52 protein-coding genes, 1 tRNA gene and 3 pseudogenes (1 of these 56 running past the window's edge) are annotated in these 57,671 nt (G+C 41.4%); 35 read left to right on the top strand and 21 right to left on the bottom strand.

From position 1 onward, the window contains the following. The 7 genes from pstC to ACEO2X_RS01700 all read left to right on the top strand — a co-directional run. Window positions 1-289: the end of a phosphate ABC transporter permease subunit PstC gene (pstC, locus tag ACEO2X_RS01730; RefSeq protein WP_019837665.1), read on the top strand. Its footprint begins 1,091 nt before the window's first position; 289 of the gene's 1,380 nt are visible here — the last part of the coding sequence; its start codon lies off the left edge, out of view; the stop codon is at window positions 287-289. Beyond that, window positions 289-1,677, top strand: coding sequence for a phosphate ABC transporter permease PstA (gene pstA / locus ACEO2X_RS01725; RefSeq protein ID WP_168418179.1), 1,389 nt, complete (start codon window positions 289-291; stop codon window positions 1,675-1,677). The genes pstC and pstA overlap by 1 nt, the downstream gene beginning before the upstream one ends. Window positions 1,678-1,690: 13 nt before the next feature. Then, the gene (gene pstB / locus ACEO2X_RS01720) at window positions 1,691-2,617 is read left to right on the top strand and encodes a phosphate ABC transporter ATP-binding protein PstB (protein WP_096901086.1); all 927 of its coding nucleotides are present in this window, start codon (window positions 1,691-1,693) and stop codon (window positions 2,615-2,617) included. A 344-nt stretch (window positions 2,618-2,961) separates the two neighbouring features. Then, entirely contained in the window at window positions 2,962-3,357 is a 396-nt protein-coding gene (locus ACEO2X_RS01715) for a hypothetical protein (RefSeq protein ID WP_371970978.1), read from the top strand. A 73-nt stretch (window positions 3,358-3,430) separates the two neighbouring features. Next, window positions 3,431-4,393, top strand: coding sequence for a protease SohB (gene sohB, locus ACEO2X_RS01710; RefSeq protein WP_154320874.1), 963 nt, complete (start codon window positions 3,431-3,433; stop codon window positions 4,391-4,393). 109 nt (window positions 4,394-4,502) lie between these two features. Then, window positions 4,503-4,964, top strand: a complete 462-nt coding sequence (locus ACEO2X_RS01705) for a hypothetical protein (RefSeq protein WP_154320873.1) — start codon at window positions 4,503-4,505, stop codon at window positions 4,962-4,964. 27 nt (window positions 4,965-4,991) lie between these two features. Then, complete coding sequence (locus ACEO2X_RS01700) at window positions 4,992-5,231, top strand: hypothetical protein (RefSeq protein WP_154320872.1); 240 nt, start codon at window positions 4,992-4,994, stop codon at window positions 5,229-5,231. A gap of 40 nt (window positions 5,232-5,271) precedes the next feature. Here the strand turns inward: ACEO2X_RS01700 and ACEO2X_RS01695 are convergent, their stop codons facing one another. The 5 genes from ACEO2X_RS01695 to ACEO2X_RS01675 form a co-directional block, all read right to left on the bottom strand. Then, window positions 5,272-5,931, bottom strand: coding sequence for a DUF2238 domain-containing protein (locus ACEO2X_RS01695; RefSeq protein ID WP_371970977.1), 660 nt, complete (start codon window positions 5,929-5,931; stop codon window positions 5,272-5,274). 91 nt (window positions 5,932-6,022) lie between these two features. Further along, window positions 6,023-7,411 (bottom strand): adenylosuccinate lyase, encoded by a 1,389-nt coding sequence (gene purB / locus ACEO2X_RS01690; protein ID WP_019837658.1) that lies wholly within the window; start codon window positions 7,409-7,411, stop codon window positions 6,023-6,025. Between the two features lie 55 nt (window positions 7,412-7,466). Continuing rightward, window positions 7,467-8,198, bottom strand: coding sequence for a high frequency lysogenization protein HflD (hflD, locus tag ACEO2X_RS01685; protein WP_004971659.1), 732 nt, complete (start codon window positions 8,196-8,198; stop codon window positions 7,467-7,469). A gap of 12 nt (window positions 8,199-8,210) precedes the next feature. Continuing rightward, window positions 8,211-9,344 (bottom strand): tRNA 2-thiouridine(34) synthase MnmA, encoded by a 1,134-nt coding sequence (mnmA, locus tag ACEO2X_RS01680; protein WP_104851771.1) that lies wholly within the window; start codon window positions 9,342-9,344, stop codon window positions 8,211-8,213. Between the two features lie 4 nt (window positions 9,345-9,348). Then, window positions 9,349-9,834 carry an NUDIX hydrolase gene (locus ACEO2X_RS01675; protein ID WP_096901080.1) on the bottom strand — a complete coding sequence of 162 codons (486 nt, stop codon included), beginning with the start codon at window positions 9,832-9,834 and terminating at the stop codon, window positions 9,349-9,351. Between the two features lie 133 nt (window positions 9,835-9,967). Between ACEO2X_RS01675 and ACEO2X_RS01670 the strand changes: the two genes are divergently transcribed. Then, window positions 9,968-10,174 carry a DNA-binding protein gene (locus ACEO2X_RS01670; RefSeq protein WP_104851773.1) on the top strand — a complete coding sequence of 69 codons (207 nt, stop codon included), beginning with the start codon at window positions 9,968-9,970 and terminating at the stop codon, window positions 10,172-10,174. A gap of 42 nt (window positions 10,175-10,216) precedes the next feature. Here ACEO2X_RS01670 and ACEO2X_RS01665 read toward each other — a convergent pair whose 3' ends face one another. The 4 genes from ACEO2X_RS01665 to ACEO2X_RS01650 all read right to left on the bottom strand — a co-directional run bounded on the left by ACEO2X_RS01665 (window position 10,217) and on the right by ACEO2X_RS01650 (window position 13,201). Then, the gene (locus ACEO2X_RS01665; protein WP_004971648.1) at window positions 10,217-10,747 is read right to left on the bottom strand and encodes a gamma carbonic anhydrase family protein; all 531 of its coding nucleotides are present in this window, start codon (window positions 10,745-10,747) and stop codon (window positions 10,217-10,219) included. Between the two features lie 106 nt (window positions 10,748-10,853). Continuing rightward, on the bottom strand, window positions 10,854-12,002 hold the full coding sequence (gene dacC, locus ACEO2X_RS01660; protein ID WP_004971646.1) for a D-alanyl-D-alanine carboxypeptidase PBP5/6: 1,149 nt from the start codon (window positions 12,000-12,002) through the stop codon (window positions 10,854-10,856). A gap of 117 nt (window positions 12,003-12,119) precedes the next feature. Beyond that, window positions 12,120-12,512 carry an MCR_0457 family protein gene (locus tag ACEO2X_RS01655; protein WP_004971644.1) on the bottom strand — a complete coding sequence of 131 codons (393 nt, stop codon included), beginning with the start codon at window positions 12,510-12,512 and terminating at the stop codon, window positions 12,120-12,122. 317 nt (window positions 12,513-12,829) lie between these two features. Continuing rightward, a complete protein-coding gene (locus ACEO2X_RS01650) occupies window positions 12,830-13,201 on the bottom strand; it encodes an MCR_0457 family protein (protein ID WP_371970976.1) in 372 nt (123 codons plus the stop codon). Window positions 13,202-13,412: 211 nt separating this feature from the next. Here ACEO2X_RS01650 and surE point away from each other — a divergent pair, with 211 nt between their 5' ends. The 3 genes from surE to ACEO2X_RS01635 all read left to right on the top strand — a co-directional run bounded on the left by surE (window position 13,413) and on the right by ACEO2X_RS01635 (window position 16,138). Next, complete coding sequence (gene surE / locus ACEO2X_RS01645) at window positions 13,413-14,189, top strand: 5'/3'-nucleotidase SurE (protein WP_096901077.1); 777 nt, start codon at window positions 13,413-13,415, stop codon at window positions 14,187-14,189. Window positions 14,190-14,295: 106 nt separating this feature from the next. Beyond that, the gene (locus ACEO2X_RS01640; RefSeq protein ID WP_104851774.1) at window positions 14,296-15,114 is read left to right on the top strand and encodes a peptidoglycan DD-metalloendopeptidase family protein; all 819 of its coding nucleotides are present in this window, start codon (window positions 14,296-14,298) and stop codon (window positions 15,112-15,114) included. 94 nt (window positions 15,115-15,208) lie between these two features. Then, window positions 15,209-16,138 carry a LysR family transcriptional regulator gene (locus tag ACEO2X_RS01635; RefSeq protein WP_104851775.1) on the top strand — a complete coding sequence of 310 codons (930 nt, stop codon included), beginning with the start codon at window positions 15,209-15,211 and terminating at the stop codon, window positions 16,136-16,138. 82 nt (window positions 16,139-16,220) lie between these two features. Here the strand turns inward: ACEO2X_RS01635 and ACEO2X_RS01630 are convergent, their stop codons facing one another. Beyond that, window positions 16,221-17,432, bottom strand: a complete 1,212-nt coding sequence (locus ACEO2X_RS01630; RefSeq protein WP_131261143.1) for an aspartate aminotransferase family protein — start codon at window positions 17,430-17,432, stop codon at window positions 16,221-16,223. 161 nt (window positions 17,433-17,593) lie between these two features. Here ACEO2X_RS01630 and grxD point away from each other — a divergent pair, with 161 nt between their 5' ends. Then, window positions 17,594-17,935 (top strand): Grx4 family monothiol glutaredoxin, encoded by a 342-nt coding sequence (gene grxD, locus ACEO2X_RS01625; protein ID WP_019837647.1) that lies wholly within the window; start codon window positions 17,594-17,596, stop codon window positions 17,933-17,935. 123 nt (window positions 17,936-18,058) lie between these two features. Here the strand turns inward: grxD and ACEO2X_RS01620 are convergent, their stop codons facing one another. Next, the gene (locus tag ACEO2X_RS01620; RefSeq protein WP_131261142.1) at window positions 18,059-20,752 is read right to left on the bottom strand and encodes a Lon protease family protein; all 2,694 of its coding nucleotides are present in this window, start codon (window positions 20,750-20,752) and stop codon (window positions 18,059-18,061) included. A gap of 194 nt (window positions 20,753-20,946) precedes the next feature. Between ACEO2X_RS01620 and ACEO2X_RS01615 the strand changes: the two genes are divergently transcribed. The 4 genes from ACEO2X_RS01615 to rpmE all read left to right on the top strand — a co-directional run bounded on the left by ACEO2X_RS01615 (window position 20,947) and on the right by rpmE (window position 25,165). Then, window positions 20,947-23,145 (top strand): MFS transporter, encoded by a 2,199-nt coding sequence (locus ACEO2X_RS01615; protein WP_096901072.1) that lies wholly within the window; start codon window positions 20,947-20,949, stop codon window positions 23,143-23,145. A gap of 1 nt (window position 23,146) precedes the next feature. Continuing rightward, the gene (gene gloA, locus ACEO2X_RS01610) at window positions 23,147-23,548 is read left to right on the top strand and encodes a lactoylglutathione lyase (RefSeq protein WP_004971627.1); all 402 of its coding nucleotides are present in this window, start codon (window positions 23,147-23,149) and stop codon (window positions 23,546-23,548) included. A gap of 190 nt (window positions 23,549-23,738) precedes the next feature. Further along, on the top strand, window positions 23,739-24,737 hold the full coding sequence (locus ACEO2X_RS01605) for a bile acid:sodium symporter family protein (protein WP_171062555.1): 999 nt from the start codon (window positions 23,739-23,741) through the stop codon (window positions 24,735-24,737). A 203-nt stretch (window positions 24,738-24,940) separates the two neighbouring features. Next, window positions 24,941-25,165, top strand: coding sequence for a 50S ribosomal protein L31 (gene rpmE, locus ACEO2X_RS01600; RefSeq protein ID WP_004971624.1), 225 nt, complete (start codon window positions 24,941-24,943; stop codon window positions 25,163-25,165). An 86-nt stretch (window positions 25,166-25,251) separates the two neighbouring features. Here the strand turns inward: rpmE and ACEO2X_RS01595 are convergent, their stop codons facing one another. The 3 genes from ACEO2X_RS01595 to epmB are packed head-to-tail and all read right to left on the bottom strand — an operon-like array spanning window position 25,252 to window position 30,133. Next, window positions 25,252-27,375, bottom strand: a complete 2,124-nt coding sequence (locus ACEO2X_RS01595) for an EAL domain-containing protein (protein WP_004971622.1) — start codon at window positions 27,373-27,375, stop codon at window positions 25,252-25,254. Then, on the bottom strand, window positions 27,357-29,102 hold the full coding sequence (locus ACEO2X_RS01590; RefSeq protein ID WP_242770316.1) for a GTPase: 1,746 nt from the start codon (window positions 29,100-29,102) through the stop codon (window positions 27,357-27,359). Before ACEO2X_RS01590 ends, ACEO2X_RS01595 begins: the two co-directional genes overlap by 19 nt. 14 nt (window positions 29,103-29,116) lie before the next feature. After that, complete coding sequence (epmB, locus tag ACEO2X_RS01585; RefSeq protein WP_096901068.1) at window positions 29,117-30,133, bottom strand: EF-P beta-lysylation protein EpmB; 1,017 nt, start codon at window positions 30,131-30,133, stop codon at window positions 29,117-29,119. A 312-nt stretch (window positions 30,134-30,445) separates the two neighbouring features. Here epmB and efp point away from each other — a divergent pair, with 312 nt between their 5' ends. From efp to ACEO2X_RS01530, 11 genes and pseudogenes are all read left to right on the top strand, one after another. Further along, the gene (gene efp / locus ACEO2X_RS01580) at window positions 30,446-31,015 is read left to right on the top strand and encodes an elongation factor P (protein WP_004971615.1); all 570 of its coding nucleotides are present in this window, start codon (window positions 30,446-30,448) and stop codon (window positions 31,013-31,015) included. Between the two features lie 577 nt (window positions 31,016-31,592). Beyond that, complete coding sequence (locus ACEO2X_RS01575) at window positions 31,593-33,692, top strand: carbon starvation CstA family protein (protein WP_131261139.1); 2,100 nt, start codon at window positions 31,593-31,595, stop codon at window positions 33,690-33,692. 10 nt (window positions 33,693-33,702) lie between these two features. Continuing rightward, window positions 33,703-34,008, top strand: a complete 306-nt coding sequence (locus ACEO2X_RS01570) for a YbdD/YjiX family protein (RefSeq protein ID WP_171324790.1) — start codon at window positions 33,703-33,705, stop codon at window positions 34,006-34,008. Between the two features lie 157 nt (window positions 34,009-34,165). Then, complete coding sequence (locus ACEO2X_RS01565) at window positions 34,166-35,125, top strand: MoxR family ATPase (protein WP_104853219.1); 960 nt, start codon at window positions 34,166-34,168, stop codon at window positions 35,123-35,125. A gap of 7 nt (window positions 35,126-35,132) precedes the next feature. Beyond that, entirely contained in the window at window positions 35,133-36,041 is a 909-nt protein-coding gene (locus ACEO2X_RS01560; protein WP_371970975.1) for a DUF58 domain-containing protein, read from the top strand. Between the two features lie 5 nt (window positions 36,042-36,046). Further along, window positions 36,047-38,074 (top strand): DUF3488 and transglutaminase-like domain-containing protein, encoded by a 2,028-nt coding sequence (locus ACEO2X_RS01555; RefSeq protein ID WP_179989321.1) that lies wholly within the window; start codon window positions 36,047-36,049, stop codon window positions 38,072-38,074. A gap of 32 nt (window positions 38,075-38,106) precedes the next feature. After that, window positions 38,107-38,183 (top strand) — tRNA-Val (locus ACEO2X_RS01550). Window positions 38,184-38,408: 225 nt separating this feature from the next. Beyond that, a pseudogene (locus ACEO2X_RS01545) lies at window positions 38,409-38,945 on the top strand (ABC transporter permease); the annotation flags it as partial. A gap of 116 nt (window positions 38,946-39,061) precedes the next feature. Then, window positions 39,062-39,241 (top strand): hypothetical protein, encoded by a 180-nt coding sequence (locus ACEO2X_RS01540; protein ID WP_371970974.1) that lies wholly within the window; start codon window positions 39,062-39,064, stop codon window positions 39,239-39,241. Between the two features lie 418 nt (window positions 39,242-39,659). Then, window positions 39,660-40,982, top strand: a complete 1,323-nt coding sequence (locus ACEO2X_RS01535; RefSeq protein WP_286416763.1) for an NCS2 family permease — start codon at window positions 39,660-39,662, stop codon at window positions 40,980-40,982. Between the two features lie 97 nt (window positions 40,983-41,079). Then, a complete protein-coding gene (locus ACEO2X_RS01530; protein ID WP_371970973.1) occupies window positions 41,080-42,081 on the top strand; it encodes an adenosine deaminase in 1,002 nt (333 codons plus the stop codon). Between the two features lie 96 nt (window positions 42,082-42,177). Here the strand turns inward: ACEO2X_RS01530 and ACEO2X_RS01525 are convergent, their stop codons facing one another. After that, complete coding sequence (locus ACEO2X_RS01525) at window positions 42,178-42,741, bottom strand: cytochrome b (protein WP_194558813.1); 564 nt, start codon at window positions 42,739-42,741, stop codon at window positions 42,178-42,180. 225 nt (window positions 42,742-42,966) lie between these two features. On the opposite strand from ACEO2X_RS01525, the gene ACEO2X_RS01520 reads away from it, so the two are divergent. Together ACEO2X_RS01520 and rnhB are read left to right on the top strand one after the other, a co-directional pair. After that, entirely contained in the window at window positions 42,967-43,344 is a 378-nt protein-coding gene (locus ACEO2X_RS01520; RefSeq protein WP_371970972.1) for a hypothetical protein, read from the top strand. 83 nt (window positions 43,345-43,427) lie between these two features. Beyond that, a complete protein-coding gene (gene rnhB / locus ACEO2X_RS01515) occupies window positions 43,428-44,009 on the top strand; it encodes a ribonuclease HII (protein WP_371970971.1) in 582 nt (193 codons plus the stop codon). Between the two features lie 114 nt (window positions 44,010-44,123). On the opposite strand, the gene csrA is transcribed toward rnhB, so the two are convergent. From csrA to alaS, 3 genes are all read right to left on the bottom strand, one after another. Further along, the gene (csrA, locus tag ACEO2X_RS01510) at window positions 44,124-44,378 is read right to left on the bottom strand and encodes a carbon storage regulator CsrA (RefSeq protein ID WP_004971589.1); all 255 of its coding nucleotides are present in this window, start codon (window positions 44,376-44,378) and stop codon (window positions 44,124-44,126) included. A 252-nt stretch (window positions 44,379-44,630) separates the two neighbouring features. Further along, on the bottom strand, window positions 44,631-45,911 hold the full coding sequence (locus ACEO2X_RS01505; protein WP_168418994.1) for an aspartate kinase: 1,281 nt from the start codon (window positions 45,909-45,911) through the stop codon (window positions 44,631-44,633). A gap of 65 nt (window positions 45,912-45,976) precedes the next feature. Further along, window positions 45,977-48,670, bottom strand: a complete 2,694-nt coding sequence (alaS, locus tag ACEO2X_RS01500) for an alanine--tRNA ligase (protein WP_371970970.1) — start codon at window positions 48,668-48,670, stop codon at window positions 45,977-45,979. A gap of 463 nt (window positions 48,671-49,133) precedes the next feature. On the opposite strand from alaS, the gene ACEO2X_RS01495 reads away from it, so the two are divergent. From ACEO2X_RS01495 to ACEO2X_RS01470, 6 genes are all read left to right on the top strand, one after another. After that, the gene (locus tag ACEO2X_RS01495; RefSeq protein ID WP_004971581.1) at window positions 49,134-50,168 is read left to right on the top strand and encodes a type I glyceraldehyde-3-phosphate dehydrogenase; all 1,035 of its coding nucleotides are present in this window, start codon (window positions 49,134-49,136) and stop codon (window positions 50,166-50,168) included. 135 nt (window positions 50,169-50,303) lie between these two features. Next, window positions 50,304-50,618, top strand: a complete 315-nt coding sequence (locus ACEO2X_RS01490) for a hypothetical protein (protein WP_004971580.1) — start codon at window positions 50,304-50,306, stop codon at window positions 50,616-50,618. 165 nt (window positions 50,619-50,783) lie between these two features. Next, window positions 50,784-51,950 carry an ATP phosphoribosyltransferase regulatory subunit gene (locus ACEO2X_RS01485; RefSeq protein WP_096901061.1) on the top strand — a complete coding sequence of 389 codons (1,167 nt, stop codon included), beginning with the start codon at window positions 50,784-50,786 and terminating at the stop codon, window positions 51,948-51,950. A gap of 69 nt (window positions 51,951-52,019) precedes the next feature. After that, window positions 52,020-53,339 (top strand): adenylosuccinate synthase, encoded by a 1,320-nt coding sequence (locus tag ACEO2X_RS01480; protein WP_004971574.1) that lies wholly within the window; start codon window positions 52,020-52,022, stop codon window positions 53,337-53,339. Between the two features lie 237 nt (window positions 53,340-53,576). After that, window positions 53,577-53,885 carry a hypothetical protein gene (locus tag ACEO2X_RS01475; protein ID WP_004971573.1) on the top strand — a complete coding sequence of 103 codons (309 nt, stop codon included), beginning with the start codon at window positions 53,577-53,579 and terminating at the stop codon, window positions 53,883-53,885. 156 nt (window positions 53,886-54,041) lie between these two features. Continuing rightward, window positions 54,042-54,824, top strand: a complete 783-nt coding sequence (locus tag ACEO2X_RS01470; protein ID WP_004971571.1) for a M48 family metallopeptidase — start codon at window positions 54,042-54,044, stop codon at window positions 54,822-54,824. A 151-nt stretch (window positions 54,825-54,975) separates the two neighbouring features. On the opposite strand, the pseudogene ACEO2X_RS01465 reads toward ACEO2X_RS01470, so the two are convergent. The 3 genes and pseudogenes from ACEO2X_RS01465 to ACEO2X_RS01455 form a co-directional block, all read right to left on the bottom strand. Then, a pseudogene (locus tag ACEO2X_RS01465) lies at window positions 54,976-55,203 on the bottom strand (transposase domain-containing protein); the annotation flags it as partial. Window positions 55,204-55,307: 104 nt separating this feature from the next. Further along, the gene (ltrA, locus tag ACEO2X_RS01460; protein WP_371970969.1) at window positions 55,308-56,969 is read right to left on the bottom strand and encodes a group II intron reverse transcriptase/maturase; all 1,662 of its coding nucleotides are present in this window, start codon (window positions 56,967-56,969) and stop codon (window positions 55,308-55,310) included. 575 nt (window positions 56,970-57,544) lie between these two features. After that, window positions 57,545-57,671, bottom strand: a pseudogene (locus ACEO2X_RS01455) (transposase); the annotation flags it as partial.

The raw sequence follows: 57,671 nt of genomic DNA, 5'->3' as shown, positions 1-57,671 counted from the left end.
ATTACCAGGGGTGATTGGTGCGTTCTTACTTGCTGCGTCACGTGCGATTGGTGAAACCATGATTGTGGTGTTAGCTGCAGGTAATAGTCCTTTACTACACGCAAACCCATTAGAGGCGGTATCTACGGTTACGATTACGATTGTCAACCAATTAACAGGTGATACAGATTTCGCAAGTCCGCAAGCATTGGTTGCTTTCGCACTTGGCTTGACCCTGTTCGTGATTACCTTAGGTTTGAACATTGTTGCACTATACATCGTGCGTAAATATCGTGAGCAATACGACTAATGAGTACTTCAAATACATCGTCTTTGGATCAGTTAGATCCACAAGCTGCTGCCGAATTACGTGAACAACGTAAAAAGACTATCGCCAGTTCATTGGGTAAGCGCCATCGTAAGGAAAAAACTTTCCGTATTATGGGGCTGTCGGCAGTTATCGCAGGTTTATTCTTTGTCGTGTTGCTTTTTGGCAGTATTTTGGCCAAAGGCTTGCCAGCATTTTGGCAAAGCAGCATGAGCCTTCCAATTTATTTCGATCCAGCAGTTGTGAATGTAGGTCCAAAACCGAAAGCAATTGCAGGTGAGTCACCAGCCCAATACGAAGAACGTATGATTGCGTGGCAAACTGAAATGGGCATGGTCGATTGGGATGCCCTCATTGTGAACGGCATTATTGCTAAAGATAAAGCGCTAGAAGCACAGCGTGATGATCTTGGCTATTTATATACCAGTTCTGAAGCGTACCGTGTACGTGACATGGTGTTGGCTGATCCATCACTGATTGGTCAAACCAAAGATGTTAAAGTACTTGCAGATGCTAACGTAGATGTATGGTTAGAAGGTAATATTGACCGTAGCCTGCCAGATGAGCAGCAACAGTTAAGCCCTGAAGTACGTCAATTGGCAGACAAGTTAGAGTCACAAGGCATTATTGAAAGTACATTCAATACCAACATTTTTGTTAGCCCAGACTCACGTAGTTCTCCTGCAACATCTGGTTTGGCGGGTGCATTCATGGGTTCTTTATTCATGATGCTAATTGTGATCTTTATTTCGATTCCAATTGGTGTGGCATCGGCAATTTACTTAGAAGAATTTGCGCCAAAAAATGCCATTACTGATATTATTGAAGTGAACATTAACAACTTGGCTGCTGTACCTTCTATTGTGTTCGGTTTGTTAGGTGCTGCCATCTTTATTGGTTGGATGCACTTACCATTGTCTGCACCGTTGGTGGGTGGTTTAGTGTTAAGTTTAATGACTTTACCAACCGTAATTATTACCACACGTGCATCGTTAAAAGCAGTGCCACCGTCTATTCGTCAGGCAGCTTTAGGTTTGGGCGCATCGCGTTTACAAACTGTGTTCCACCATGTACTCCCACTTGCATTGCCGGGTATTTTAACGGGTGCAATTATTGGTGTCGCACAAGCTTTAGGTGAAACTGCACCATTGTTATTAATTGGTATGAGTGCCTTTGTTGCCAGTGTACCAGCAACTCCATTTGATCAATCTACTGCGTTACCTGTGCAAATTTTCTTATGGCAGGGTAATGAATTGCGTAACTTCTTTGAAGGACGTACCGCTGCAGCCATTATCGTATTGCTTGCGCTAATGATTGGCTTGAACAGCCTTGCAATCTGGTTACGTAAGAAGTTTGAAGTACGCTGGTAATTGAGGGCAGAATATGAATACTGTAGCAAGCACAGAAAAACCAAATTCCTTAGAACAGGATAAACAAGTGAATCCACAGCAAAGCCAATTTACATCTCCAGATGTAGAACAGAAGCAATCATCAACTTCGTTTGTTTCACAGTTTGATACACAAGCGTCTAGCAAAAAAGAAGCGAAGTCTTCAAATGTGAAATTAAGTACCAATGATGTGCATGTGTACTATGGTGAATCTGAAGCAATCAAAGGTATTGATTTAAATATCTATGAAAATGAAGTGATTGCATTTATTGGTCCATCTGGTTGCGGTAAATCTACTTTCTTGCGTACTTTAAACCGTATGAACGACACCATTGATAGCTGTCGTGTAACGGGTAAAGTGATGTTGGATAACCAAGACATTTATGATCCTAACCTTGACGTCGTATTATTACGTGCGCAAGTTGGTATGGTGTTCCAAAAGCCAAACCCATTTCCAAAATCAATTTTTGAAAACGTAGCCTATGGCCCTAAACTGCATGGTTTAGCGCGCGATAAATACGATTTGGAAGAAATTGTAGAAAACAGTTTGCGTAAAGCTGGTTTGTGGGATGAAGTGAAAGACCGTTTGAATCAACCAGGTACTGGTTTGTCGGGTGGTCAGCAACAACGTCTTTGTATCGCACGTACCATTGCGGTAAGTCCAGAAGTAATTTTAATGGATGAACCATGTTCGGCACTTGACCCAATTGCAACGGCAAAAGTAGAAGAATTAATTTCTGAACTTTCTACTCAATATACAATTGCAATTGTAACGCACTCTATGCAACAGGCAGCACGTGTATCTGACCGTACTGCATACTTCCATTTGGGTGATTTGATTGAAGTGAATGCAACTGAAAAAGTGTTTACTCAGCCAGACCATCAATTAACAGAAGCGTATATTACAGGTCGTTTTGGTTAATTTGCTTAAGTCCTGAAAGCTATTAAAACAGAATCTTAGGATTCTGTTTTTTTGTTATAGTATTGATTGTTTTGTACGCGCAGCGAAAATAAAAAATGCAGTTTCCTTCACAAGAAGAACGACAACAGGCAAAACCAGCACGCCAAGCCACGAAAAAAATAATCGATGCCTTGTTTGGATTTCAACATAGTGCAGAGACGATAGCAGCACTTTTGGTTTTGCTGAGTATTTGATTGGCAACGTTTTTTAACCATGATGGGTGGTTTCCAACTTCTCAAAGCCCCAATATGAGCAATTATCATCGTTGGTTGTATGATCAATTTGTGATAGTTTCAGGTGTGATAGTGCTTGTTGTTTATTTTAGGGTACAGCAGCAAGCAAGTGATCCCCATTTTCGGCAGTCTTGGCGAGACTATATTGATGCCAATGCTAAATTTAAGTTTTATCGCTATGTAAAAGCACATCAAAAAAATAAGTTACCGTTCTTGCACAGTGCAGTAGGTGAATTTCTTTGCGTAATGTGTTTCTGCGTAGGTTTAGTGTGTTTCTATTCAATGCTTGCACCTTCAGATCATGAGCGTAGAGGTAGTTTTCTACTGTTTGGTTGGTGGCCGATCAACGCACTTATTATTGGGATTTGCTATCAGGGGCAAATTTGGTTTGCTGTACGTTTAATGGCTGTTCGGCAGATTTCTAAACGATATTTACGATTGATTCAAAAAGAAGCTGCTTTAAGATAGAAAAAGTATTGAAAAAGTCGAAATTGACCTAATGTAGTCCTAATAAACCGAATTAAATTGAGAACTCATTTTTATGTTATTTCATTTACCTAAACTACCTGCCGAAATTCGGATTAGTCATTTGAATGCGCGAATTAATGAACAACGAAAAAAAATTGCGCAAACCACGGCATCTAAACTCGAGCTATTACAACTTTCACAACAAATGGCACGTGAAGCGCGCGCCCGTAAAAAGAACAATCAAAAAATTTATGTGTTGGATTTTAAAGGTGATACTGCTGCGTCTGCTGTAGAGCAATTGCGTGAAGAAATCACCCTAATTTTGGCAACGGCCAAAGCTGGACGTGACCGTGTTGTGGTACGTTTGGAAAGTCCAGGCGGTATGGTGCATGGTTATGGGCTTGCAGCTGCACAATTGGTACGTTTGCGTGATGCAGGTTTCCATCTCACGATTTGCGTCGATAAAGTCGCAGCAAGTGGTGGCTATATGATGGCATGTATAGGTTCAGAAATTGTGTCAGCGCCATTTGCCATTTTGGGTTCTATTGGAGTAGTGGCACAAGTACCGAACTTTAATCGCTTGCTCAAAGAAAAAAATATAGATTTTGAGATGTACACAGCAGGTCAATACAAGCGCACTGTGACCATGTTTGGTGAAAATACCGAAGAAGGCAAGGCTAAGTTTGAAGAGGAATTGCAACAAACTCACGTACTATTTAAGCACTTTGTCGAAAAATACCGTCCACAACTGAATGTTGAAAAAGTGGCGACAGGTGAGCATTGGTATGGTCAGGATGCACTGGATTTAAACTTGGTAGACAAGCTACAAACCTCAGATGAATACTTACTGAGCTTATTGCCACAGCATGATATTTATGTGATTCAAACTCGTAAAAAGCCAACTTTGGGTGAAAAGCTGGGTTTACAAGCTGCACAAATGGCAGATAGTCTGATTCCAACTGTAATGAATAAAGTCATAGAAAGTTTAAGTAAAGCAAATTCAAGCTTAGTCCAAATGCGTGATCCGAAACTTTAATTTATTCCTCTACAAATGATAGGGAAAGCTCACTTCTGTGGGCTTTTTTATTTTTTCAAATCAAATCATTATGATATAAGGTTAGTAGTTTGATTTAGCCTGGACGCATATGCTTACGTTTATTTTGTTACTGGGATTCTTAAGCATCGTGTTTATTCCGATGTTCGCAATGCTCTATGCTGAAAACAAACTCATTAACCATGATTCAAAGAAAGTTTTATTTTGGCTGAGCTTTCTACCCAGTGTCTGCATTTTTCTATTGTATGGTGTTTTAAAGCCAAATGATCCACCTGTGATTGCATCTCAGCAATGTGGCGTAGTGCAGTTTTATCAGTTACATAAGGTTCGTCGTCGTGAAGCATTTGAGCGTGTCAGTATTCGATTTGAGGGTGATAAATACAATCGGCATTTGTTGTTTGGCCAGCACTTAGAGAAAGTGCCGAAAGGACACAAGGTCTGCTTTGAATACTTGGACAGGTTTAAATACCCACATTTGTCAGAATCTAAGCTGCTGAAATGGATTGAACCCACCGAAATACAGACCAGTATTGAAGCGAATCAGATAAAATAAAGTATATTTTATGATTAGAGCAGAAATATGGCTGTCGCTGAAGCATATCTTGCAACGCAAAATTGTTATTTTAATTATGAATTTGAAGAGCTGAATATAGCGGATAACTTCCCAGAAGAGTTGTCTGTTTCTCTACGTGGAATCATGTACAGACATGAGATTCAATATCCTGATGCCACCTATTTTATTTATTATAGTGAGATATTGACTGGTAATGAATTGCAAAAAATGAAAGATGATTGGCAGCGATATTGTCCACTTCCATAATTGAAAAATATGAAGATAATTAAATGCATGATTCAAACTTTTATTCAGGACGATCTAAGAAGCTCACTTTAATGAGCTTTTTTTTTTGAGAAATCCACATTAGTACACCCGTAAACATTGCCCCTATCGTTGCTAAAAGCATATCCATGTGTGCATCCCAAATATCACCTTGCTGACCATTATAATTTTCAGCATCTTCAGGCGATAAGCCAAGCGCAATGAGCCATTCCACCCATTCATAAATCAAACTGCTTGCCATGACAAATTGAATGACTAAAAAATATAAAACGATCGGTTTGTTTTTTGGAAACCAGACTTCAAACAAGCGCAATAAAACAGGGTAGAGCAAAATACCATAAGCCAAATGCACAAAACGGTCATACATATTGCGTGACCAACCCATGCTCTGATCTAAATTGAAGCCAAAGCTGTGCAAAATCCAATCATTATAGGGCACATAAGAATACAGATAATGTGCTCCGACAATATGAATCAGTAAAAATATTAAATACAGCACAAAGCTAGAAAAACTCAGTCCTACTTTTTTAAACGCAATCAATAAAGCCGCGAGCATAAAAACTGTGCCTGCCTGATGCAGTAGACACGATTCAAATTCCAGTGGTTGAATACTGGCAGCAAGCATGGCGAGTATAACCAAGCCTAAAGCACAGTAATGTTGAATGCGGAATTGATTTTGCATGTGATGTTTAAGTTGGAAGATTTGTTTTATTCTAATAAAAATGCGAAGCCGAAGCTTCGCATTTTTGTATTGTGATGAATGCTTTTACAAATTAGATTTTAGCAATTAAATCTTGAATTTGTTTTGCTTGTTCAGCTGCATTACCTGTGTAAGTTGCAGGCGTCATTGTCGCTAAACGTGCGCGATCTGCTGCAGGAACGCCTTCCAACTCATTACCATTCACGAAATCTACCATCATGTCACGTGTCATAGCTTGACCACGTGTAAGAGCTTTTAATTTTTCGTATGGTTTTTCGATGTTATAACGACGCATCACAGTTTGAATTGGCTCAGCCAATACTTCTTGAGCATTGTCTAAATCTTCAAGAATACGTTGTGCGTTCAATTCAAGTTTGCCAATACCTTTAGAGCAAGCTTCAAATGCGATCAAGCTTTGTGCAAAACCAACACCCATATTACGCAATACAGTCGAGTCAGTTAAGTCACGTTGCCAGCGAGAGATTGGTAATTTTTCGCCTAAGTGAGCCAAGACTGCATTGGCGATACCCAAGTTACCTTCAGAGTTTTCAAAGTCAATTGGGTTTACTTTGTGCGGCATGGTTGAAGAACCAACTTCACCTTCTTTCAGTTTTTGCTTGAAGAAACCAAGTGAGATGTAGCCCCAAACGTCACGGTTGAAGTCGATTAGAATGGTGTTGAAACGACGTAGCGCATCAAACAATTCTGCCATATAGTCGTGTGGCTCAATTTGAGTCGTGTATGGGTTAAAGCTTAAACCTAAAGATTCTACAAATGCTTGAGAATGTGCAGGCCAGTTGATTTCTGGGTATGCAGAAAGGTGAGCGTTGTAGTTACCTACTGCACCATTGATTTTGCCCAAAAGCTCAACTTGCTTGAACTGTTTGATTTGACGTGCAAGACGATATGCCACGTTTGCCATTTCTTTACCCAAAGTTGTTGGGCTTGCAGTTTGACCGTGAGTACGTGACAACATTGGTTGATCTGCGTGTTTTTCTGCCAATGCAACAATCGAATCAATGATTTGCTGCATCGCTGCAACCAATACTTCACGACCATTTTTAAGCATTAAAGCATGTGACAAGTTGTTGATGTCTTCTGAAGTACAAGCAAAGTGAATGAACTCACCTGCATTTTTTAACTCATCAATGTTGGCAATTTTTTCTTTTAAGAAATATTCAACTGCTTTTACGTCATGGTTGGTGGTGCGTTCAATTTCTTTAATGCGGTTGGCATCATCTTCAGAGAAATCTGCAACAATTGCATCTAATGCAGCATTCGTTGCAGCACTGAAAGCAGGTACTTCGGTAATTTCAGGACGATTGGCAAGCGCTTGTAACCAACGCACTTCAACAGTCACACGAGCATGGATTAAACCAAACTCAGAGAGGAAAGGGCGGAGAGCATCACATTTGCTTGCATAGCGCCCATCTAATGGAGAAAGTGCGGTTAAAGCGTTCATATCGATTCCTTAAACTTTGGAATTAAACCTAAAACAAAAGCGTGTTCAGCATGGTTTAAACCACCTGATACTGTAAACGCGCCAGATCTTGAATATCACGTAATAATTTACGTTTGCTAAATACCATGCCCCATGAACTACCACCAAGTTGACGCCAAAGGTGTGCCATTTGTAAGCCTGTAAAAAGCGAAGCTCGAATTCGGTTGGTATGTGCAGAATCCTTAAATGCTTCTGCATTGCCACGTACCATAATGCGCGGGTTAATTTGTCCCGCAGTATCGACATAGGTTTGGGCTAAATTGGCAATAATACTGGGATGCAAATAGTTATGATCAAAAAATGAAAGTTGTTTTAAGATTTTTTGCTGTGACTGCTCAATAATTTCGACGTATTTAGGATTGCTATACACTTTCTTTTCTAATTGTAAGAGTGCCATCGCATACGACATGGGTAGTTTGGTATTGGATAGTTTAGGTAAACGCGATTTAGGAGCAGTATTAAAAGGTTGGTTGATGCTGCTTTCTAGCGTTTTTAAACCCAAAGAAATATCGGCCAAATGATTAAAAAAATCCAAAGTTTGCGAACTGTGATTGCTACTTGGACGGATATTTAAACTGGCTTTAATTAATTGCTCAAAATAAAAGTTACCGCTTTCACCAATACTTTGTCTGCCTGTGAGTGCAGTCATGTGCGTGAGCTGGGTGGCTTGAAACACACCCGCTAACGCCAAGGCACGATTTTGGCGAACATTCAGAGTTGGTGACTGTTGAAACGGTAACTCTGTCATCCAAAACAATCCTTAAATAAAATCGGGTTTAGGTGCATTGGTATGGTGAATCACACCACCGCCTAAACACATTTCGCCTGAATAGAATACGACACTTTGACCAGGAGTGACTGCACGTTGTGGTTCATCAAATTCCACACGTACACCGCCAGGCATGCTGTCATCATTGAAAATTACACAGTCCTGATCATCTTGGCGATAGCGAGTGCGACAAGTACAACGGAAGCCTGACGCTGGAATTTCTTGTTCACCTGCCACCCAATCAATTGCTTCGCTCCATAAAATAGTGCTTTGCATGAGTGGATGTTCATGACCTTGACCAATCACTAAACGATTGTTTTCAATATCTTTATGCAGGACAAACCATGCACCTTCAGCAACACCTTTTAAGCCGCCAATACCAATCCCGCCACGCTGACCGAGCGTATAGTACATTAAGCCGTGATGTTCACCAACCTCTTTGCCATCGTCTAAAACAATTTTTCCAGCTTGAGCAGGCAAATATTGTTTTAAGAAATCATTAAAGCGACGTTCACCAATAAAGCAAATCCCTGTCGAGTCTTTTTTCTTGGCAGTGACTAAATCTAGTTCTTCGGCAATTTTTCGGACTTGCGGCTTTTCAATTTCGCCCACAGGGAACAAGGTTTTATTGATTTCACGACCATGCACTGCATGTAAGAAATAGGTCTGATCTTTATTTTTATCTAAACCACGTAACAGTGGAGCGTAGGCTTCACCTTTGGAGTTGTACTGCGTTTCACCACGACGAGCGTAGTGGCCTGTAGCAATAAAATCTGCACCTAAATTCATGGCGTGATCTAAAAAAGCACGGAACTTAATTTCTTTATTACATAAAATATCTGGGTTTGGCGTGCGTCCTGCGGCATATTCGGCAAGAAAATGCTCAAAAACTCGATCCCAATATTCCATCGCAAAGTTGGCTGTATGCAATTTAATGCCTAGCTTGTCGCACACCGCTTGCGCATCGGCAAGATCTTCCATTGCGGTGCAATATTCGGTGCCGTCATCTTCTTCCCAGTTTTTCATGAAAAGCCCTTCAACTTGATAACCTTGTTGAAGTAGAAGTGCAGCAGAAACAGATGAATCTACACCACCTGACATACCGACGATGACACGTTGTTGCATAGGATTAGGCATCCAAACTAGAAATAAGGGGAGAATTTTGGTGCTCGTAAATGAGCGATAAAGGATAAGATTGACCACTGAGCGCATCTTGAACCGCTTTCAGTACCAACGGACTTCGGGCACGTGCTGATTCAGCCAGTTCGTCTGCAGACATCCATACTGTACCAATAATATCGGGATCGAGCTGGGCTTGCGCATCATGTTGCAGCGATTCGGCTAGAAAGCAGAAGCGATAATAGGTGCGGTCAGGAAACATAGGCGGAGTATAGCTATAAATACCGAGTAAGGCATTAATTTTCACCCGATGCCCAGTTTCTTCCATGGTTTCACGTATTGCTGCTTCAATTAAGCTTTCGCCAGCTTCAACATGCCCTGCAGGCTGATTAAACACGCTATGCGTCACACCTTCTGTATGTTCTTCAACAAACAGGAATTTTCCGTTTTTTTCGATAACGGTGGCGACAGTAACGTGAGCAGTCCAAGCGGTCATTGAAAAGCACCATGGGGTAAAACGCATATTCTACAAAATTTAGGGGGATGTGGCTATGTTGAAAGGGGATTTCTTTAAAACTGTAAATGTAGGTTTGTGTAGTTGTGGGAAGATGTGAGGGGTACTTTGTTCTTTGATTCATTTGGTGATGCTGGATGTGATCTCATTTGCGCTAGGTGTTGTTGCCAAAGTCAAAGCTATTGCACAAATAGAAAAAGAGGCAGATATTGACCGTAAAGCTTTGTATAAAACTCTAAGTCAAGATTCAGCCTCTCGATTTGATAAGATTAATCATGTCATTCATACACTGAGTTTAAAATTAACGGTGCAGAACGTGTAATCCCTCAAATTACAACAATCAAAAAGAACTTTGAGGGGGGGATTATTGATAATTCCCCGCCACTTTTACATAGTGTCGTGCAGAATAAGGCAAAAACTCTTTTTCTTTGTCGGTTAAAGGACGAACTTTTTGCACAGGGCTACCCACGTACAAATAGCCACTTTCCAAACGCTTACGCGGTGGCACTAAAGACCCTGCGCCAATCATTACATCATCTTCAATAATGACATCATCCAAAACAATTGTGTTGATGCCCAATAACACCCGATTGCCAATGGTGCAGCCGTGTAAGGTCACACCATGTCCAACTGTGACATCTTCGCCAATAATCAGCGGTGAACCTTCAGGTTTGTCGGCTTTTTTATGGCTAACATGCAGCATGGCATGATCTTGCACATTGGAATTTTGACCAATCCGAATATGGTTAACATCACCACGAATCACGGCAAATGGCCAAACCGATACATTTGCGGCCAAATGCACATCACCAATCACCACCGACAATTCATCTACATAACAGCTTGCGTCAATTTTTGGGGTTTGCTCTAAATAAGCACGCACATTTTTTTTCATAATGGACAAATCTTTAGCTTATAAATTTAGGATTGAGGACAGTATAAAATAAAAAAGCACACATGCGGGCATGTGTGCTTTGCGCTTTAGTCTAAGCTTATGAATCTTAGAATAAGTTGCTAAAGAATTGTTTGATATGGTCTAGCATACGTGCAAAGAAACCCGCTTCTTCCACTTCCTGCAACGCCACCAATGGTTTTTCAGCAATCACTTTACCATCTAAGGTTGCGACATATTTACCAATCACTTGACCTTTTTTCAAAGGAGCAGTCAATTTAGGTTGAACCACCAATTGAGTTTTAATTTGGTTGGCTTTGCCTTTTGGCATGGTCACGTTAAAGTTTTCTGGCAAACCAATTTGTGCTTCTTTGCTTTTACCGTACCATACTTTTGCTTTAGCTAAGACTTGGTTGGCAGGCTGTACACGTACAGTTTCGTAGTTTGCATAACCCCAAGCTAACAATTCACGAGTTTGAGTTGCACGAGCTTGCATGGTTGGCGCACCAAAAATCACCGAAATTAAACGCATTGGGCCACGTTTAGATGAAGTGGTTAAGCAGTAACCCGCTTCGTTGGTATGACCTGTTTTTAAACCATCCACGCTTGGGTCGGTATATAACAGGGCATTACGGTTGCCTTGTTTAATTCCATTAAAAGAAAACTCTTTTTCAGAATAAATTGGGTAGTATTTTGAGCTGTCATGGATGATGTGCTGCGCTAAAGTCGCCATATCTTTTGCGGTAGAAAAGTGACCTTCAGCAGGCATACCCGTAGAGTTCATAAACTGGGTATTGCTCATGCCAATACGTTTGGCTTCTTCATTCATCATGTGAACGAATGTGCCTTCATTACCTGCAATGTGCTCTGCCATAGCTTTAGATGCATCGTTGCCCGATTGCACGATAATTCCGCGTAGCATTTCAAGTACGGTTGCTGTGCCATTTAAAGGAACATACATACATGATTCTGTGCTGCTGCCACGACACCATGCAGACTCATTCATGCGGACTTGTTCATCTTCCGTGAGTTCGCCTTTTAATAACTTTTGTTCAATGATGAAACTAGTCATCATTTTGGTCATTGAGGCAGGGGCGAGTTTTTCGTTTTCATTTTTTGAAGCTAAAATTTGTCCCGTCTCATAATCCATCAAAACGTATGATTTGTTATTGAGTTCTGGTGGTGTAGCTAAGACAGTTGCTGCATAAGAAAAGCTTGGTAATAGTAATAATGCAGCAAGGGCGCTTTTTGGGGTCATTCTAAGAGGTTCCAATACTTGAGGTATGCACAAAAGAGCTAGCATTTTAGGGCAAAGCTCAGCCGACTTCTATGGGAGAAATCGGCTTATTGATAAAAGTATTGTAACCAAATTGTATTATCTGCTATATGCTGTCAATTCTTGGCAAATTGCTTGGTTTTTGGCTGTTCCAGCAGCTTTGGCATCGGCACGGGCTTCTTTTAAAATTGGCTGGAAGCTTTTTTGTTTGCTGAGTTTACTTAAGGCAGTAACAGCGTCTTTTTCTTTAGGCATATATTCTTGGGCAAGTTTTGTATAACCCTGATGAAATTGATCTTGTTCTTTGACTAGTGAAGGGCAAACTTCAGATAACACATAAATAGCGGCTAATTCTTGCTGAGTCACTTGTTGTAATGGCGTCACTTCAATATTTTCTTCTTGCGCAATTGCGGCTTGACTTAAACCCAAACTGAGCGCAACTGCGCCAAAAAAATGAACTGCACGTGAATTTTTTAAGCCAGAAAATTGCATATCAAGTACCTTAAATATTGTTTGAACTGAATCTACCGATTCATTTAAGTGCTTATAAGATGAATCATTTATTTGCGAATTGAAAGAGTGAAAATGTATTAAAGCTGTGTGATCTGAGCGCAAATCATGTATAAAAAGTGAAGATTAAAGTCTGAAATTTGAAAATCAGTGGCTTGATATAAAGCGTAAAATAATAGTGGAAAAATACCAGATATAAAAACTAAGCATAAAATTTAAGGCAAACTTTGAAAGTTTGCCTTAAAGGGTGAGTATGCAAAATTATTTACAGGCTCAAAATAGTATTTAAATCATGTGATTTAAAGTGCTAATTCTAAAGCTTCCTGACACACTACTTTTTGCTCTTCTTTGGCTGTATCTTTTGCTGCTTCACGCGCTTCAGCTAAAACGGATTGATATTCTGCGTCGGCTTGTAGTTTGGCAAGCGTCATGTTCGATTCTGAATAATCTTGTAGATAAGTTTGAATCAGTACTTGAATATTGGCATCTAATTTTGCATTTTTTCCAATCAGTGCAGGGCACATTTCAGTCATGACTTGTGCCGCTGCAACATCTTCTTTCACAATCGTATTGGCTTCTGCTGCAGTCAAATCTTCTGCAATTACAGACTGCGTTAATACAGCAGCAAAACCTAGACCCAATAAACGACGAAATGACAAAGCTAAAATCATGAGAATCACATATATTTTTGGATGGATGTTAAGCGCTAAATATATATAATCTTTTGTATATTTCAATGAAATGTGCTGATCAGTCATTTTGTTGTCGTGTGCTTATTAAATGTGCTTAGGCATGAATCAGGCACAAACAAGTTTAAGATTGAACCGACGTTGCTATATTTTAGTATATAACCTTTATATTTGTTTTATCTGAGATTTTTCTGTGAATATTTTGATAGCCAATGATGATGGCGTGTTTGCACCTGGTATCCAAGCTTTGGCGAAAGCCTTAAAACCTTTGGGTCGCGTGGTGATTGTTGCACCCGAAAGTGAACGCAGTGGTTTTTCGAGTGCGCTGACTTTAGACCGACCATTACGTCCTGTGCAAATTGCTGAAGATGTCTGGGCAGTGAATGGTACACCTGCAGACTGTGTCTATTTGTCGATGAATGGATTGTTCGATTTCGAATTTGATTTGGTGGTCAGCGGCATTAACAGCGGTGCAAATCTAGGGGATGATGTACTGTACTCAGGCACAGTCGGTGCGGCATTTGAAGGACGTTTGATGAAACAGCCTGCGATTGCGGTATCACTTGCAGGGCATAATGTACGTGCTTATCAGCATCCGCAAGATTATATGCAGGCAGCGCAGTGGGTACATGACTTTATTGCTCAAGGTTTACCAAGTTTACCTGCACGACATATTTTTAATGTGAATATTCCAGATGTGCCAGTGTTGCAGGGCACAAAAATTACCTATCAAGGACAGCGTACCCAATCTAAGCCAATTACTAGTCAGGTCGATCCACGAGGGCGTCAAGTGTATTGGATTGGTTTGTCGGGCGAGGCAGTGGCTGCACCGAAAAAAGGCTTAACTGAAATTGAGTCTGATTTTTTTGCGGTAGCAAATGGCTATGTCAGCGTGACACCAATTCAGATGGATGCCACCAATTATGACGTTTTGCAATCATTGCACAGTCAATTTTCCCAAATTGGCTAACTAATGTTATAACTTTGTGAAAAAGTAGCTTGTAAGCCTCATTACAAGGACTTTTTTGCTACTCTTAGCGCAATAGAAAATATTTAGAATTTGTAGAGAGGAAAGAATGCCTGTGGTGTTTCAGTATCGTTTATTTAGCACACCAACAGCATTGTTGAAAACCTTAGTGTTATCAAGTGCTGTTGTGGCTACCGTCGTGTTGAGTGGTTGTGCCTCTAAACCTCAAGTGAATAATTCTGCACGTTATGCAACAGCGCCGAATTTTTATACTGTACGTTCAGGTGATACTTTAAGTGGTATCGCTGCACGTTATGGTTTGAGCTATCTCAGCATTGCAGAAATGAATGATATTGCACCGCCGTATCGTATTTATGTCGGGCAGTCGATTCGTTTGAAAGCGGGCAATGCACCACGTACAACAAGCACTCGCCCTGTAACGCAGGCTGCACCAATTCAACGTCAAACAGTCACTTTACCAACGACACCTGCACCGGTAACATCGACTACAACCACGACCACTAGCTCAACAACACCAAGTACACCGGTGCGTAGCAGCACATTGCGCTGGGTGAAACCATCTCAAGGTGCTGTGATTGCACAGTTTAATTTGGCAAGTAATATCAAAGGAATTCGTTACGGTGGCAATGTAGGTGACCCAATTTATGCCGCAGCAGATGGGCAGGTGGTTTATGCTGCAGATGGCTTAAAAGAATATGGAAACTTGATTTTAATCAAGCACATTGATGGTTATATCACCGCCTATGCACATAACAGTAAGATGAATGTGAGCAGTGGTCAAAACGTAACAGCGGGTCAAAAAATTGCAGAAATGGGCTCTTCGGGTGCTACACGTACCATGTTGGAGTTTCAGGTACGCCTAGATGGTAAGCCAATCAATCCGACTAATGTTTTACCAATAAATTAAATTTTGCAAATACAAAACATAAATTTCACCGTATAATACAATAGGTTGCTTTTATCGAAAGATAAGAGCACCTGTATAATTTCAGAGGGAATTTATGTTAGATCAACTTCGAGCAATGGGTGTATTTGCTTGTGTTGTTGAAAAAAGCTCGTTTAGCGGTGCAGCGCGTGATCTAGGGATCACCACAAGTGCCGTCAGTCAACAAATCCGTTCATTAGAACAAGAAATGGAAGTCACACTTCTGCATCGTTCTACTAGAAAACTGAGTTTGACTGAAGCAGGACAAGCTTTTTTCCACAGCTGTCAAGAAATGCTCGCCGCTGCTGAGCGCGGAAAAATCCGCATTAATGAATTAAGAGATGATCTGGTCGGTGATTTACGAATTGCCACCACTCCTGAGTTAGGTGCGAATCATGTGATTCCTGCTCTTTCACATTGGATGTCGGCCCATCGTGGTTTATCTATCCATCTAGAAACCGACAATCAATACATTGACCTGATTGATGGTCGCATTGATATTGCGCTGCGTATGAGTCCAAAAATTGAAGATCAAAACCAGCATGTGATTCCAATTGCCCATATTGACCAAGTTTTAGTCGCATCACCTAGTTATTTAAATCAAACCGCGCCCATTTCACGTCCTGAAGATTTAAAACATCACGAGTTAATTCCATTAACCATTATGAAGAATTTTCAGCAACTCAATTTTAAGCATATCAGCACTGCTGAAAATGTGGATGTAGAGTTGGGCTCGCGTCTATCGACCAATAATGTGTTGGTGTCTAAATCTTTGTGTATGCAAGGGCATGGGCTTGCGCGAATTTTGCATTTGGATATTCAAAAAGATTTGCTTAATGGCAGTTTGGTTGAAATTTTGCCTGAGTGGAAATTACCCGCATTTACCTTGTATGCAATCATTTCCAAACATGAGCAACAACCGATGAAAGTACATCGTTGTTTGGAAGCCTTAAAACAATATTTTTCTCAATTGCCAGGTGGGCGAGTGTTTCAAGAAGCATCTTAATTGAATGTTGATAATATACTGATCGACCATTTAGTTAGCAAAAAGCCGCAGTTCAAACTGCGGCTTTTTGTTAGGGATTTATTTAAGCCAAGAATTTTTTAATCATTGCTACAAGGCGTTCAATCAATTGATCTGCCTGGGCTTGAGTAATATTTAATGTTGGCAATAAACGCACCACAGAACCTGCAGTTACGTTAATAATCATTTTGTATTCATCGCGGGCAATATCGACCAACTCTGCACATGGTTTTGGTAATTCAATACCAATCATCAAGCCAAAACCACGCACGCTTACATTTTGGTCTGCGAGTTGTTGACGCAATTGTTCCACAATGTAGCCACCCATTTTTGCTGCATTTTCTACCAAGTTTTCTTTCTGGATGGTGTCAATAACAGTGTAAACCACGCGTGAACCTAACGCAGTACCACTGTAGGTTGAGCCATGATTACCAGCAGTAAGAACGCCCACACCACGACCTTGAGTCATGACTGCACCAATTGGGAAGCCATTGCCCAAACCTTTCGCTGTAGTCAATACATCAGGCACAATATTGGTGTGCTGATAAGCAAAGAATTTACCTGTACGACCATTTCCTGTTTGTACTTCATCCAGCATCATCAGCCAGTTGTGTTGATTACATATGCGACGGATATCTTCTAGGTAACTAAAACCTTGTGGTGCAGTATTCACACCGCCTTCACCCTGAATCGGCTCGACTAAAATAGCCACAATATCAGGATGCTGAATCGCAGCTTCTTCAATGGCTTCGACATCACCAAAAGGCACACGAATAAAGCCTTCAACCAAAGGTGCAAAACCTTCCTGAACTTTTTTATTGCCAGTTGCAGACAGGGTAGCCAAAGTACGACCGTGGAAAGAGTGATCTGCAACAATAATTTTAGGATTGGCTACGCCTTGCATATGACCGAATTTACGTGCAATTTTAATTGCACCTTCGTTAGACTCTGCGCCACTGTTTGAAAAAAACACTTCTTCCATGCCAGCAACTTGCGCCAATTTTTGTGCAGCAGCAGTCTGCCACGGCACTTCAAACAAGTTACTGGTGTGAATTAAGGTAGCCGCCTGATCTGCAATGGCTTCGGTAATTGCAGGGTGTGCGTGACCTAAACCACATACGGCAATGCCTGTAAGTGCATCTAAATATTCTGTGCCATCTTCAGTATAAAGATAAGAACCTCGACCGCGGACAAAGCTGATCGGCTGACGGCCAAATACAGGCATCAAATGTGATGGTTGATCAGTTTGCACAGGAGCAAGGGTAATGTTATTCATGACTAACTCTTATCTGTTAGGTTGGAGGGAAAAACTTATATAAGCAAAATCTACTGCAGATGAAAAGCCTAATTGTAAATAAAATTGGATTTATTGCTTTAGACGTACTGTTTTGCTCGGTTTTGGGTATAATGCCACACAGATGAGTTGAGGATTTACCAATGACTGAACAAGTACGCGATACCGAAGCGTTAATTCGTGAACAAATTGCTAAACATGCTGTTCTTCTTTACATGAAAGGCACACCACAATTTCCACAATGCGGTTTTTCTGCGCGCGCAGTAGAAGCACTCAGTCAAATTGGTCGTCCTTTTGCTTATGTGAATATTTTAGAAAATCAGGATATTCGTACCACTTTGCCAAAAATTGCCAACTGGCCAACTTTCCCACAATTGTGGATTAACGGTGAGTTGATTGGTGGTAGTGATATTATGTTGGATATGTTCCAGAAAGGTGAGTTAAAGCCTTTAGTTGAGCAATACAGCCCAGCACCTGAAGCTTAAAGTATTGGACTTGGGTCACACTAGACCAAAGTCATCCATACAAAAAAGTTGATATAAAAAAAGCGCCTTGGCGCTTTTTTTATATCTGGAATTCACTTGAATAGCTGATTTGAATCACTGCACTTAGTTTACCGCAGTACTTTCAGTTGCAAGTTCAGCAGTTTCAGCCGACTCAGCAGTGACTTCATCAGAAGTTGCCGCATCAGATGGTTCAGCCGATTTCTGTTTTTTCTTGGCTTTTTGCGCTTTGTCCTTTTTCTCTGGGTCTTTTTTGTCCTTTTCTTTCTTGGACTTTTTCTTTTTCTTTGGCTCTTCTTCAATTTCAGCACCATCTTCAATGGCTTGCCAATACTCAAGTTGTTCCATCACTGCAGCGTAAATTGAACCTTTACTGTAACGTCCTTTTTTAGTGAGTTTACCCACAGGACGCGCCATTAAAATTTCTAAGGCTTGGTCAATGGTATCAATGGCGTGAATGTGGAACTGACCTTGTTCTACCGCTTCAATCACATCTTTACGCAACATAAGGTGCTGCATATTTTGACGTGGAATAATCACGCCTTGCTTACCAGTTAAACCTTGCAGTTTGCAGGCATCAAAGAAACCTTCAATTTTTGCATTCACGCCACCAATTGGCTGTACTTGACCAAGTTGGTTCATGGAGCCTGTAATGGCCCAAGATTGGTCAATAGGTAGTTGGCTGATTGCAGAAATCAAAGCAGAAAGCTCTGCCACTGTTGCACTGTCACCATCAACCTGACCATAACTTTGCTCAAAGGCAAGGGCAGCAGAAAAATGTAAAATTTGCTCACGGCCAAAATGTGCTTTGAGGAAACTGGCCATCAACAACACGCCTTTGGCATGTAAAGAACCGCCAAGTTCAACACTGCGTTCAATATCTAAAATATCGCCGCCGCCTTGATAGACTGAGGCGGTTAAGCGCGAAGGTAAGCCAAACTCGACATCGGCATAGTGAATGACCGACAGGGCATTAATTTGCCCTAAACGATGTCCGCGAGTTTCTATTAACTGCGTACCGCGTGATAAATCTTGCCAGTACAGTTCTCTTAAATAGCCTAAGCGATATTTGCGATGATCCAGTGCGGTATTGATATGCTGTTCGGAAACCGTTTTATCGCCCGCCTGTGCCGCATGGTGATGCGATTCACGAATTAAATCCCCCAAGGTGAGGGCATGTAAGGAGAGTGAGCTTTGATCTTCAGCTTGACGGCTTGAGTCAGTAAGTAAAGCTGCCAAAGCAGAACGGTCAAATGGTAATAATTTGTCAGATTGCACATAGTCGGCAATCAGCTGCATATATGCCTGCTCGTTTTCGTCATTACGTTGTAATGTATCGGTAAAGTCGGCACGGATTTTAAACACGCTGCCAAGTTCGGGTTCTAGCTCTAAAATTTCATAATAAATTTCAGGCTCTGCCAGTAAAATCACTTTAATATTTAGTGGAATGGCTTGTGGTTCAATTGAAATGCTGCCTGTTAAAGTTAGCATGTGTTCCAAAGATGAAAGTTTCAATTGCCCCGATTTTAAAGCGCGTTTCAGTCCTTGCCATGCATAAGGCTGTTCCAGTAACTGCTCTGCTTCGAGCATCAAAAAGCCGCCATTGGCTTTATGTAAGCTACCTGCACGAATTAAGGTGAAGTCAGTGGTAATGGTGCCGTTTTGCGTGAGTTGTTCTACATGCCCCAATAAATTGTAATGGGTTGGAAAATCTTCAAAAATAACAGGTACACCGCTGTTGGGTTTGTGCGTCACAATAATATTGGCTTGGTAGCGCGCAGGAATACGGCTAAAGGTGCCAGGACGGAAATCATCTTCTTCCTGTTCTAAAACAAACTCGACATTATTAATAATATCTTCGGCATAGTATTGTAAATATTCAGTCAAACCTTCGACACTAGGATATTTATTTTGAATAATATCAATGCGTGGCATTACCACTTGTTTGGCAATATCACGGTTCAGGTCTTGTACTTTGTCACGTGCGTCATCTTCTAAATCGCCTAAATGCAAACCCAAACGCTCCAGTTTTTTATTCATATAACGAATATTGGACGCAATTTCTGCACGGGTTTTGCTGTCCAAGGCGTTAATATCTTCCTTAGACATTTCCTGCATTTTGTCATTTTTCAGATGCACGGGTACAAAGCAATGTTCATCTTCCTGCGCAATCAGTTTTAAATCGAGTTCTTCACCTTCACTGGTCAGCTCAATTAAGGCTTGTTGCTGTTCATCACCCGCTTGCTGACGAATCATTTCAATGCGGTTGTGATAGGTTTCTGCGGTAAAGCGACGTTCGAGTTGCTTTAAAATAGTTTGCCAAGTTTGATGTAACAAACTTTGAAATTTAGGCGCTTGACCTGCAGGCAGTTGCAAGGCAATCGGTTGGCGCGGGTGTTTGAAATTATTGACATAAACCCAGTCATTCGGTGTGGGCATGCTCTTGGCATGTTGCTGCAGCAAACGCTTGACCATGGTACGTTTGCCCAATCCCGCCGTACCCACTGCAAAAATATTGTAGCCAGAATATGGCAGGGAAATACCTGCTTCCACCGAAGCGCGTGCCCGATCTTGTCCTAAAAAATTATTCAGCGGTTTAATGCGTCGGGTCGAAGCGGGAATGTTATCGTAATTTGGAATATGGGTTAGTTGTGTTGCTTTGAGTCGTGTATTTTCTAAAGTCGTTTGTATTTCGCTTTGTTCAAAGGCAGAGCTGAGAAGCGGTTGTTGTTCATCTTGCGCTGCTGTTGTTGTGTTGGTTGTCATTGATGGGGTGATTTGATCAAGTCTTTGGGTCACTGTAGAAATCCAAAACGAAATATTGCAGTTAGAAGTTTAAAGGTATACAGGTTTAAGCGGAAAATTCAAGCTAAGCCGTAATTTTTACTACAAAATGACAAGGCTGTTGTGGATAATTTCATAAATACTGTTGAAACAGAAGCTATTCCGCGATTGAATAACAACAATTTGACTTGATAGAAAATAATAATCGAATGACCACACAACAGACTGGGCAAACTTCAGCACAAAATACAGGGTGGAAAGCTGCATTTACGGCATTTTTAGACCGTCGTGCGCTGATTATGCTGTTTTTGGGCTTCTCTGCAGGTATTCCAATTTTACTGATTTTTTCCAGTCTATCTTTGTGGTTGGGCGAAGCAGGCATTGACAAAAGTGCGGTCACTTTCTTTAGTTGGGCTGCCTTGGGTTATTCCTTTAAATTTGTCTGGGCACCATTAATTGATGAATTACCCGTACCCTATTTAACCAAAAAACTAGGGCGACGTCGGGCATGGCTGCTCATTGCTCAATGTTTAATAGTCTGTGCAATTGCAGTCATGGCATTTTCTGACCCAGCTTTGGGGCAGGCACATTTATATCAAATGGCATTGGGTGCAGTATTACTAGGCTTTTCTGCAGCCACGCAAGACATTGTGATTGATGCTTACCGTATCGAATTGGCTGAAACTCAAATGCAAACCGTGTTGGCATCGACTTATAACGCGGGCTATCGCATTGGGATGATTGTTGCAGGGGCAGGTGCTTTATTTTTGGCTGCATCTTTAGGTACTGCTAAAGGCAACTATATTTATAGTGCATGGAAAATTACTTATTTGGCGATGGCTGCGGTGATGCTGATTGGCATTATCACGACTTTGGTGATTCGTGAACCGCAAGTGAATCGGGTCAGCAAACATTATCAACGACGCGACTATTTTCGTCTGGTTACGGTGTTTTTTGTTGCGGTATTCAGTTTTGTATTGTGCTACGTCTTTTCGGGTAATTTTACCGAAGCCTTAAAACAACAATTCCAACTCAAAGATGCATTTTTATTATTTTCTATAGAAGCTTTACGTTTTATTGCATCGGGTGCGGCTGCTGTAGGCATGGGCACAATTTTGGTCAAATTGGGCGCAGTCAATAAACAGATGGCATTTGAAACATGGGTGCATCCTGTTGCAGATTTCTTTAAACGCTACGGCATGAAACTGGCACTGGTGTTATTACTCTTGATTGGTTTTTATCGAGTTTCAGACATTATTGCAGGTGTAATTTCCAATGTGTTCTATCAGGATTTGAACTTTAGCAAAGAACAAATTGCCGAAGCGGTTAAGGTTTATGGGGTCATTTTCAGTTTAGTGGGTGGCTTCTTGGGCGGTTTACTGGCACAGCGTATGAACATTATGAAATTAATGTTTGTTGGCGCGGTGTTGGCATCATCCACCAATCTTATTTTTATTGGTCTGGTGAAGTCAGGACAGCAACTGAGCGATGTGCAAGTTTCTGTGGGGCAGCAACAATATCAAACCCAGGCCGATGAAGTTGGATATTGGAAAGTGGCTGTGCCTAGTCAGGTTTTAGCAACACAGGATGAAATTCAGGTACGTGCGCAATACCAAACGGGCGATACGCCGTCACGTTTAGTGTCGATGCCGTATTTGCACCAAACTGAGATTGAAACTGCACAACTCCAGTTTTTACCACTGACTTCGGATAATCGTATTAGCGAAAATGAAGCCAGCAACAGTATTGTCGTACGTGGGCAATATGCAGGGCCTGCCTTAACCGAACAGCAAAAAATTGTACTGCAGCTAGATGGTCAAAATTTTGATGCAAAACTAGATGCACAAGGAATTTTTACGGCAGCGATTGCAGGGCAGCTTTTGGCAGACTCACCAAGTAAACAACTGCAAGCTGTATTATTAAATGGACAGCAAACTGTACAACAACACAGCCAAACCTATCAGGTCGATTTAAACACACATGAAGGCAATGCTTTGGATGTAGATATACAACCTTTGCCGATCGTTCAATCATCTTCAAACAATATGGTTGAAATTCAGGGCAAGGTGATTAAGCCATATAGCACAGCATGGTTATATTTTGCGATTATTGTCGATAACTTGGCTTCAGGTTTAGCGGGCGCGGCTTTTATCGCATTTTTATCCAGTTTAACCAGTGTGTCATTTACTGCTGTGCAATATGCAATTTTTAGCTCACTCATGACCTTGACTCCTAAGATTTTAGGTGGTTATTCAGGTACTATAGTGACCAATATTGGTTATCCAAACTTTTTCCTCATGACCACATTAATTGGAATCCCTATTTTAATTTTAGTGGTGTGGGTGGCGAAATTGTTACGTGACCATCAACACATACAAGCAAAACCGATTGAACAAAAGGATGAATGACATGCGCATGCTGCATACCATGTTACGTGTAGGTAATTTAGAGCAATCATTAAAATTTTATACAGAAGTTTTAGGCATGACTTTGCTGCGTAAGCGTGATTATGAAGAAGGTCGTTTTACCCTTGCTTTTGTAGGCTATGGCGATGAAGAAAATCACACCGTTTTGGAGTTGACGCATAACTGGGATACAGACAGCTATGATTTGGGCAATGGTTATGGTCATATTGCAATTGCGGTAGACGATGCCTACAAAGCATGTGAAGAAATTAAAGCGCGCGGCGGCAATGTGGTACGTGAAGCAGGGCCAATGAAAGGTGGTGTAACTGTCATTGCTTTTGTTGAAGACCCAGATGGTTATAAAGTTGAATTGATTCAGCAAGATCAGAACGCACGTAATAACTAAGTCTTCATCAGTGAAGCAGTAAAAACCAGACCTTTATGGCGCAATAAACTGAATGTTGTTCAGTATTCATTTTGAAAATATTGAACATCGCCTGAAAATGCTCGCTTTTTGAATATTGCTCAGTAATATACCTTTATCGAAAGGTAAAAATTGCTGGGCTTTTTTGCAACAGTAAAAGAATATACAGGATGTGTTTATGTTGAAGTTATTGGCATTGGATCGCTTTACCATTCTTTTGTTTGTGATGGTCATCCTCGCCAGTGTCGTGCCTGTGTCAGGGCAAGCAGCCGAAGTTTTTAGTGTGATTACGACAGTTGCCATTGCAATCTTATTCTTTTTGCATGGGGCGAAATTATCACGTGAAGCTGTCATTCAGGGCATGATGCATTGGAAATTGCATGCGTTGGTATTTACTTTTACCTTTGCGTTATTCCCAATTTTAGGTTTGCTGGCAAAGCCAATTCTAGTGCCAATGCTGGGGCAGGAGCTGTATTGGGGCTTTTTGTTCATGTGCTTTTTGCCTTCAACCGTGCAATCTTCAATTGCCTTTACGTCAGTGGCAAAAGGCAATGTTGCCAGCGCAGTCTGCAGTGCGTCATTCTCTAATTTAATTGGGATGTTTATTACCCCAGTTTTAGTAGGCATCTTTATTTTAGGGCAGTCTGAACACGGTTTTGACCCGACAAATTCGATTATTCAAATTACTTTATTGTTATTGGTGCCATTTATTTTGGGGCAGTTATTACGTCCTTATGTTTTTCCTCAGATGTTGAAATTACCAAAGCTGGTCAAGGTATTTGATCAGGGTTCGATTTTGATGGTGGTTTATGGTGCATTTAGTGGGGCAGTGGTAGCAGGATTGTGGCATCAAGTTAGTGGTATGACTTTATTGCTGTTGATTATTGCTTGTTCCGTGTTATTGACCCTTGTGATGTGGTTGGCGTGGGTTGTGCCGCAATGGTTGGGTTTTGCACGTGAAGACCAAATTGCCGCATTTTTTTGTAGCTCCAAAAAAACCTTAGCCAGTGGTGTACCGATGGCGCAAATTTTATTTATTGGGCAGCCGTTGGGGATGATTGTTTTACCGATCATGATTTTCCATCAAATTCAGTTGATGGTGTGCGGTGTGATAGCCAATTATCTCGAAAAGCAGCCTGATTCGACTGAACCTCAGGAATTAAATTCCTAAGAATAATTAGCTTTAAAATATTTTATTCCGTATAATATTGCCCAACTTGTTGTGCTTAGCTCTGACGGTATCCGTCTCGGTGGGCCAAAAGAATGGTCTGTTGTGGTGTTGGTCTGCTTTTAAAGCATGTCCTCATTTTTTTAATGAGAGTGACCAATTGCGATGACAGCTTAAGCCTTCTTAAATCTTAGGAGTAATCGACGATGCGCGCCGATATTCACCCAAAATATGAAAAATTAGTTGCAACTTGTTCTTGCGGTAACGTAATCGAAACTCGTTCAGCAGTTGGTAAAGAAACTCTTTATCTTGACGTATGTTCTGCATGCCACCCGTTCTACACTGGTAAGCAAAAGAACGTTGACACTGGCGGTCGTATCGACAAGTTCAAACAACGTTTTGCTGGTATGTCACGTTCTATCAAACGTTAATATCCAGTACGAAAAAAACGGGCAATTGCCCGTTTTTTTGTGCCTTAAATTTTAGGGTCTACAAATAGACCCTAATGCACAAGACCTTATTGGTCTTGCACATCAATTAAATGATCGAGTTTTTTCTGGAAATAATCACCCTGAATAAAGCGCGCATCGACATTCCACGCATTCGCAAACAGGTTCATATCATTTAAGTCACGCAATAACACTTCTACAGGTTTAATTTCACTATAAATGCTCAATTGTTCCTGTAATTCTTGCGTCGAGTCATCAGCAGCCAGTTTTTCAGTCAGTGCACTGTGCAAGGTCAAGTAGTGAATATCGACTTGTTTCAAGATAGATTCACTATAAATCGAATGACCAAAATCACGCAGAGAAATTTCAGCGCCGTGCTGACGTAATAAACTGATTTGTTTCTGCGCATCACCTAAGTTTTGGCTGATGTCTTCTTCAGAGAATTGCAAAATTAATGGATGGCTGAGGCGGCTACCAATAATCGTTATCAGTTTAGACACAAACTCAGGGAAGCTGCGGTCTTGTAATAAAACAAATTTGTTTAAATTGATAATCAGCTTCGCTTCAGGATATTGGGTGATGAAGTTGTGCAATTGTTTACAAGCTTCGACCAAAATCCAACGATCCAGTTTAATGGATAATTCTGGGTCTTCAGCCAAATCTATTAAGCCTGTCAGTGATTTCCATTCACTATTGAAAATAAAGCCACTAGTTACTTCATAGGTATATAAATTGGTGTCTTGCTTATCATAAAGTTGTTGATACTTCAGATGAATTTCACCACGATCAAGACTTTGACGTATCGCTGCAATAATCGCAGATTCACTATACGATTGTGGTACAGCTGCAGCAGATTCAATTACATTTAAGTTAGATTCACCAAAGGACAAGTCTAAGGTTAAACCTGAGTTATGTTGTTCTTGCTGTTGTGGTAATGCGTTGGCAAAACCTTGGCTAATCAGTTGCTCAAAACTGCTTTCATTTTGAATGTCTGGAGTGAATGGCACATAACCAATACGCAAATTAAGTGGGTAAGTATGTTGATCTACCGTAAGTAATTGCGGTTTCGTGAGTGAATTTAAGCCAATCAGTTTCGATTCTAAAATTGCAGGCGATTCTGCTTGGAACAAACCAACCACTAAACCATTACTCACATTAAATAATGGTACATTGGTCTGTTCTTTTAAAAAATTTTGAATGTTGGTAAAGTAATTTTTTGTGGTTTGCCAGTCGGCTTGGAAAATTGATTCAGGACAGTTCGCCAAAGAAAACACCACCAAAGCATTGGCACTAGAAGGCTGTTTGGCTAAAGTGCGATTTACCAATTGGTATGTGCTTGGTTTTGCCGCTGCTTTGTCTGCTGTCGTTTGAGCAGGGACAGTATTTTGCGCCGTATTTTCAATATCTATGGTGATTTGTATGGCGTCGTCAGCTGCTCCAACAAATTCAATTTTGAGTGGGTTTTGTTTTGCCAGAAGCGGGTTTTGGCTATGAATATCAAAACGGCCGTGTTCAAATTGTCCTTGACTGACTTTCTTAAAGCGGAATTTAAAATCTGTAATATCTTGCGGTTGCAATAAATCCAATAATGGCAAGCCAATAAGGTCATCTTCACTTTTTAAACCAAATAGCTGTAAATATTCAGCATTGGCTTGTGCATGAATTCCTTCCTGAATAATGGCTACTGCTTTGCTACTGTCTTCGACCAACGCCTGAGCTTGTGATTGTGCATTTTCCAGTTCAGTCATAAGTTGTTCTTGTGACTGCTGTAAGCGACTAAAAGACAGTGCGCGAATTAAGCCAAAATAGAAGCGTTCGGGGTAATCTAAATTGATAATGTCATAGATGCCTTTGCGCACATAACTGGTGTATTGCGTGGCATCGTAATCGTCTGGTTTGAGCAAAAGTAGCGGTAAATTTGGTTGCTGTGATGCACGAATTAAAGTGAGTGCCTGATCGACTTTTAGGTCATAAGCACGACCAAAGATCACCAAATCCCAAGTTAAATGTAATTGTTTTTCAAAGTTTTTAATGTCATCTAATAGATAAGCCTGAACACGGTGCTCATTTGCAGTGAGTTGTTCACAAATTTGATTAAAACGTATTTGGTTGTCATCGATTATGAGTAAACGTGTTTCGGTACGTTTGAGCTTTTTAGACAATAATGGATTTCTCACTTTAATGCTTCCCATAAATCGTGATTTTTAACTTCATTCACTTGTTTCTGAATAAAACCATCAAGTAAAGGCTGTTGTTGGTCATTCAACAACTCAAAATCAAAGCGCATAAAGCTTTGGGTAATCAATAACGGCTTAATTAAGAACACTTTTAGTTCTTCTTCACCTAAACGTAGCTGTACGGTTTGTTTGTCACGTAATAATTGCAGACTTGGCAAAATCAATGAGGTATTGACTTCATTGACCTGCGTACTTTGTACCAATAATGCTGGATGATAATGTCCTGTATGCCGATCTGTTTTAACAAAAACAGCACAAGGGTAAATATCTTGGGTTAAAATTTCCAAGCCAAGTTCTAAGCTTTTTTCAGCAGATTGTTTAATCCAGCGAATGACACCACCACGCCACGGACTTTGGCTATTTTCCTGAACCAGAATAAATTCACCTGTTTTAAGGTTTTTCGGTGTTTCACCCGTCCATTTAATACGATAGCCGTTGACACTAATATCTAAAACATCGGCATTGTAAATTTGTTTGGCTTCACGGTCTAAGGTTTTAACAGCGCTAATATCTACCGTAGAGTTGGTATGCATGGCATTGATAAACTGGCTTTCATTCTGGAATTGGTAGTTATCGCCCAAAGACAGCGTTTCATTGAAGTTTTTACCATTAGACAGATAAAAATGTGCCACAGTCAAACCAAAGCAAATTTTAATTCGTGCCGAATATTCATAACGCTCATGCACACGTTCTGCCGTATTGGTCAAAATATTGTGCAAATGGAAATGCAAAGCAGGGGTTAAGAATAGCTTTTCATTGCGTGATAAATGTTCACCTTTACGACCTTGAGCTTCATTTAAATGATCGAGTAGGGGTTGAGTTGCAATAAAAATATTGGCATGAAAACCTTGGCTTTGGTGCGTATTGTAAATAGGTGGATGATCTTTGCTTGCATCGACCACATAACGTGAAAGCGTCGTTTCTTTGGGTAAAACTTGAATCAGTTTTGCCCAATCAAAGCTACAGAGATATAAGCCTTGAATTTCTGCAGGTCGAATTTGATGGGTATTGAAAATTTCCAATAAAATCAGCTGTGCATAGGCTTGAGCAATATTAATCAGTTGATGTTGTGTGCCTTGTAACTGATTAATATTATTTAAATAATAATGTTGTTGAATAGCTGTATCTAAAAGTTGGTGTGCAATTAACCACTGATTTGGCAAGGCGTGGCTATAAAGCATGTGTTGTTGATAGCGCAGTAGAGCTAATTGTTGTAAAGCATAATAGCTAGATAGAACTCGTGCAGTTTGTAAGTTCTTTTTTAAATTAAAGGCAAATAAAGAAAATTTTTGTTGGGTGAGTTGTTGGTGGCTACGTCGGGAAATATTAATATAGACTTTGGCGAAATGACTGCGTAATAACAGCGCGAGTTCAATAATATGATCGTTGCGGTCATTACTAATCAAAGCCTGGTTGAAAAAATGCTTTTCCAGACTGGTAAGCACATTTTCAAGTGTCGGATGAATAGCTTGAATTAAGTCAAAACGTAATGTTTCCTGACATTTCAGTTCTGAAATTTCTAAAAGTGCATTAAATAGAGCTTGGGAAGAATCACCCAATTGTAAAATGGATAAATCCGCTGCCCATGCCTGAATGCTTTTAACCGTATTTTGACAAAAACTCAATTGCTCCAGCTTTAGTTCGCTGGGAACTAGAAAAAGATCTGAAGTATTCATATTCATGATTGTTATTTAACTCAATAAGTTGAAACCCCAAAAAGCGGTGTCTTGTTTTTTTCGCCCGCAATTTCCCTAACGAGTTTAGGAACTAAATAGCCGGGTAAGTTCGCTAAAAGCTCTTTATAGATGTGATCAATGTCTTGCGGCATTAAATCAAAATGATGCGCTCCTTTTACTTTATCTAACACGTGTAAATAGTAAGGCATCACCCCCGCATCAAAAAGACGATAGCTTAAATCGACCAAGACCTGAGCAGAATTATTGACCCCATTTAATAAGACTGCTTGATTCAGAACGGTGATGTTTTGTTCGACTAACTTGGCAAGTTGCGAACAGGTAAAGTCATCTAATTCTGATGCGTGGTTCGAGTGTACCACTAGAATAATACGCAGCCTACTATTTTTTAGTAAGGAAATCAGCGATTCATCGACACGGTTGGGAATAACAATCGGAACTCGTGAATGAATTCTCAAAAATTTTATTTGCGGAATAGACGCCAATCGCTCAATCCAGATATTTAATTTACGATTTGACAAAGTGAGCGGGTCGCCACCACTTAAAATCACTTCATTAATATCGGGCTGACTTTCAATGTAATTACGGATATTGTCCCAGTCTTCAGTTTTTGGCAGATTTTCCTGATAAGGAAAGTGCCTGCGGAAACAATAACGACAATGTACTGCGCAAGCACCAGTCAAGGTCAGCAAAAAGCGTGATTTATATTTGTGTAAGACTCCAGGTTGTTGATTGGCTTGTTCCTCACCCAAAGGGTCGGTCACAAATCCAGGATGATCTTCCAGTTCTAAATGATGTGGCAGAACCTGTAACAGTAAAGGATCGAGTGGATTGCCTTTTTGCATTTTGGCCACAAATGCACGCGGGATACGCAATTTAAACTGATTTGATGCCAGTAAAGCACCTGACAGCAACTGCTGTTCAGACAGCTCTAAAATATTTAACAATTCGCGTGGGTCGGTGATCAAGTCACTGAGTTGAGATTGCCAGTTTTGTTCTTGGTACAGGTAGTTGATCATGCCAGAAAAGATTTAAATATGAGGTGAAAGGAACCAAGTACACATCTATTTAGCGTAGATGAATTCTTTGTTCATTGAGCGTGAATGCCGCGAATGATTAATCGCTTTGAATCAGAATCATTACAAAACAGCTGATTTTACCGATATCCTGAGGTGATCGGTAGTGGATTTTCATTGCTTCGTTATGGCTTGCTCATTTACAATACGTCCGATGAAAAAAGATGTTGCAAGATGGCGAGCATCGCAAAGCTGCGTTGGTCATTTGCTTTGTAACATAAATAGTTAAGTTAGTCAGTTTGGAGTGTGCCAGTCATGGCCTATTATTCTACGAATGATTTCAAGTCAGGCCTTAAGGTTATGCTTGATGGTAACCCATGTTCAATCATGGAAAATGAATATGTAAAGCCAGGTAAAGGTCAAGCGTTTAACCGCGTAAAACTTCGTAACCTTCGTTCTGGTAAAGTTTTAGAAAAAACATTTAAGTCTGGTGATTCACTAGAAGCAGCTGACATTGTAGAAGTAGAAATGGAATACCTCTACAACGATGGCGAAATGTGGAACTTCATGGATCCTGTATCTTTTGAGCAAATTGCTGCTGACAAAACCGCAATGGGCGATGCTGCAAAATGGTTAAAAGATGATTCAAACGAAAAATGTACCATTATGTTGTTTAACGGTGTGCCTTTAACTGTAAACGCACCAAACTTCGTGGTATTAAAAATTGTCGAAACTGATCCGGGTGTACGTGGCGATACTTCTGGTGGTGGCGGTAAACCAGCGAAATTAGAAACAGGTGCAGTGGTACGTGTTCCTTTATTCGTACAGCAAGAAGAAAGCGTTCGTGTAGATACACGTACAGGTGAATACCTAGAACGCGCATAATGATTTATTGATAAATCATAAGTAAAAGAGGGGGATGATTCGCGTCATCCCCCTTTTTTGTTGATTTGATTATGTGGTAAAAGAATAGGTGAAAAGTATAGGAAACTGTTGGTGCTCCATTTAAGTGTACGGTAGCGCACACTATGGATGTAAGGGCAGCAGACATCAAAATAAAAGGAGCAGGATCAACCAAGGATTTAGGAATTAAAGCAAGGGTCTGTAGACATTTCATAAATGGCTTGCGCTGTAGGCTAAAACTGAGCAGATCAGGCATGAAACGCAGGGAATAGCGAGACTATTGCCAAGTTTCATAACGCAATCTGAGAAAGTTTTAGCCACAGCCTTAGCAAAAACAAGCACTGCTTTGTTTGCAGTGCAAGGCGCAGCGAAGGACAAGCATATTTTTTTGCTGCTATTTCGTTATGAGTCAGTCATTTAGAATGACTAAATTTCCTGCCTCATGCCTTATATCAGTTAAAAAATATGCGTAGTCGCAAACATAGACGAAGTGTCTACAGCCCCTAAATCTCGACAATAAAAGTAACGCTTAAAAAATGTAACAAGAAGAGAGATTGACATGGAAACAGTTCAACCGAAGTCTGGTCTGACTTCAAAAATTATATGGCTTTTGGTCGCTATATTGGGTGCAGTATCTTTTGGGATATTGGCAGTCAGTAGAGGCGAACACGTCAATGCAGTCTGGTTAGTTTTAGCTGCGGTCTGTGTCTATAGCATTGCATACCGCTTCTACAGTTTATTTATTGCCACCAAAGTATTTGAGTTAAATGAGCGACGCTTAACGCCCGCACATCGTTTGGCTGACGGTTTAGATTATGTGCCCACCAATAAAAGTGTGTTATTTGGTCACCACTTTGCCGCGATTGCAGGTGCAGGCCCTTTAGTTGGGCCTATTCTTGCAGCACAAATGGGTTATTTACCCGGCACGATCTGGCTTTTAGTCGGGGTGGTGTTGGCAGGTGCAGTCCAAGACTTTTTGGTTTTGTTTATTTCTACACGTCGTGATGGGCGTTCTTTGGGAGAAATGGCAAAACAAGAGTTGGGTTCATTTGCTGGTGTGATTGTCATGCTGGGTGCGCTGGGCGTGATGGTGATTATTCTTGCCGTACTCGCTTTGGTTGTCGTGAAAGCTTTAACCAATAGTCCGTGGGGCGTATTTAGTATTGCAGCCACCATCCCAATTGCGATTTTCATGGGCATTTATATGCGTTTTATTCGCCCGGGGAAAATTGCTGAGGTTTCCATTATTGGTTTTGTCCTGATGATGATGGGTATTATTTATGGTGAAAATGTTGCACAGCATCCATTCTGGGGGCCTTTATTTACTTTAAGTGGCACAGAATTAACGTGGTGTTTAATTGCCTACGGTTTTATTGCTTCAGTTTTGCCAGTGTGGTTGTTATTGGCGCCACGTGATTATTTATCGACGTTCTTAAAAATTGGTGTTATAGCGGGTTTGGCTGTCGGGATTGTGTTTGCAATGCCTGAAATGAAGATGCCTGCGGTGACCCATTTTATTGATGGTACAGGGCCAGTATTTGCGGGTTCATTGTTCCCATTCTTATTTATTACCATTGCCTGCGGTGCGATTTCAGGTTTCCACGCCTTAGTGTCTTCAGGTACGACGCCAAAACTAGTCAATAACGAAAAAGACATTCGGATGATTGGTTATGGCGGCATGTTGATGGAGTCTTTCGTGGCAATCATGGCAATGATTTGTGCTACGGTGCTAGACCCAGGCGTGTACTTTGCCATTAATGCACCCACTGCAGTTTTAGGTACAACGGTGGAAAGTGCAGCAGAAGCGGTACGAAATTTAGGCTTTGTAGTGACTCCTGAGGCTTTAACCATTTTGGCAAAAGAAGTCGGTGAAAGTTCGATTCTGTCACGTACTGGTGGTGCGCCAACTTTTGCAATTGGTATGGCACATATTATCACTGAGATTTTTAATAACCGCTCGATGATGGCATTCTGGTATCACTTTGCCATTTTATTTGAAGCCTTATTTATTTTAACTGCAGTAGATGCAGGCACACGTGCTTGCCGTTTTATGGTGCAAGATACTGTAGGTATTGTTATTCCTGCAGTGAAAAATTCACATAACTTCTTTGGTAACTTGCTTGGCACAGCAGTTGCGGTGGCTGGTTGGGGCTTCTTCGTCTACCAAGGCGTGGTCGATCCTTTAGGCGGTATTAACAGCTTATGGCCACTGTTTGGTATTGGTAACCAAATTTTGGCAGCGATGGCACTCATTTTAGGTACAGTGATTCTGTTTAAAATGAAAAAAGAAAAATATGTTTGGGTGACGATTATCCCAACGGTTTTCTTGTTCATTACTTCAATGACCGCAGGCTGGCAAAAGATTTTCCATGACAATCCAAAAATTGGTTTCTTGGCGCAAGCGGATCGTTTCAGTGCAGCAATTCAACGTAATGAAATTTTAGCACCTGCTAAAACAGTGACTGAAATGCAAACCATTGTGATGTCCAATCAAATTAATGCCGTGTTATGTGGTTTCTTTATGATTGTGGCATTTGTGATGTTGTTCGCTGCCATTGGGGTGATTCGTCGTGCATTGGCAAATCCAACGCCAACCGTACATGAAGCCGAAGCGATTTATCGCGATCCTGAAACGATTCAGCCGAATAGCGGTCATTAGGAGTGAGCACATGATTAAGCTTAAATTTGCCCAACAAGGTAAAACGGTGATTTACAACATCATTAAAATGACCATCATGTCGCAAAAGGATTTGATTCTGAATCCGAAAAACTGGTCGCGTATCGCTACTTTATGGCAGCGTTTGCAACAAAGTTTTCGTTTAATGGTCGGTGTACCCGATTATCAGAATTATTTGGAACACATGCGTAAGCATCATCCAGATTTAGAAGCCATGGATCCGAAGACTTTTTATCGCTACTGTGTCGATGCGCGTTATCCATCGGCAAAAGGTGGTTTGAAAAAGTGTCCGTGTTAATCCCGTATCACGATGGAAACGTATAGAGATACGAGCTGTTTAAAACTTACTTTTTTAGGCAGTTTAGAATATCTCGAGGATTTCTTTGGAAATTTAGCAAAACGGTGTATGTTTAAACATGCGCCGTTTTTTATTGGGGATAAGGGGATTTACTGTGATTTGGGGTACAGAAAAAGTTCAAAAACAACAACTGACGCAAGCGCAGCAACAGCTCAATGCACAGATTGAATCTTATGCTGGAAAAATTCAGGCTTTTTTGACTGAAATTAATACCATTATTTTAGATAAAGAACAGCAGACCAAATTGGCGTTAAGTTGTTTGTTGGCGGGCGGGCATGTGCTTTTTGAAGATTTACCCGGATTAGGTAAAACGACTTTATCGAGTGCCTTATCGCACTTGGCGGGTCTGCAATTTCAGCGTATTCAGTTTACCAATGACATGCTGGCCAGTGATGTGATTGGCGTGAATATGTTTAATCAAAAAGAACATCAATTTGAGTTTAAGCAAGGCCCTATTTTTACCCAAATTTTATTGGCAGATGAAATTAACCGTTGTTCGCCTAAAACCCAAAGTGCCTTGTTGGAAGCGATGGAAGAAGGCGCGGTTACGGTGGATGGTGTGCGTTATAGCTTGCCGCAACCTTTTTGGGTGATTGCCACACAAAATCCACTGTTTCAAAGTGGTACTTATGCGCTGCCAGAATCACAGCTTGATCGTTTTTTAATGCGTCTGTCTTTGGGTTATCCATCGCGTTTTGCTGAAAAAATGCTGTTGCAACAAAACTCCAGACATGCGCTGATTGCCAGTTTGGCCCATATTTTTACTGAAACAGAAATTTTAAATTTACAGCAATTGGTCACAGAAATTTATGTGTCAGATACCGCGCTAGACTACTTACTCGACTTAGCCGCAGAAACCCGTAAAGCGCGTCACGGATTATCTACCCGTGGTGTTTTGGCACTTAAAAAAGCAGCGCAAGCACATGCCTTAATTGAGCAACGCAGTTTTGTCACTGCCGATGATATTCAAGCGGTATTTGTGGCAGTTGCCGCACATCGTATTGGATTGAGTGAGGCAGAAACTTTGCATGTGATGCAACAGGTTAAAGTGAGTTAGTACACGCATGTTTAAGCAGGCATGGCAAAACTGGATCAAGACACGTTTTAAATTTGATCGACACAAGGCCTTAAAACAAAAAGATATTTTGGTTTTTATTTACCAACAGGGCTATCTGTATTTAGTGCTGATTTTAATCACGTTTATTGCAGGTGTGAATTATGGCAATAACCTGATTTTAGGCTTTTGCTTTTTGATCAGTGCCATTTTATGTATCAGTTTTTATTTGACCTTTAAGCAGTTGCATGAATTAGAAATTGAAATTGTGACCACCGAAGTTGGGCAAGTAGGTGAAGTGTTGCAATTACAATTGCATTTCAAACAAGAGGTCGCGCAGGCACGTTATTTATGGATTAAAGCCAATCATCAATTAGAAAAGGTTCTCATCCAAGACACCCAGCAGCAGTATGTATTGACATTTTTTGCGGAGCAACGTGGGCAGTTTAATTTCCCTCATTTACACATTTATTCGGTTTATCCTTTTGGCTTGGTACGTGCGTGGACTTATTTGAATTTGACACGTACCGCGTGGGTTGCGCCCAAAGCCGCCATGTATAGCGCAGAGAATAAACAGCATCAACACAGCTTTCAACCTGATTTAGACGAGTTTCGTGAGCTGCGTGATTTTCAATTGGGCGATTCTTTGCAAGCTGTGTCGTGGAAGCAAGCGGCACGAGGGCAAGGCTTATATGTGAAAGTTTTTGAACAATATCAGGATCAACAGAGTATCGACATTCACTATGAACACATGCCTGCACCGACCCACGAAGAAAAACTAAGTTTGATGATGGGCTTAGTTGAACAATGTGAACAACAACAGTTGAATTATGCGATGTTTTTGCCGCATGCGACCCTTGAAAAAGGCGTAGGCGAGCGGCAGTTGAAACAGGCAAAAATTCTTTTGGCACAGGCTTGATGATCATGCACAATTCGATTCAGCAATCTATTCTGCTTAGCCTGATCTTAATTTTGGCTGCTCACATGCTGTTTAGCCCTGTGGCATTGAGTGTCATTTTCGGACTCATGTTGTTGCTGTTGTATCTTCACTATAAAAACAAGACAGCGCGTATTTCTAAAGTTTGGACTTATGGATTGACCTGCTGTGCCTTAGCCAGCATTTATCTGAGTTATAAAAGCCTGATTGGCGTAGAGGCTGGTGTTGCCTTATTAAGCACCTTTTTGTTTGCCAAAGCTTTAGAAAGTCATACCCAGCGCGACCTGATTATTTTATTTAATTTTGCGCTCTTTGTGAGTGCCAGTTCATTTTTATACAGCCAAAGCATGTGGATGACCGTGTTGGTCATTCTATGTTTAATCAGTTGTTTAATTGGGTTATATCGGATTCAAAAAAGTGCATTTTCAGATTATGCGTCGCGTCATTCGAGCAGGCAAGATGCAAAGCATGACCTTAAAAATGTCGCCAAGTTTATCGCATACGCTTTGCCATTCTTTTTATTATTGTTTTTATTCTTTCCACGTTTACCGCCATTGTGGCATGTACCTATTCCTGATGCCAAAGGCGTGACAGGTATTAGTGACACGATGTCACCGGGCGATATTGCCGAATTATCACAATCTTCTGCTTTGGCATTTCGTATTGTGGGGAATATGCAGCAACTGCCGCCACGTTCAAAACTATATTGGCGGGCGATGGTACTTGATCAATATGATGGTCGCACATGGACAAGCAATTTTAGCAATCAACAACCCGTTCAGGCAGCACAATTACAGCCAGAGCAAGTCGATTTTCAGTATCAATATATTGCAGCAGACCCACGTGCACAGTGGATTATGGCGCTGGAAAAATCTGTACCGAATCAACACGGTTATGTATTACGCCGTGATTGGAGTATGGTGCCACAGCGTCAAAATGGTCGGATTCAACCGATTGCTTTGCAGTGGGTTGGGGAATCCGCACGTATTCAAGGGGATGATGCACAGAACGAGCGTTATCGACGCTTTAGCCAGCGTTTAAATGTTCAGGTACAGACGCAATCTGACCCAAAAGCTCAGCAATTTGCCCTGCAGATGTTTGCTCAAAGTCAGCAACAACCTGAACGCTACGTGCAGAATGTATTGCAGTGGTATCGCAATAATGGCTTTAGTTATACCTTAAAACCTGGAATGCTCGGACAAAACCGAGTCGATGAATTCTTGTTTCAGAGTAAGCAAGGTTTTTGTGAACATTATGCCTCAAGTTTTGCCTTATTGATGCGTTATGTCGGGATTCCAGCGCGTGTAGTCGTGGGCTATCAGGGTGGGGAACTTGCACCCGATGGACAAAGCTGGGAAGTACGACAGCAAGATGCACATGCTTGGACAGAAGTGTTGCTCAATCAACAATGGGTACGCATAGACCCGACAGCCATCATTGCACCTCAACGTATAGATGATGGTATGCAAAACCTAATGGCAGATGATCGGGCCGTTTTGGGTGCTGACACACAAATGTGGCAATACCAACATTCTAATTTTATTCGTTCTTTACGGGTGTGGAGTGATTATGCAAGTTATCAATGGCAAAGCAAGGTCGTGGGTTATGATGCCGAGTCACAGCGTCACTGGTTTGGACGCTTAGGGCTGCACTCAAACTATGCTTTGGCAGCGGTGTTGGTTTCAAGTATTCTCATGATCTTAGCAGGGTATTTTGGCTGGATTTTTTGGAAAAAACGTCAGCAAGGTTCTCGCATAAATCGTGCCTTAGACAAATTTTCTAAAAGATTGCCCGCTCAGTTGCAAAAACAGGATGCAGAAACAGTGAGTGTGTGGATGCAGCGTTTAGCAGCGCAGGTAGATGCAAATGAACAAGAGGCATTTAAGCGTTTAGGCGTGTGCTATCAACAATATTCTTATGCGCCTGAACATGACCGTGTTTCAGAGCAGGTGTTTTTTGATTTGCTTAAAACTTGCTCGGATGTGTTGAAAAAACACAGAAAGGACTTGTCTTAAAAATCAAAACTGAATATGATGCAAAGCACTTTAGGCGTATAGCTCAGTTGGTTAGAGCGCTACGTTGACATCGTAGAGGTCTCCAGTTCGAGTCTGGATATGCCTACCAATACATTAAAATTATATGTTGTTACATAACTTCATATAAGTAATAAAGCTCTGAATTATAACGATTTAGGGCTTTTTTATTGCTTTTCTTAAAGATACATAAATTCGCTTATAGTTTAAAAATATGTACACAGTGGTGTACACATGTAAGTTTTCGGCTTATTTTGCACTAATTGGTTTTTATTTTGCACTAGAGCTTTGAAGCCTCTTTCCACATTTCATTTGTGCACTGATTCGTGAGCGAGAACATGGCACCATTAAGCATTTAACGGTTATGCTAGTCACGGTTTTTGAAATTATGCTGGCAAAGGTTTTATCGATGAGCCTTGTGGTGCTTTTAGCAGCTTTTTTAGGCTTAAAAGTAGTGGTGCAGGGGGCATTACAGGTACCCATAGAAGGAAGTTTGCTGTTATTTTTCTTTGGAGCCTTGCTGACCTTATTTGCAACAACCTCAATGGGTATATATATGGCAACCGTGTCTAAATCGATGCCGCAATTCGGTTTGCTGATGATGCTTATTCTGATTCCCTTGCAAATGTTGTCTGGGGCAAGTACACCACGAGAAAGCATGCCAGAAATTATTCAAAATATCATGTTGATTGCAACGACAATGCATTTTGTAACATTGGCGCAAGCAATTTTATACCGAAATGCAGGATTGGATGTGGTCTGGCCTTCCTTTCTATGGTTAATCGCAATTGCAACAACATTTTTCTATGTATCTTGGAAACGTTTTAAAAATACCATTCATACAATGGCTTAATGTAATAGATTGAGTTTGATCGCTGAAGCACAAATTTTGACTGGGGCGTATTAAAAGTTACACCGCGCATAATTTTTGCTAATATGTATGAAAATTGTTCAATAAAAGTAAATGACATGAAACACATTCTTGTGCCAGTTTTGGTGGTGTTGGTCGTTTTATTAGGTTATCTCGTTTACTTGGAAGAGGAAACGCGAAAGCAGGCAGAACTGAACCGAGTTTTGACTGAATCTGCAAATTTATCGCTAGAAAAAACAGAAGCGGCTACACCACAGATTTTGAAAGTCACAAAATAAGCGTAGAAATTTCTAACATAATGTGTGGTAATTGCTTTATTCATCACACTTTTGTGTGCTTCACTTTATCGTAAAATTTTATCTTTAATTCAAAAAACTAGAATTTTTAAAAAATCCCTATGGTATAATTTGCCAATTGAAACTGCTTCATCACAACTCAAAGGCATTACTTTTGAGAGTGACTGAAGTAAAAAAAAGATGAACAAAGCTGCATAAAATTTATGCGGCTTTTTTATTTAGCATTCCGAATTTTTGATTTTGATAAAATCAAATGCTTGATTATGAATTAAGTTTATCTTTTTTATGTAATTTTACATGCTCATTGGGCAAATCCATTGCCGCAACTAACACAGGCTTTTAAGTGCTGACTTAAAATTCAGTCATACTGCAAATTCAGTTTATTTACAGGGGCTAGGTCATGACGACTCCTAATCCATCCTCAGCGGGAATGCTTGAGCGCTTATTCAAATTAAGCGAAAACAAGACCACATTCCGTACCGAGATTTTGGCGGGTGTAACCACCTTCTTAACCATGTGTTACATCATTATTGTCAATCCAATGATTTTATCTGAAACAGGAATGGATCATGGAGCTGTCTTTGTCGCCACCTGCTTAGCCGCAGCAATTGGCTGCCTAGTGATGGGGATTGTTGCTAACTACCCAATCGCACTGGCACCGGGCATGGGGCTAAATGCTTATTTCACTTACTCGGTGTGTTTAGGCATGGGTGTGCCTTGGCAAACGGCTTTGGCTGCAGTTTTTGTATCAGGGATTATTTTCATTGCCATTAGCATGTTTAAAATCCGTGAAGCCATTGTTAATGCCATTCCCATGTCATTAAAACTAGCCATTGGCGGTGGTATTGGTTTATTCCTAGCTTTAATCGCCCTAAAAAATGCAGGTGTTATTGTTGATAATCCTGCGACTTTGGTGGGCTTGGGTGACTTAAAACAACCATCAGTACTGTTAGCGCTACTTGGCTTTTTAATGGTTGTAGTAATGCATCACTTTAAAGTACGTGGTGCAATTATCATCAGTATTTTGGTGCTGACTGCTATTTCAACAGCTTTAGGTTTAAGCGAATTTAAAGGTGTGGTTGGTGAAATTCCATCTATTGCACCTACTTTTATGCAAATGGACTTTGAAGGTCTATTTACAGCAAGTTTAATTGGCGTAATTTTCGTATTTTTCTTAGTCGATTTATTCGACTCTACAGGTACTTTAGTGGGTGTTTCACACCGTGCAGGCTTGTTGCAAGATGGTAAATTACCCCGTTTGAAAAAAGCACTTTTTGCCGATTCTTCTGCAATTGTTGCAGGTGCGGCATTGGGTACATCTTCAACAACGCCGTATATTGAATCATCTGCAGGTGTTGCAGCGGGTGGTCGTACAGGCTTAACCGCAGTGATTGTTGGCTTGTTGTTTATTGCCTGTTTGTTCTTGGCACCACTTGCGCAATCGGTACCTGGTTTTGCAACAGCACCTGCCTTGTTATTTGTGGGTGTATTGATGATTCAGGGCATTGTGCATATTGATTGGGATGACATTACCGAAGCAGTACCTGCCTTCTTAACCCTCGTGTTCATGCCATTTACTTATTCTATTGCCGATGGCATCGCTATGGGCTTTATTAGCTATGCGCTGATTAAACTACTCACTGGCAAAGCGAAATCTGTACCTTATATGGTTTGGATTATTGCTGCACTTTGGGCATTAAAATTTGCCATGTTTGGCGGTTAATATTTTAAACGGAAAAGGGGTGTAAACTCAGTTTGCACCCTTTTTTATTTTGATCAATTTTTGAAACTCTCCCATTCAATAGCAAAAAGGACAGAACATGAATCAACTTGAGCTAATCCGAGCATTACCTAAAGCAGAACTGCATGTGCATATTGAAGGTACTTTTGAACCAGAATTGATGTTTGCTATTGCGCAGCGCAACCAAATAGACATCCCTTATCAGTCCGTAGAAGAAGTCAAACAAGCCTATAACTTTCATAACTTGCAGTCTTTTTTAGATATTTATTATGCAGGCGCACAAGTGTTGGTGCATGAGCAAGATTTTTACGATTTGGCGTGGGCTTACTTTGAAAAATGTGCTGCAGACCGTGTGGTGCATACTGAAATGTTTTTTGACCCACAAACCCATACCGAGCGTGGTGTGCCATTTGCAACGGTCATCAATGGTTTACAACGTGCTTGCGATGATGCACAGACAAAATTAGGCATCAGCTCGCATTTGATCATGTGCTTTTTACGCCATTTGAGTGAAGAGGCGGCCTTTGAAACTTTAGAGCAAGCATTACCTTATAAAGATCAGATTATTGCTGTGGGCTTGGATTCGAGTGAAGTGGGGCATCCGCCTGCAAAGTTTGAACGTGTCTTTGCCAAAGCACGTGAAGCAGGTTTTTTAGTGGTGGCGCATGCAGGTGAAGAAGGCCCAGCAGAATATGTCTGGGAAGCATTGGATTTGCTTAAAGTAAATCGTATTGATCATGGCGTACGTTCAGAAGAAGACCCAGTGTTATTGCAGCGTTTAATTGCAGAAAAAATGCCACTCACGGTATGTCCGCTAAGTAATTTAAAGCTGTGTGTGGTTAATGACATGGCTCAGCACAATATTCGTCGCTTATTGCAACAAGGGGTGAAAGTCACAGTCAATTCTGATGATCCATCTTATTTTGGTGGTTATATGAATGATAACTTTATTGCGATTAACCAAGCTTTAGATTTAAGCAATGATGAACTGAAACAATTGGCAATCAATTCTTTTGAAGCCTCGTTCATTTCGGCTGAAGAAAAACAAAAATGGATAGATCAAATTCAGGCATTGGCTTGAACTTAATGTAATGCACACGATGTTAGATCACAAAAAAAAGCAGCTTCAATCAAGCTGCTTTTTTGTGGGAGAGTGTTGTGAATTTTTTTTAAAGTTTTAGTTAGATGACTTGCCTTGTTGAGTCATACTGCGAAGTACGTCATCTTTATCAATAAAGTGATGTTTCAGTGCGGCAAGTACGTGACCGACTACCATTACACCTGCAAACCAAGACAAATAAGTATGTACAGGTTTTACAATGGCCAACAGCTCAGGGTTTTTATCCAACAAAGCTGGAATTTCAAATAAATACAGTACAGGCACAGGTTTACCTACGCTCCAGCTAAATAAACAGCCTGTAATTGGAATGGCAATCAGCATGAAATACAAACCCAAGTGCCCCAAATGTGCCAGAGTTTTTATGAATGGTGACATGCTGTTTGGCAGTTGTGGCGCAGGGTGGGTATAACGCCAAAATAGACGAATCACCATTAAAAATATAATAGGTGTGGCAATATTCTTATGTAAGGTAATTACATCACCTTTAAAGCTACCATCTGACTCATAACTTAAAAAATTACCACTAAAAAAGCCAACTGCCCATGCGGCAATAAATATAACTGCCATCAGCCAATGTAAAACTTGTGCGGTACGGGTGTAATACTGATTTGTCTGTTTCATGCTATGTTTCAGAGCAAAATTGATGTTTGCATGCTAAACAATGCGTTATAGGCAAAAAAGTACCTGTGTGCAACGGAGTGTTGAAAATCTGCAACGCTGCTGAAATGAGGCCAAAAAATAGTGATGGAAATAACAAATCACTATTCCTTCACTGCTGAAGTTTAGGCACAATAGCGGCATTGTAATGATCATCAGATCAAATGATCCTTAATATGGGAAGTCTTTATGAAAAAATTACTTGCTGTATTGGCACCTGTAGCATTGGTTTTATCTGCATGTACCACAACCACGGGTACAACCACATCTGCACCAACAGCGACACAACAACTAGGCATGGCTGCAATTAAAATTGCAATTAATGCGAAATGTGTCACTGAGCTAAACAACATTCCTGCATGGCATACTGCAACACGTGTAATGACACAAAATCAGAAGCAAAATATTCAAGCTGAAATTTGTGGTTGTGTAAGTGAAAAAGCACCACAAAATGTGACTGCAGTTGATTTGGCAACTGCTGCGATTGATCCTGCTGCACGTGCAACAATTGTGAGCAACGCAGTGTCTAGAACCATCAATGCCTGTGTAGCAGAAGCGGTTAGATAAGCTCACTCACTCTAAACTCAATATAGGCACATTATTGTGCCAAAATAGGCTGAATATTCAGCCTATTTTTCTGGAACATAGACATGAAAATTGCAGGTGTAGATGAAGCAGGGCGTGGACCTTTAGTTGGGTCTGTGGTGGCTGCTGCTGTCATTTTAGATCCGAATAACCCGATTGAGGGCTTAAACGATTCTAAAAAACTAACTGAAAAGAAACGTGAAAAGTTATTTGTTGAAATTCAGGAAAAAGCACTGGCTTGGGCGATTGCAGAAGCTTCTGCTGCCGAAATTGATGAATACAATATTTTACAAGCATCTTTGTTGGCGATGCGGCGTGCGGTAGAGGCACTTGCGATTCAACCAGCACATGTATTAGTGGATGGCAATAAAATTCCGCCGGGTTTAAGTATGTCATGCGATGCTGTTGTAGGGGGGGATGCTTTGCATCCAGAAATTTCTGCAGCCAGCATTTTAGCTAAAGTGGCGCGTGACCGTGAAATGATACTGCTTGATCAAGAGTTTCCGCAATTTGGTTTTGCTAAACATAAGGGCTACCCAACCAAAGCTCACTTTGAAGCAATTGCCCAGCACGGTGTGATCGCTGCGCATCGACGTAGTTTTGCCCCAGTGCGTAAAGCGCTGGAATTAATGGAAAACTCACAGTAAGTTTCATGCAAAAATGCTGGAGATTACATTAAAAAACGTGTCACTTTGACAGCATACAGTAGAAAAATTTAAAGCGGCTCAATGGCCGCTTTATATTCAATCACATTTAATCGCTTAACGATTAAAGTCATTTTGTGAGTAGTTATCTTCTTCAAATGAAGGTTGATAATCTTGATCAAGGTGCTGTAAATGCTCATGCATGGCACGTTCGTGTTGAATACGTTGATAAATTTCTTCACGATGAACCGATACTTCTTTCGGGGCATTTACACCAATACGAACTTGGTTACCTTTCACACCAAGTACAGTCACGCTGACTTGGTCCCCAATCATTAATGTTTCTCCGACACGTCGGGTCAGAATCAGCATGTTTATCTCCTTGCAAAATGCTAAACCTGCATTGATTTTTTAAAGCAAATTAAAAGTCACAACCACATAAAAAACAATTAAATTTTCTCAGAATGTACCATTATTCATTTTATAAGATACACATCTGCCGAAATTTATAAAAGCATGTTGCTCAATATAACAGAGCCACTATAAAAAAAACTATAGTGGCTCTATTTTTTTGTACTTTTTCGCAAAATTTGTCAGACAATTACATTTTCTGACAGGGGCGTATTAAGCGCGTGCGCTAGACTCGCCACTTTCACGATCTAGACCAAATACAGTGTGTAAAGTACGTACTGCAAGCTCTAAATAGTTTTCTTCAATAATGACTGAAATTTTAATTTCAGAAGTAGAAATCATTAGAATGTTGATGCCTTCATCTGCAAGTGCAGTAAACATTTTGCTTGCAACACCTGCGTGTGAACGCATACCTACACCTACGATAGATACTTTTACGATGTCACCACGTGTAGCGACTTCACGCGCACCAATTTCTTTGGCTGTTGCTTCAAGAATTGATTTTGCTTTGGCAAGTTCGCCACGGTTTACAGTAAAAGTAAAGTCAGTAGTACCATCTTCTTCTACGTTTTGGATGATCATGTCAACTTCAACATTGGCAGCGCCAATAGGTGACAAGATTTTAGATGCAATACCTGGCTCATCAGGCACACCTAAAATAGTTAATTTTGCTTCGTCACGGTTAAACGCGATACCTGAGATGATAGGTTGTTCCATGTTGTCTTCCAATTCAGTAGTAATGAGTGTGCCGACATTTTGTTTAAAGTCTTCGTCGAATGCGCCATCATCGTCATTATCAAAACTTGATAATACACGTAAAGGGACTTGGTATTTACCTGCAAATTCAACCGCACGAATTTGCAATACTTTAGAACCTAATGACGCCATTTCTAGCATTTCTTCAAAAGAAATACGATCTACTTTTTTAGCTTTTGGTGCAACGCGTGGGTCAGTGGTATATACACCGTCTACATCTGTGTAAATTTGACATTCATCTGCTTTTAACGCAGCAGCCAATGCAACGCCAGAAGTGTCTGAACCACCGCGACCTAAAGTTGTGGTATTGCCTTCAGCATCGAAACCTTGGAAACCAGCAACTACAATCACACGACCTGCATCTAGGTTTTCAGTCAATACATCGGTATTGATTGATTCAATACGTGCTTTGGTAAAAGCGCTGTCAGTTTGAATACCAACTTGGCGACCTGTTAGTGATTTTGCTGCAACGCCAATAGAGTTCAGCGCCATCGCTAACATCGAAATCGTTACCTGTTCGCCTGTAGACACCATTTGGTCTAGTTCACGCGGGTCAGGGGTTTCGGTAATGGCTTTCGCGAGAGCGAGTAGGCGATTGGTTTCGCCACTCATGGCAGAAACCACAACCACTACTTGGTGGCCATGATCATGCCAGCGCTTCACACGACGAGCAACATTTAAAATGCGCTCGGGGGTACCCATTGAAGTACCGCCATATTTTTGAACGATTAGTGCCATAGTTGTTCCATATAAGCCATGACCCCGAATTTACCTGCTCAGGGTCAGTTACACAAAAAGTGAAGTTATTTTTCCGCAAGCCAAGCAGTTAAATCTGCCATTACTGTTGCAAACTTCTCGTTAAGTGGCGCGCCACCTTGTGCCAAATCAGGTTTACCACCACCTTTACCACCTAGCTCTGTAGCTAAGTGTTTAATGATGTCACCTGCTTTAATCGTAGCAGTAAATTCTTTTGCAACAGAAGCGATTAAGCTGACTTTATCGTCTTCTACACCTGCAAGTACAATCACTGCATTGTCGAGTTTAGATTTTACACCGTCGTGTAAGTTACGCAGTGATTTTGCATCCATACCTTGAGCCGTTGTAATCAGTGTTTGACGACCCGCAATCTCTTGAACTTGGCTTAGAAGTTCAGTTGCTTGGAAGTTTGCCAATTTTTGATTGAGCTGTTCAATTTGTTTTTGAAGGCTAGAGGCAGTATCGACCAAACTGGTGACTTTTTCTAAAGTCTGGTCTTTTTGTGCTTTCAATAATGCATTGATGCTGCTGATGTCACGTTCAGTTTTTTGAACGGCTTCAACGGCTTTGCTGCCTGTAATCGCTTCAATACGACGCACGCCAGCTGCAACACCACCTTCAGAGATGATTTTGAACAGACCAATATCACCTGTACGTTTCACGTGAATACCGCCACAAAGTTCAATGGAGAAGTTTTTATCTTCAATGATTGAACCCATAGAAAGTACGCGAACTTCATCGCCATACTTTTCACCAAATAGCATCATTGCGCCTTTGGCTTTGGCTGCTTCAATATCCAGTAATTCAGTAGAAACTGCGGTATTGGCAATGACTTCTGCATTTACCAAGCGCTCAATTTCATGCAATTGCTCAAATGACACAGGTTGGTCATTGGCAAAGTCAAAACGTAAAATGTCAGAGGCAACCAATGAACCTTTTTGTTGTACGTGCGCACCTAAAACTTGACGTAGGGCAGCATGTAACAGGTGTGTTGCAGAGTGATTGCGTGCAGTTGCTTCGCGGATATCTGCTTTTACAATGGCTTCGACCGTTTGCGCAGCTTTTAGGCTGCCCATCGTCACAATACCTTGATGGACAAATGCACCGCCAGATTTTTTGGTGTCTTGAACTTCAAAAATACCTGTTTCGTTTTTGAAGAGTCCTGTATCGCCAATTTGACCACCGCTTTCTGCATAGAAAGGCGTTTGATTCAGTACGATTAAGGCTTCATCGCCTTCAACGACTTCATCAACTTGCTCACCATCTTTATAGATTGCGATGATTTGACCTTCACCTGCAGTAGCATCGTAACCATCAAATTGAGTGTCACCTTCAACTTTCACAATTGAGTTGTAGTCAACGGCAAATTTACCTGCGTCACGTGCACGTTGGCGTTGTGCTGCCATTTCAACTTCAAAACCCGCTTCGTCAATGGTCAATTCACGTTCACGTGCAATGTCTGCTGTTAAGTCAGTCGGGAAACCGTAAGTGTCATAAAGTTTAAATACTACTTCGCCTGGAATGACTGACCCTTTAAGCTGTGCCAATTCACCTTCAAGCAATTTCAAACCTTGCTCAAGGGTTTTGGCAAATTGTTCTTCTTCTTTCAGTAATGCTGCCTCAATACGCGCTTGATTTGCTGCAAGTTCTGGATATGCATCACCCATGACTTCAATGAGTGGCTTCAACATTTTATGGAAGAATGAGCCTGTTGCGCCTAATTTGTTGCCATGACGTACTGCACGACGAATAATACGACGTAATACATACCCACGACCTTCATTCGATGGATTCACGCCATCGGCAATTAGGAAGCAGCAAGAACGAGCGTGGTCAGCAACTACTTTGAGTGAAGCAGGGTAGTCTACAGGCTTGCCAGTTTGCTGTGCAGTTACTTCAAGAGCAGTCGTGTCTAAACCAATAATCTGTGCTGCATTTTTGAGTAAGTGCTGGAACAGATCAATTTCGTAGTTAGAGTTGACGTGTTGCAATACTGCAGAAATACGCTCCAAGCCCATGCCTGTATCTACAGACGGTGCTGGAAGTGGGTGCAATACGCCATCTGCAGTACGGTTAAACTGCATGAATACGTTGTTCCAGATTTCAATGAAACGGTCGCCATCTTCTTCTAGTGTGCCTGGTAAACCGCCCCAAATATGATCGCCATGATCATAGAAAATTTCAGAACAAGGGCCGCAAGGACCTGTATCACCCATTGCCCAGAAGTTGTCTGAAGCATATTGGCCACCTTTGTTATCGCCAATACGGATAATACGAGAAGCATCTAAACCAATTTCTTTGTTCCAGATGTCAAATGCTTCATCATCGGTGTGGTAAACCGTGGCATATAAACGGTCTTTTGGTAGAGCTAACCATTGTTCGCTGGTTAAAAATTCCCAAGCAAATTTAATTGCATCACGTTTGAAATAATCACCAAACGAGAAGTTACCCAACATTTCAAAGAAAGTATGGTGACGTGCGGTATAACCCACATTGTCTAAATCGTTATGTTTACCGCCTGCACGCACACATTTTTGTGACGATACAGCACGTACATAATCACGTTTTTCCAGCCCAAGAAAACAGTCTTTAAACTGGTTCATACCTGCATTGGTAAATAACAGGGTTGGGTCATTGGCGGGTACTAGAGAACTCGATGCGACACGTGTATGCCCTTGCGATTCAAAGTAACGCAAAAATGCTTCACGAATTTCAGCTGATGTCATAAAACGAGTACTCACAACCAAGTCACTCCATAAATTCCGATTTGGCTAAACGCAAGACAGTCTGACAAAAAATAATTCTTTGCTGTCATGCAGGCTTAAAATTTTAAAAACGCCAAATTATAACGGAAAAAGCCATTATCACCAATCATTTTAGTGTGAATAGATGACAATTCTGACGCAAACTTGGTTGCGATTACGCAGAATAAATCTTTGCAATAGAAGATGATGAACATTTACATTTAAAAATAAGCGTTTACTGTAGGTCACGGAGTATGCCGAACTGCCATAAAGTAGAATACAAAATTTAAGAAAACGTAAATGTAAGCTAGAAAGTCAAAGCTGATATTTTTGATTTGCCGAATTAAACAACAAATTGCGTGAAAATTCGCAGAATTGATCTGATTTTTTTCAGTAAGGCCTCAAAATCTATTAACATAGTCTGTGCTTAAATTTTGATTTCATTATGAAAGGATCGGTCATGCAACGAGTGGCAATCAATGGCTTTGGTAGAATCGGGCGCAATGTGCTGCGGGCTTGGTTTGAAAATCCCAAAGACTTTCATTTTGAAATCGTCGCCATAAATGACATTGCCGATGTAGAAACCTTGGTTCATTTATTTAAATATGACAGTACCCATGGTCGTTTTAAAGGGCAGGTGGAAATTAGCCTTGAAAATGAACAGATTTTTTTGAATATTTCTGCAGGTTTGGCGCAATTAAAAGTTCAGGTGTTGAATCAGGCTCAACCTGCACAGTTGCCGTGGCAAGCTTTAAATGTAGATGTGGTATTGGAATGCACAGGGTTGTTTCGTTCCCGCGAGGCGGCAACGCAGCATATTACTGCGGGCGCCAAACGTGTGATTATTGGCGCTGCACCATTCGATACTGTAGATGCTGCGATTGTTTATGGTGTCAATCATCACGAAGTCAAAAATACTGACCAAATTATTTCCAGTGTGTCTTGCACCACGCAGGCTTTAGTACCACTGGTTAAAATTATTGATGACGCTTTTGGAATTGATACCGCATTAATGACTGAAATTCATGCAGTCACAGCCGATCAAACTGTATTGGATCAGGCGCATCGCGATTTACGTCGTGCGCGTGCATCAGGACAAAATATTATTCCTACAACTTCTTCTGCCCTAGGTGCTTTAAAACAAGTCATGCCAAAAATGGCAGATCGGATAGATGGTTATTCGATTCGTGTGCCGACCATCAATGTTGCAGCCATTGATTTAACTTTTATTTCTCAGTCACCCATTACGGTGCATAAATTGAATCAGGTGTTGTGTGCTTCGGCAGCGCATGATTATGCCGAAATTATGCAAGTGACCGATGAGCCTTTGGTATCGAGCGACTTTAACCATTCACCTTATTCTTTAATTGTCGATTTAAGTCAAACCATGGTCGTGGGTCATCAAGCCAAAGTTTTTGCGTGGTATGACAACGAGTGGGGTTATGCCAACCGTTTACTAGATTTGTGTGAATCTTTTAGTCAACGGGCGGTGTAAGCGGCTACTTTTTAAGACATATACAAAGTGTAAAAAGCATGTAATAGTGATGAAAGATTTTATAATTCGTATTCACAGTTAATTCACTGATTGATATAACAAAGTTTGCATAGAAAATTTGAATAGAGTAGTGGCATGATGATTATTTTATTGTGGGGATTTATTTTTTTGCTGGCACTTGCTGTCATTTTTCTGATTTGGTTGCAATTTAAAAATCAGGCAGACAGCAGCAGCGACGTGCAGCATCAACAGCAAGTCGAGCAAAAAGTATTACATTTAGAAGAGCATCTAAAAAAGACGTTGGAGATTATGCAAGATTTGGCTAAAAAGATGCAGGTTCAGCAAGATGCGCTAGATAAAACCGTGCAAAAAACCGCACAGCTTGAAATGCAAAATGCTGAGTTGGTCAGTTTATTGGCAAAGGCGGTCAAATCAAATCAGGACTTTTAAATGACGGCTTTGAAAGATGTGGTGTATTCATATTTTTTTACCGCATATTTCAGAAAAAGTCAGGTGCATGAGCAAAAGTATCATGCTAAACTAGGAGAAATCGGGTGTGCTCCCGATTTTTTTATGCGGATTCGTTCCGCGCAAACAAGAATTTAGGTTTACAACATGCCCATTTCAGAGACATGGTTATTACCTGATGGTGTAGCTGATGTATTACCAGAACAAGCGCAAGTGATTGAAAGCTTGCGTCGTAAGTCACTGGATTTCCTCGCATCTCGAGGTTATCAGTTGGTGTACACGCCATTCATAGAATACATTGAATCTCTATCTTCTCTTTCAGAATCGAATCAAGATTTAGACCTTGCCACATTTAAAGTCATCGACCAGCTTTCAGGTCGTTTGCTGGGTGTGCGTGCCGATATGACACCCCAAGTGGCGCGTATTGATGCGCATGTACATCCTGTAGATGGCATTGCACGTTACTGTTATGCAGGTACGGTTTTACATACCAAACCACAAGGTTTTAATACCACACGTGCACCATTACAATTGGGTGCAGAGTTATTTGGTTCAGACAGCATTGATGCCGATGTAGAAATGGTTGATCTGATGCTCAGCTTGCTAAAAGAAGCAGGTTTGGCAGAAGGTGTGCATTTAGACTTGGGTCATGTCGGCTTGTTCCGTAGCTTGGTTAAACAAGCAGAATTAAGCAAAGCCACTGAACGTCAATTGTCAGATTTATATCAGCGTAAAGCATTGCCTGAATTGGCAGAATTTACCCAAGATTTAAATTTCGGTTCAGATTTTTATGCTTTAGGTCGCTATGCCAGTGATTTAACTGCTTTGCAGGCTCATTTAAGTGCTGATGTGTTGGAAAATACCGAATTTAAGCAAGCGTTTGAAGCCGTGAAAGCAACACAAGCTGAAATTCAGGCACGTTGGCCAAACTTGCATATTGGTATTGATGTGGTTGAGCTGCGTTCTTATCACTATCACACAGGTTTAATGTATGCAGTGTATGCGCCAAATCGTGCTGCACCATTGGCACAAGGCGGTCGTTATGATGGCATTGGTCAGCATTTCGGACGTGCGCGCCCTGCAACAGGTTTCTCTTGTGACTTGTTTGTATTAAGTGCAGGTCGTTTTGAATCATCGTCTGTTGTTGTTGCGCCTAAAGGCTCACAACCTGATTTAATCGCGGCTATCCAAAACACACGTGCGCAAGGCTTTAGTGTAATTCAATTGTTGGGCAATGATGATTTAAACTCGGTTCCATACGCAACGCACCAATTGGTTCTTGCAAATGGTGAGTGGACAGTCGAAAAAATTTAATCGCCAAGGCATGTTTCATGTTACAGGTCTTGGTTTTCAATTTTAACAGCATGATGTAATGAGGCTATTATGGGCAAGAATGTTGTGGTACTTGGTACCCAATGGGGCGACGAAGGTAAAGGTAAGATCGTCGACCTGCTCACAGATCAGGCGGCGGCAGTCGTTCGTTATCAAGGCGGACACAACGCAGGCCATACTCTCGTGGTTGGTGGTAAGAAAACTGTATTACACCTCATTCCATCAGGTATTTTACGTGAAAACGTACTGTGCTTAATTGGTAATGGTGTAGTACTTTCTCCTGAAGCACTCATTAAAGAAATGGGTATTTTGGAACAAGAAGGCGTGCCAGTGAAAGAGCGTTTACGTATTTCACCAAACTGTCCGCTTATTTTGCCGAACCACATTGCACTTGACCAAGCACGTGAGAAAAAACGTGGTAATGCCAAAATTGGTACAACAGGTCGTGGTATTGGCCCAGCTTATGAAGACAAGGTTGCACGTCGTGCGATTCGTGTTGCTGACTTGGTTCGTGGCGGTGAAGCACTACGCGCTCAATTGACTGAATTATTGGACTATCACAACTTCCAATTGACACAATACTACGGTGTTGAAGCAGTTCAGTTAGATGAAGTTTTAGCGCTATGTGACCAATGGCGTGAAGTGATTGCACCATTAGTGGTTGATGTAACGACTGAAATTCATAATTACCGTAAAAACGGTGACAACATTATGTTTGAAGGTGCGCAAGGTTCATTACTTGATGTTGACCACGGTACTTATCCGTATGTGACTTCATCGAATACAACTGCGGGCGGTGTAAGCTCTGGTTCAGGCTTAGGTCCATTACATTTAGACTACGTTTTAGGGATTACCAAAGCTTATACCACACGTGTAGGTGCAGGCCCATTCCCAACTGAGTTGGTGTATGACGCAGCAAATGACGTAGGTGATGCGATTGGTAAACACTTAGGTACTGTGGGTCACGAGTTCGGTGCTTCTACAGGTCGTCAACGTCGTTGTGGTTGGTTTGATGCCGAAATTTTACGTCGTTCAGTCGATGTAAACTCACTGTCTGGTATCTGCTTGACCAAGTTAGACGTATTGGACGGTTTAGAAGAAATCAAAATCTGCGTAGGTTATGAAAATACCGATTCAGGTTGCGTAGGTTCTTCTGATGCGCTTGCATACGAAAACTTAAAGCCAATTTACGAAACAATGCCGGGTTGGTCTGAGTCGACTGTGGGTGCGACCAGTGTAGAACAATTGCCTGAAAATGCAGTGAACTACATCAAACGTCTTGAGCAGTTAATTGAATGCCCAATCGACATTATTTCTACAGGCCCAGACCGCGCAGAAACTATTGTATTACGTCATCCATTTGATGCTTAAGTTGTTGTGCTTTGACATAACACTCAAGTTCAGATGATGTACTCAGCCCTGTCTAAATGATGGGGCTTTTTATTGCTGTTGTTTCAGTTTCAATAGCGACTCATTTTGGGAATCATTGTAGATGATGCTGAGTGAGTTGTTTTTCAAGACTAAAGTTGCAGATGACTGGCGCTGTGCAGAGCAGGGTGGCTTGTTACAATGGCTTTAGAAAATTAAATTTAATTAAGGTTATGCAGGATGCATAAAAATATTACCAGTACGATTTTTTATTCTTTATTGTTTGCGATGGGCGGCGCACCGACCATTGCCATGATGCTGATTTTATCGCAAAAGCATGATCCGAATATTATGTATCAGGCATTTATTGGTTTAAGCGTTATTTTTGCCTGTATTTTGGTGCCACTGATTCTGATTCAAAATGCTTACCTACTCTACAAACGCAAAAATCCAGAAATGGAAGAAAAAGTAGAAGTAGTGTCTAAAATTTACTTGGGTTTAAATGTTTTCTGTTTAGTATTTTGGTTGTGTTATCAATTTCTTTACTAAGGCAGTTATTGATCGCTTAGACATACAATCTGTACACAGCTTGGGCGTTGTTTACATAAATGATATGATTATGAAGTGATTATAGATTTAAAGCCTTGAATTGATTTCATATAATTGATTGGTATGAAGATAGCTCGCAAGGCGGAGATTATTATAATGAACAAAAAACTGATGTTAAGTTTATGTGCCGCAGGCGCAATCACAGTTTCAGGGTGTACGACTGTTGCAGACATGGCGGGTGCAGATACTGCGACCTTAAATGCAACTGCAACCAAAAGCTATAATGAAATGGTGCAAGACGCACGCAATAAAAATCAGTTAGACACAAGCTCCACCACGTATAAACGTATCAATACTGTGTTTCAGCGTTTGATCCCACATGCCAATCAAATGAACCAAACAGGTCAGCCTTTCCAGTGGCAATTGGCGGTACTTAAGTCTGATCAGGTCAATGCTTTTGTCGCACCTGGTGGTAAAGTGGTGTTCTACACTGGTATTGTGAATAAACTGAATTTAACTGATGCTGAAATTGCCGCAATTATGGGGCATGAAATGGTGCATGCTTTAGAAGAACACGCGAAAAGTAAAATTGGTGCACAGGCTTTAACCAATATTGCCTTGAACGTAGGTTTAAGTGCGGCAGGCAATAACGTTGGTCAATTGGGTGCAGCAGCAGCGCAATTGGGTACCCAAATTGGGATTGGCTTGCCATATTCACGTAATTTGGAAAGTCGTGCCGATCAGGGTGGTTTAATGCTGATGGCGCGTGCAGGTTATAACCCACAAGCTGCAATTACCCTTTGGGAAAAAATGAACAAGCTTGAAGGTGGCGGCGGTGCGTCCTTCTTATCGACTCACCCATCGAACAGTCAGCGTATTGAAGCAATGCGTAAAAACTTGCCAGCAGCACAAGCGCTATATAACCAAAGTCGTCGTTAAGATGACCTCAGCCAGTTCAACTGGTTAAGATAAAACACAAAAAAGATGCGCATGGTTTTATGCGCATCTTTTTTTATGAAGACTTTTTGACTTTAAACAGCATAAAAATGATGAGTTATTGTAAGCGTCCGCTGAATCCCATACCTATTTTTTAATTCGATTTAGGTTTCCAGCAGTGTGGCAGTAACTCTTCAATCTGGGTCACTTTATGTGTCGGTAACCTTTTCAGCACATCACTTAAATAGGCATACGGATCCAAGCCATTCAGCTTTGCTGACTGGATTAAAGTCATGATGTTTGCCGCTCGCTGACCACTGCGCAGCGAACCTGCAAACAGCCAGTTCTTGCGTCCCAACGCCCAGGGACGCATCTGATTGTCGGGTAGTCAGACGCAGTTACCTACGTCCAACCCCCTAAGAACCGTGCATGCGAGTTTCCCAGCACACGGCTCAAGCCTCTGCTAAGGCGCCATTCGGCACCCGGTTATACATCGTTGACATTGGCAAATTGAACACTCCTTGGACAATACAGATGGTAAATCTCAAGATTAGCAACTGCATCCGTTCCACCATGACTTAGCTTCACAATATGACGGCTGTGCCATGGTGTATCTTTGGTGACTGGTTTAAGACAGGCGCAGCAGCGACCACCTTGTTTTAGCCACACCCGATACAGCTTGGCTCGCCCCTTTGCGGAGACCAGCATTCTTTTACCCCATCGGGATTCGAAGTACTCATCCCATGCGGGGTCATGAGGGTTAGCAGCAGCCTTGATCTTGATATGTCGCACAATTGGCGTGTCCGAGGCAGACACTAATGTGTATTGTCGCTTCCGACCATCAGCGGACTGTTCATCACATGAGAACACCCATCGACGCGCTCCTTGTACTTTGAAATACCGATCTTTGACCCATCGGAGTGTTTTGCGAGGGTGGCGACGTACCGCCCATCGCCAGAGCATTTCCCACACTGCGCTGTCTACCTGGTTGAAAACCTTCTTGGCAACGACATAACTATGATAGTTGGCCCAACCCCTTAGAATAGGGTTGAGCAAACCGATCAAAGTGGCCTGTCGTGTCGCTTTGTTTGCATTGATTAATGCTCGCAGCTTATCGAGATGAGCACTGATGTTTGCCTTTGACGGCTTGATCAGTAGCTTGCCATTGTACTTGCGTACGTTCCACCCAAGAAAATCGAACCCGTTCCCTATGTGCGTGATTTTGGTCTTTTCCTGAGAGAGCACGAGACCGCGCTCCGCCAGAAATTCAACCACGGCAGGGCGAACTTCATTTTCGAGCCACTCTTTAGAATACCCCGTGATGATGAAATCATCCGCATACCGTACCAGTTGCAGCTTTTTGCCTGTCCATTTGGCGTTAGGGAACCTCTTCGCCAGCATCGTTTCCAGTCCGTCCAAGGTCATGTTGGCCAACACCGGGGAGATAATACCTCCTTGCGGTGTTCCGGAAAGACTGGGAAACAGCTTGCTTTGGTAGACGTAACCGGCTTTGAGCCATTTCCGTAGAATCACCTTGTCCATTGGGAGGTTGGCGATCATCCAGTCATGGCTGATATTGTCGAAACAGCCTTGAATGTCACCCTCTAGCACCCACTCCGTACTTACTTTTCTTGACAGCACACCAAAGCACTGTGCTGCAGCATCCGCGGTTGAGCGTTGTGGTCTGAATCCATAAGAGTTCCGATCAGCGGTGGTCTCCGCGATGGGTTCCAAAGCCAGCAGATGGAGCGCCTGCATGGCCCGGCATTTCATCGTGGGTATCCCGAGAGGTCTCATCTTGCCATTTTTCTTCGGAATAAGGACTCTCCGAAGCGGAAGGGGCGTGTAACCTCGCCTCTTCAACGACATCATCGCACCGGTCTTGGCCTTGGGTGTATTCCAAGTCACCTTGTCGACCCCAGCCGTGTTTTTGCCTTTGTTTTCAGACACTCGTTTTACGGCCAATGCTTTGCCACTAAACGAGTGAGTCAGCAGCCATTGCAGAGCTTTCGCCTTGTTATACCTGCCGTCTTGTACCGCCTTCACAATACGCGCTTGCAGCCCTCTGACATGACGCTGTACAGCAATCCAATCGATGCTGTCCCACGATGTGCTGGAAGGCGCACACGCTGATACTGCTGCGTTCATTTGCTCTCCCTCCATTAAAAGGGTTCTACACACTCTCTTGTGATGAGAGACCATAAGGACGTCAGCCCGCTTTCGCGTGAGGTAATGTTTCAACCTCTATCCAACCCATTACAGACTGGCATTCGCTTTTTCCTCGTTCCTTCGCCCGCATCACCATGGGCAGTTTTTGCAAACTGCTTTCCCAATGGGGGTAATACGGGATTTCCACGTTCCGCTTACTGAAGTACATCGGCTTAGGTGCCTGCTATCGACCGGGAGGCGTATGGGTCACGAATGCGTAGTAGAAAGACGCGATTCCCACCTCCATTACCGTTTTGGTTCGAGCGTATTAGCCATTTCCGCTCGTTCAATTTAACGATCGTTGCGCAGATTCACATGTGTTCACCATACCGATTATCTAGCCCTTGTCCGGCTATGGCTGCCAGAAGAGTACGCCTCTCACGATTGATACCCCGCACCTTACGGTGCCTCGTTACATTGTCGAAGGCGCTCTTTATTCAGCCTTCTAGATTCACCCGGTGACACGGGTGGTTCCCGCAGGGGGAACAACTTCATTAAGCGACTTCGTGTCGCACCTCTACCCAATTATTGCAAATCGGTAGATTGCCATCATCCAAATAGCGGCTTAAAGCTGGCCAACGCTTCAGAGTGTAATTGATGGCCTTGGCGGTGGGAGAACTCGATGGCACCGTCAGATGATGT

The sequence above is a fragment of the Acinetobacter sp. AL9 genome, assembly GCF_041464035.1.
Taxonomy (GTDB): Bacteria; Pseudomonadota; Gammaproteobacteria; order Pseudomonadales; family Moraxellaceae; genus Acinetobacter; species Acinetobacter towneri.
This window is presented reverse-complemented; position numbering and strand designations above follow the sequence as displayed.

Excerpts from the sequence above, each read along its gene's own strand:
- ACEO2X_RS01560 (WP_371970975.1), top strand. The coding sequence starts at position 35,133 with ATGTTTAAGCAGGCATGGCAAAACTGGATCAAGACACGTTTTAAATTT.
- pstA (WP_168418179.1), top strand. The coding sequence starts at position 289 with ATGAGTACTTCAAATACATCGTCTTTGGATCAGTTAGATCCACAAGCT.
- ACEO2X_RS01590 (WP_242770316.1), bottom strand. The coding sequence starts at position 29,102 with ATGAATATGAATACTTCAGATCTTTTTCTAGTTCCCAGCGAACTAAAG.
- ACEO2X_RS01705 (WP_154320873.1), top strand. The coding sequence starts at position 4,503 with ATGCTTACGTTTATTTTGTTACTGGGATTCTTAAGCATCGTGTTTATT.
- ACEO2X_RS01485 (WP_096901061.1), top strand. The coding sequence starts at position 50,784 with ATGCCCATTTCAGAGACATGGTTATTACCTGATGGTGTAGCTGATGTA.
- epmB (WP_096901068.1), bottom strand. The coding sequence starts at position 30,133 with ATGATCAACTACCTGTACCAAGAACAAAACTGGCAATCTCAACTCAGT.
- hflD (WP_004971659.1), bottom strand. The coding sequence starts at position 8,198 with ATGACAGAGTTACCGTTTCAACAGTCACCAACTCTGAATGTTCGCCAA.
- ACEO2X_RS01595 (WP_004971622.1), bottom strand. The coding sequence starts at position 27,375 with ATGGGAAGCATTAAAGTGAGAAATCCATTATTGTCTAAAAAGCTCAAA.
- ltrA (WP_371970969.1), bottom strand. The coding sequence starts at position 56,969 with ATGAACGCAGCAGTATCAGCGTGTGCGCCTTCCAGCACATCGTGGGAC.
- ACEO2X_RS01650 (WP_371970976.1), bottom strand. The coding sequence starts at position 13,201 with ATGATTTTAGCTTTGTCATTTCGTCGTTTATTGGGTCTAGGTTTTGCT.
- ACEO2X_RS01470 (WP_004971571.1), top strand. The coding sequence starts at position 54,042 with ATGAACAAAAAACTGATGTTAAGTTTATGTGCCGCAGGCGCAATCACA.
- rpmE (WP_004971624.1), top strand. The coding sequence starts at position 24,941 with ATGCGCGCCGATATTCACCCAAAATATGAAAAATTAGTTGCAACTTGT.
- ACEO2X_RS01495 (WP_004971581.1), top strand. The coding sequence starts at position 49,134 with ATGCAACGAGTGGCAATCAATGGCTTTGGTAGAATCGGGCGCAATGTG.
- ACEO2X_RS01700 (WP_154320872.1), top strand. The coding sequence starts at position 4,992 with ATGGCTGTCGCTGAAGCATATCTTGCAACGCAAAATTGTTATTTTAAT.
- csrA (WP_004971589.1), bottom strand. The coding sequence starts at position 44,378 with ATGCTGATTCTGACCCGACGTGTCGGAGAAACATTAATGATTGGGGAC.
- ACEO2X_RS01475 (WP_004971573.1), top strand. The coding sequence starts at position 53,577 with ATGCATAAAAATATTACCAGTACGATTTTTTATTCTTTATTGTTTGCG.
- gloA (WP_004971627.1), top strand. The coding sequence starts at position 23,147 with ATGCGCATGCTGCATACCATGTTACGTGTAGGTAATTTAGAGCAATCA.
- ACEO2X_RS01490 (WP_004971580.1), top strand. The coding sequence starts at position 50,304 with ATGATGATTATTTTATTGTGGGGATTTATTTTTTTGCTGGCACTTGCT.
- purB (WP_019837658.1), bottom strand. The coding sequence starts at position 7,411 with ATGAACGCTTTAACCGCACTTTCTCCATTAGATGGGCGCTATGCAAGC.
- rnhB (WP_371970971.1), top strand. The coding sequence starts at position 43,428 with ATGAAAATTGCAGGTGTAGATGAAGCAGGGCGTGGACCTTTAGTTGGG.
- ACEO2X_RS01675 (WP_096901080.1), bottom strand. The coding sequence starts at position 9,834 with ATGACCGCTTGGACTGCTCACGTTACTGTCGCCACCGTTATCGAAAAA.
- pstB (WP_096901086.1), top strand. The coding sequence starts at position 1,691 with ATGAATACTGTAGCAAGCACAGAAAAACCAAATTCCTTAGAACAGGAT.
- dacC (WP_004971646.1), bottom strand. The coding sequence starts at position 12,002 with ATGACCCCAAAAAGCGCCCTTGCTGCATTATTACTATTACCAAGCTTT.
- ACEO2X_RS01540 (WP_371970974.1), top strand. The coding sequence starts at position 39,062 with ATGAAACACATTCTTGTGCCAGTTTTGGTGGTGTTGGTCGTTTTATTA.
- ACEO2X_RS01695 (WP_371970977.1), bottom strand. The coding sequence starts at position 5,931 with ATGCAAAATCAATTCCGCATTCAACATTACTGTGCTTTAGGCTTGGTT.
- ACEO2X_RS01520 (WP_371970972.1), top strand. The coding sequence starts at position 42,967 with ATGAAAAAATTACTTGCTGTATTGGCACCTGTAGCATTGGTTTTATCT.
- sohB (WP_154320874.1), top strand. The coding sequence starts at position 3,431 with ATGTTATTTCATTTACCTAAACTACCTGCCGAAATTCGGATTAGTCAT.
- ACEO2X_RS01505 (WP_168418994.1), bottom strand. The coding sequence starts at position 45,911 with ATGGCACTAATCGTTCAAAAATATGGCGGTACTTCAATGGGTACCCCC.
- mnmA (WP_104851771.1), bottom strand. The coding sequence starts at position 9,344 with ATGCAACAACGTGTCATCGTCGGTATGTCAGGTGGTGTAGATTCATCT.
- ACEO2X_RS01535 (WP_286416763.1), top strand. The coding sequence starts at position 39,660 with ATGACGACTCCTAATCCATCCTCAGCGGGAATGCTTGAGCGCTTATTC.
- ACEO2X_RS01530 (WP_371970973.1), top strand. The coding sequence starts at position 41,080 with ATGAATCAACTTGAGCTAATCCGAGCATTACCTAAAGCAGAACTGCAT.
- grxD (WP_019837647.1), top strand. The coding sequence starts at position 17,594 with ATGACTGAACAAGTACGCGATACCGAAGCGTTAATTCGTGAACAAATT.
- ACEO2X_RS01525 (WP_194558813.1), bottom strand. The coding sequence starts at position 42,741 with ATGAAACAGACAAATCAGTATTACACCCGTACCGCACAAGTTTTACAT.
- ACEO2X_RS01665 (WP_004971648.1), bottom strand. The coding sequence starts at position 10,747 with ATGAAAAAAAATGTGCGTGCTTATTTAGAGCAAACCCCAAAAATTGAC.
- ACEO2X_RS01655 (WP_004971644.1), bottom strand. The coding sequence starts at position 12,512 with ATGCAATTTTCTGGCTTAAAAAATTCACGTGCAGTTCATTTTTTTGGC.
- ACEO2X_RS01480 (WP_004971574.1), top strand. The coding sequence starts at position 52,020 with ATGGGCAAGAATGTTGTGGTACTTGGTACCCAATGGGGCGACGAAGGT.
- ACEO2X_RS01555 (WP_179989321.1), top strand. The coding sequence starts at position 36,047 with ATGCACAATTCGATTCAGCAATCTATTCTGCTTAGCCTGATCTTAATT.
- efp (WP_004971615.1), top strand. The coding sequence starts at position 30,446 with ATGGCCTATTATTCTACGAATGATTTCAAGTCAGGCCTTAAGGTTATG.
- ACEO2X_RS01640 (WP_104851774.1), top strand. The coding sequence starts at position 14,296 with ATGCCTGTGGTGTTTCAGTATCGTTTATTTAGCACACCAACAGCATTG.
- ACEO2X_RS01635 (WP_104851775.1), top strand. The coding sequence starts at position 15,209 with ATGTTAGATCAACTTCGAGCAATGGGTGTATTTGCTTGTGTTGTTGAA.
- ACEO2X_RS01615 (WP_096901072.1), top strand. The coding sequence starts at position 20,947 with ATGACCACACAACAGACTGGGCAAACTTCAGCACAAAATACAGGGTGG.
- ACEO2X_RS01630 (WP_131261143.1), bottom strand. The coding sequence starts at position 17,432 with ATGAATAACATTACCCTTGCTCCTGTGCAAACTGATCAACCATCACAT.
- ACEO2X_RS01570 (WP_171324790.1), top strand. The coding sequence starts at position 33,703 with ATGATTAAGCTTAAATTTGCCCAACAAGGTAAAACGGTGATTTACAAC.
- ACEO2X_RS01575 (WP_131261139.1), top strand. The coding sequence starts at position 31,593 with ATGGAAACAGTTCAACCGAAGTCTGGTCTGACTTCAAAAATTATATGG.